32 protein-coding genes and 1 tRNA gene are annotated in these 43,644 nt (G+C 56.4%); 22 read left to right on the top strand and 11 right to left on the bottom strand.

Features of this window, described 5'->3' with window-relative positions; translation table 11 throughout:
* The 9 genes from ABNH18_RS09055 to ABNH18_RS09015 all read left to right on the top strand — a co-directional run.
* Positions 1-578 (top strand): efflux RND transporter permease subunit (locus tag ABNH18_RS09055; RefSeq protein ID WP_349382500.1); only part of this gene is annotated, 578 nt, incomplete at its 5' end.
* A gap of 265 nt (positions 579-843) precedes the next feature.
* Positions 844-1,230: a BlaI/MecI/CopY family transcriptional regulator gene (locus tag ABNH18_RS09050; protein ID WP_007149039.1), complete on the top strand. Its 387-nt coding sequence runs from the start codon at positions 844-846 to the stop codon at positions 1,228-1,230.
* Positions 1,230-2,192 carry a M56 family metallopeptidase gene (locus tag ABNH18_RS09045; RefSeq protein ID WP_035246380.1) on the top strand — a complete coding sequence of 321 codons (963 nt, stop codon included), beginning with the start codon at positions 1,230-1,232 and terminating at the stop codon, positions 2,190-2,192. Before ABNH18_RS09050 ends, ABNH18_RS09045 begins: the two co-directional genes overlap by 1 nt.
* Before the next feature lie 10 nt (positions 2,193-2,202).
* Positions 2,203-3,513 carry a TolC family protein gene (locus tag ABNH18_RS09040; RefSeq protein WP_052042580.1) on the top strand — a complete coding sequence of 437 codons (1,311 nt, stop codon included), beginning with the start codon at positions 2,203-2,205 and terminating at the stop codon, positions 3,511-3,513.
* On the top strand, positions 3,513-4,745 hold the full coding sequence (locus ABNH18_RS09035; protein ID WP_273010301.1) for an efflux RND transporter periplasmic adaptor subunit: 1,233 nt from the start codon (positions 3,513-3,515) through the stop codon (positions 4,743-4,745). Before ABNH18_RS09040 ends, ABNH18_RS09035 begins: the two co-directional genes overlap by 1 nt.
* A 12-nt stretch (positions 4,746-4,757) precedes the next feature.
* On the top strand, positions 4,758-7,886 hold the full coding sequence (locus ABNH18_RS09030) for an efflux RND transporter permease subunit (protein WP_035246384.1): 3,129 nt from the start codon (positions 4,758-4,760) through the stop codon (positions 7,884-7,886).
* Positions 7,887-7,889: 3 nt separating this feature from the next.
* Positions 7,890-8,783, top strand: coding sequence for a HupE/UreJ family protein (locus ABNH18_RS09025; RefSeq protein WP_007148867.1), 894 nt, complete (start codon positions 7,890-7,892; stop codon positions 8,781-8,783).
* A 32-nt stretch (positions 8,784-8,815) separates the two neighbouring features.
* Positions 8,816-9,163, top strand: coding sequence for a DUF6488 family protein (locus ABNH18_RS09020; RefSeq protein ID WP_290516496.1), 348 nt, complete (start codon positions 8,816-8,818; stop codon positions 9,161-9,163).
* Between the two features lie 30 nt (positions 9,164-9,193).
* Positions 9,194-9,544, top strand: coding sequence for a DUF3147 family protein (locus ABNH18_RS09015; RefSeq protein ID WP_035246388.1), 351 nt, complete (start codon positions 9,194-9,196; stop codon positions 9,542-9,544).
* Positions 9,545-9,749: 205 nt separating this feature from the next.
* Here the strand turns inward: ABNH18_RS09015 and ABNH18_RS09010 are convergent, their stop codons facing one another.
* Together ABNH18_RS09010 and ylqF are read right to left on the bottom strand one after the other, a co-directional pair.
* Positions 9,750-11,090, bottom strand: coding sequence for a tyrosine-type recombinase/integrase (locus ABNH18_RS09010; RefSeq protein ID WP_007150272.1), 1,341 nt, complete (start codon positions 11,088-11,090; stop codon positions 9,750-9,752).
* 321 nt (positions 11,091-11,411) lie between these two features.
* Positions 11,412-12,350: a ribosome biogenesis GTPase YlqF gene (gene ylqF / locus ABNH18_RS09005; protein WP_349382499.1), complete on the bottom strand. Its 939-nt coding sequence runs from the start codon at positions 12,348-12,350 to the stop codon at positions 11,412-11,414.
* A gap of 206 nt (positions 12,351-12,556) precedes the next feature.
* On the opposite strand from ylqF, the gene ABNH18_RS09000 reads away from it, so the two are divergent.
* From ABNH18_RS09000 to ABNH18_RS08965, 7 genes are all read left to right on the top strand, one after another.
* Positions 12,557-13,759: an acyl-CoA dehydrogenase family protein gene (locus tag ABNH18_RS09000; RefSeq protein ID WP_349382498.1), complete on the top strand. Its 1,203-nt coding sequence runs from the start codon at positions 12,557-12,559 to the stop codon at positions 13,757-13,759.
* A gap of 27 nt (positions 13,760-13,786) precedes the next feature.
* On the top strand, positions 13,787-14,911 hold the full coding sequence (locus tag ABNH18_RS08995; protein WP_349382497.1) for an acyl-CoA dehydrogenase family protein: 1,125 nt from the start codon (positions 13,787-13,789) through the stop codon (positions 14,909-14,911).
* A 160-nt stretch (positions 14,912-15,071) separates the two neighbouring features.
* Positions 15,072-15,698: a TetR/AcrR family transcriptional regulator gene (locus tag ABNH18_RS08990; RefSeq protein ID WP_349382496.1), complete on the top strand. Its 627-nt coding sequence runs from the start codon at positions 15,072-15,074 to the stop codon at positions 15,696-15,698.
* 453 nt (positions 15,699-16,151) lie between these two features.
* Complete coding sequence (locus ABNH18_RS08980) at positions 16,152-18,767, top strand: intermembrane phospholipid transport YdbH family protein (RefSeq protein ID WP_349382494.1); 2,616 nt, start codon at positions 16,152-16,154, stop codon at positions 18,765-18,767.
* Positions 18,764-18,958 carry a YnbE family lipoprotein gene (locus tag ABNH18_RS08975; protein ID WP_349382493.1) on the top strand — a complete coding sequence of 65 codons (195 nt, stop codon included), beginning with the start codon at positions 18,764-18,766 and terminating at the stop codon, positions 18,956-18,958. Before ABNH18_RS08980 ends, ABNH18_RS08975 begins: the two co-directional genes overlap by 4 nt.
* A gap of 9 nt (positions 18,959-18,967) precedes the next feature.
* A complete protein-coding gene (locus ABNH18_RS08970) occupies positions 18,968-19,291 on the top strand; it encodes a YdbL family probable chaperone protein (RefSeq protein ID WP_349382492.1) in 324 nt (107 codons plus the stop codon).
* 207 nt (positions 19,292-19,498) lie between these two features.
* Positions 19,499-20,605, top strand: coding sequence for an OmpA family protein (locus ABNH18_RS08965; protein ID WP_349382491.1), 1,107 nt, complete (start codon positions 19,499-19,501; stop codon positions 20,603-20,605).
* A gap of 128 nt (positions 20,606-20,733) precedes the next feature.
* On the opposite strand, the gene recD is transcribed toward ABNH18_RS08965, so the two are convergent.
* The 4 genes from recD to ABNH18_RS08945 form a co-directional block, all read right to left on the bottom strand.
* Positions 20,734-22,671: an exodeoxyribonuclease V subunit alpha gene (gene recD, locus ABNH18_RS08960; protein ID WP_349382490.1), complete on the bottom strand. Its 1,938-nt coding sequence runs from the start codon at positions 22,669-22,671 to the stop codon at positions 20,734-20,736.
* A gap of 174 nt (positions 22,672-22,845) precedes the next feature.
* Complete coding sequence (gene recB, locus ABNH18_RS08955) at positions 22,846-26,439, bottom strand: exodeoxyribonuclease V subunit beta (RefSeq protein WP_349382489.1); 3,594 nt, start codon at positions 26,437-26,439, stop codon at positions 22,846-22,848.
* Positions 26,436-29,846 (bottom strand): exodeoxyribonuclease V subunit gamma, encoded by a 3,411-nt coding sequence (recC, locus tag ABNH18_RS08950; protein ID WP_349382488.1) that lies wholly within the window; start codon positions 29,844-29,846, stop codon positions 26,436-26,438. The genes recB and recC overlap by 4 nt, the downstream gene beginning before the upstream one ends.
* Positions 29,847-30,198: 352 nt before the next feature.
* The gene (locus ABNH18_RS08945) at positions 30,199-31,602 is read right to left on the bottom strand and encodes a KamA family radical SAM protein (RefSeq protein WP_349382487.1); all 1,404 of its coding nucleotides are present in this window, start codon (positions 31,600-31,602) and stop codon (positions 30,199-30,201) included.
* 371 nt (positions 31,603-31,973) lie between these two features.
* Between ABNH18_RS08945 and ABNH18_RS08940 the strand changes: the two genes are divergently transcribed.
* Both ABNH18_RS08940 and ABNH18_RS08935 read left to right on the top strand, forming a co-directional pair.
* Positions 31,974-33,425 carry a phospholipase D-like domain-containing protein gene (locus tag ABNH18_RS08940; RefSeq protein ID WP_349382486.1) on the top strand — a complete coding sequence of 484 codons (1,452 nt, stop codon included), beginning with the start codon at positions 31,974-31,976 and terminating at the stop codon, positions 33,423-33,425.
* Between the two features lie 194 nt (positions 33,426-33,619).
* Positions 33,620-34,381, top strand: coding sequence for an START domain-containing protein (locus tag ABNH18_RS08935; protein ID WP_349382485.1), 762 nt, complete (start codon positions 33,620-33,622; stop codon positions 34,379-34,381).
* Here the strand turns inward: ABNH18_RS08935 and ABNH18_RS08930 are convergent.
* The 3 genes from ABNH18_RS08930 to ABNH18_RS08920 form a co-directional block, all read right to left on the bottom strand.
* Entirely contained in the window at positions 34,338-34,514 is a 177-nt protein-coding gene (locus ABNH18_RS08930; protein ID WP_007149801.1) for a PLDc N-terminal domain-containing protein, read from the bottom strand. The two genes, ABNH18_RS08935 and ABNH18_RS08930, sit on opposite strands and share 44 nt — an antisense overlap.
* A gap of 82 nt (positions 34,515-34,596) precedes the next feature.
* The gene (locus ABNH18_RS08925; protein WP_349382484.1) at positions 34,597-35,802 is read right to left on the bottom strand and encodes an MFS transporter; all 1,206 of its coding nucleotides are present in this window, start codon (positions 35,800-35,802) and stop codon (positions 34,597-34,599) included.
* Positions 35,803-35,917: 115 nt separating this feature from the next.
* Positions 35,918-35,994: transfer RNA gene (locus ABNH18_RS08920), tRNA-Arg, on the bottom strand.
* 726 nt (positions 35,995-36,720) lie between these two features.
* Between ABNH18_RS08920 and arsS the strand changes: the two genes are divergently transcribed.
* The 4 genes from arsS to ABNH18_RS08900 all read left to right on the top strand — a co-directional run bounded on the left by arsS (position 36,721) and on the right by ABNH18_RS08900 (position 39,454).
* On the top strand, positions 36,721-37,677 hold the full coding sequence (gene arsS, locus ABNH18_RS08915; protein WP_349382483.1) for an arsenosugar biosynthesis radical SAM (seleno)protein ArsS: 957 nt from the start codon (positions 36,721-36,723) through the stop codon (positions 37,675-37,677).
* Complete coding sequence (locus ABNH18_RS08910) at positions 37,674-38,360, top strand: TIGR04283 family arsenosugar biosynthesis glycosyltransferase (RefSeq protein WP_349382482.1); 687 nt, start codon at positions 37,674-37,676, stop codon at positions 38,358-38,360. Before arsS ends, ABNH18_RS08910 begins: the two co-directional genes overlap by 4 nt.
* Positions 38,357-38,983, top strand: a complete 627-nt coding sequence (locus ABNH18_RS08905; RefSeq protein ID WP_349382481.1) for a TIGR04282 family arsenosugar biosynthesis glycosyltransferase — start codon at positions 38,357-38,359, stop codon at positions 38,981-38,983. The genes ABNH18_RS08910 and ABNH18_RS08905 overlap by 4 nt, the downstream gene beginning before the upstream one ends.
* 111 nt (positions 38,984-39,094) lie before the next feature.
* Positions 39,095-39,454, top strand: coding sequence for an Hpt domain-containing protein (locus ABNH18_RS08900; protein ID WP_349382480.1), 360 nt, complete (start codon positions 39,095-39,097; stop codon positions 39,452-39,454).
* Between the two features lie 590 nt (positions 39,455-40,044).
* Here ABNH18_RS08900 and fdxA read toward each other — a convergent pair.
* Both fdxA and mutS read right to left on the bottom strand, forming a co-directional pair.
* Positions 40,045-40,368 carry a ferredoxin FdxA gene (fdxA, locus tag ABNH18_RS08895; protein ID WP_039926233.1) on the bottom strand — a complete coding sequence of 108 codons (324 nt, stop codon included), beginning with the start codon at positions 40,366-40,368 and terminating at the stop codon, positions 40,045-40,047.
* Between the two features lie 341 nt (positions 40,369-40,709).
* Entirely contained in the window at positions 40,710-43,298 is a 2,589-nt protein-coding gene (gene mutS / locus ABNH18_RS08890) for a DNA mismatch repair protein MutS (RefSeq protein ID WP_349382479.1), read from the bottom strand.
* Between the last annotated feature and the right edge of the window lie 346 nt (positions 43,299-43,644).

Below are 43,644 nucleotides of genomic sequence, written 5' to 3'. Positions count from 1 at the left end.
AGGGGGTCAGCTTGTCCTTTGCCGGTCAGTTCGAGTTCCTGGAGCGGGCCAATGCGAGGCTAAAAGTGGTGGTACCGGCGACCTTACTGATTATTTTCGTACTGTTATTCCTGACCTTTCGCCGTGTAGGTGAAGCCTTGCTGATTATGGCGACGTTACCGTTTGCGGTGACCGGCGGTATCTGGTTCTTGTATCTGCTGGACTACAACTTGTCGGTGGCTACTGGTGTCGGCTTCATCGCCCTGGCGGGTGTCGCTGCCGAGTTTGGCGTAATCATGTTGCTGTACCTAAAGCAGGCGTGGCAGGAGAGACAGGAGCAGGGCCAAAAGGGTGAAGCTGCCTTGATGGGTGCTATCCGTGATGGCGCGGTATTACGTGTTCGACCTAAGGCGATGACTGTAGCTGTTATTATTGCCGGCCTTCTTCCGATTTTCTGGGGGGGAGGCACAGGTAGTGAGATCATGAGCCGCATTGCTGCGCCCATGGTAGGAGGGATGGTAACAGCACCTTTGTTATCACTTTTCGTACTGCCCGCAGCCTATCTGCTGATGCAACGACGCAACAGGAATCCAGGTTAACCAAGCTTAAAGCTTGGGTGGTTGCGATTGTGAATAAGTAAATAGAGCACATAAGGATCGCAATCTTCTGGTCTTGGCACCCTGCTTAGTGTCAGATCAGTGCTGATCTGACACTAATAATCGGCGGGGGGTTACAGGTGCTAAAGACAAAATTTGTCCGTGTGATGGTGGGAGAGGGAGCTAGTCATACAAAAGCCGATTGACGATCGGTTTTAGGTGTGTCAGTCTGATTACCAGATTGATAATCTCTAAGTGGTTAGGATTCATGCAGCTGGGTGAACTAGAAAAGCAAGTCTTGCAATACTTCTGGAAGGGGCGGACGGCAGACGCAAAGTCTGTCTATGCGCATTTCGAGAAGCAGCGCGGAGGTACCTTGAATACTATCCAGAGCACGCTGGATCGATTGTTCAAAAAAGGGCTCCTTTCCCGTGAAAAACAAGGGCATGCCTTTCAATATAGTGCAGCCATGGATCGCCAAGCTTTTATCGCCAAGCTTATCGAAGAAATTGGCGAAGATTACAGTGCGGATCCTGGCAGTACCCTTATTGCAGCTTTCAGCACCTTTTCTGAAAAGCTGTCGGATGATCAGGTTTCGGCCCTGGAAAAGCTGATTGAAGCGCGCCGGGCTGCCGACTCGAAGAGTAGTTGCTGATGATATTCGGCTATCCGGCGTTGTTTCTTCACTTGTTGACGATCCTGATCTTGGGAATGGTCACAGGAACGATGATGGCTAGTCTGCTGGTTCGTCTGGTTGCCAGTCGTCTGCCGCACTATCAATTGGCTATACGAAGAAACCTACTTTGGGCCTTTGCCGTTTTTCCGCTGTTTGCCGGGGTGGCTGCAGCGTTGCTTTCCTACCTCCCTGAGTGGAAGCCTCAAGCGAACCTGTGGCTGGCCGACATTATTCATTGGCATCATGCCTATCTTTTCTCGCCCGCATCCTGGCATGGGGTATTCTTGCTTTTTTGCCTTATTGGGCTGCTGGCCTTGTTTGCTTGGAGGGGCTGGCAAGGGGTGTCCGAAGTTCAGCGTCAGCAACTTCTCGGACTGCTCAGTGAGCGCGACAAAGATGGACTAGCAGAACTAGACACCCCTGTGCCAATGGCGTTTGTGGCCGGTTTGTGGAGTCCCAAGGCCTATATTACTCGAGGCCTTGCCTCCAGAATCAGTGCGAAAGAGCGGCGGGTTATTAGTCTTCATGAGCAGGCTCATATTTGTCGCCGCGATCCGTTGGCCAAGTTCGCCTTCTCCCTGTTGACGTGCCTGTATCCCCCCGGTGTACGCCGTTTCCTGCAGGCCGAGTTTGAGCTGGCGATTGAACAGTTGGCTGATGAGTGGGTTGTGCAGCGCTATCCCCAGCCTGCAATTATCGCTCAGGCGTTACTCCAGGTGGAGAAAATCGCCGTAAACGCTCAAGACAGGCAAGCAGATGATGCATATAGCTATTTTGCCCGCCATGCGGTTGAACGGCGTGTTCATCACCTGCTAGGCGTCAGTGAATATCGTGCTTTGCCTGTGGTGACTGTTGTAGTGCTTGCTATTTCTGCAACATTAAGCAGCGCGGCCGGTGTTGACGTGCTCCATCATTTATTCGAAACCCTTTTCCTTCATTGAGAGAGTTCAGATGAGCTGGATTTCTGTTTTTTTTACGCGTAAAAAACCGATTGCCAATCGGTGTTTTACGCACTTGATGCTGCCCATTTTACTGCTGATAGGTCAGACCGCTTTAGTGGAGGATGCGGCGGCAGCCTCGCTGACTCTACAGCAAGCTATTGAGCGCAGCCTCACTCAGCATCCGCAACTGGAAGCCATGTCATTTCGTGCTGGCGCGTCACAGGCACAAATTAACCAAGCCAAATTAAGAACCGCTACCGAAGTCCAGTTCGAAGTAGAAGATGCGCTCGGTAGCGGTGTCTACGAAGGGGCTGACAGCGCCCAGGCGACCTTGAGTCTGAGCTGGGCTTTGGAAGGTAAACAGATAGATAGTCGGGTCGGCGCCGCTGAAGCGCGCCAGTCTCTGGTTACCATCGAGCTTGAGCGCCAGCGATTTGATGTAGGAGCGCGTACCGCACAAGCATTTCTCACTGCGCTGTCTTACCAGGAACGATTGGCTGTAGCCGAAGGGGCAAGAGACAGTGCGGCCCAATCTCTTGAAGAGATACGTCGCCGTGGTCGGGCAGGGGGGGCATCCCGAGTGGATGTCCTGCGTACAGAGGTGGAATTGCGTCGCCGTGAACTTGATGTGGAAGACCTGGAGCATGAGCTGGCGATAGCCCGTCAGCAGCTTGCAGCGCAATGGGGTAACAGTGATTCAGCGGACTTTGAGCTCCTCGGACAGCTTCAGACAAATCAGACGCTGGTATCCATGGAGGATCTGAAAGTCAGACTCAAAGACAGCCCTAGAGTCAAAATCTTCCTAACCCGAGCCAGGGTGAATGAATCGGAGATGGCGATAGCCAAGTCTGATGCGCTTGCAAGTTGGCGCTTTTCTGCGGGTGTCCGTCGCTATGAGGCGACAGATGATTTTGGCGTAGTGGCCGGTGTTGCGATTCCTCTGGGTAAAAATCGGCGCAATGAAGTAAGGGTCAGCGAATTGCAGGCTAAACGATCAGTCAATCAAGCCATGGCGATCAGCGAGGAATCGCGTTTAAAAGCCAGGCTGTTTGAGTTGTATCAAGCCTTACAGCACAGCCGGCATCAGACCAGCACCTTGCATGAAGAAATTATTCCTCGGCTACAGAAGGCGGTGGCTGAGGCAAATAAAGCATATTCGGTCGGCCGTTTTACTTATCTGGAATGGCAATCCGTTAAACAGGAATTGCTGGATGCTCGATTGGCGTTGATCAGTGCGCAGTTGAGCTCCCACGTTAATCTCACAGAAATTGAACGTCTCACCGGAATATCTCTCTCTGCAAACAGTAAGGAGAAAAATTAATGAAAGTAGCAATAAAAAATATTGGTCTGCTGTTAGTGGTTTGTCTATTGGCGATTCTCCCTACTGTTGGTATTGCTGCTGGTGCTGTTGAAAATAAAGAGGCCGAGCCTGATAAGGGACCCAATAACGGTCTGATGCTTCGCGAAGGAAATTTTGTGGTGGAGCTGGCTATCTTTGAGACCGGAGTGCCGCCAGAGTATCGCGCCTGGATAACTGACGATGGTAAGGCAGTGGATCCGGAAGTAGTGGAACTTGAGGTTGTGCTGACACGGCTTGGCGGCGTGCGTGATGAAATCGGTTTTACTGTTCAGGAGTCGTTTTTGCGCGGAGATATGGAAATATATGAGCCTCATTCATTCAAGGTGACGGTAACCGCGCAATATCAGGGGAAGAACTACCAATGGCAGTATGACAGTTTTGAAGGCCGCACAACCATCGATCAAGAAGTCGCTGACTCCATGGGTGTTGTCACGGAGGTCGCTGGTCCCGCTCTCTTGCATGAGACTATTTCTGCCTACGGAAAGCTGAAGCTTCCTCCTTCTGGAAAGCGAGAGCTGCGAGCTCGTTTTACAGGACAGATTGTCCGTGTGCACAAAAAACTTGGTGATACGGTTTCCCGTGGAGATATTCTTTTTACTATCGAAAGTAACGATAGCCTACGGTCTTACTCATTGCGTGCCCCTATGCCCGGTGTGATCGCTTTTATGGATGGGGGGGCTGGTGAGGCGACCGGAGAACGTATCTTGGCCGTCATAGTAGATATCGAGCAAACCCAGGCAGAAGTCGCGGTCTATCCTCTTGACCGCCAGCGGGTAAAAGAGGGTAACCGGGTCATGTTGAAGCAGGCAGGTGGCAAGACGCCGGTGTCTGGCGAGGTGATCTTTATTGAACCTATGGCTGTCTCAGGCCAGTCCCAGAACGTGCTAATAAAACTAGACAAGCTTCCTTTAGGCTGGAAGCCGGGGCAATTTGTGGCTGCTGAAATCGAAGTGGCTAAGCATCCGGTCGACCTTGCTGTGAAACGTATTGGGTTGCAGGGATTCAGGGATTTTACCGTAGTGTTTGCCAAGGTAGGGCAGCAGTATGAGGTGCGCATGCTGGAGCTGGGTCGCCAGGATAAAGAGTGGGTGGAGGTGCTCGGTGGTTTGAAGCCCGGCACCGAATATGTCAGTGAGAACAGCTTCCTTCTCAAGGCCGATGTCGAAAAGTCCGGCGCTTCCCACGATCACTAAAGGCCTGTAGATATGCTAGAAATCATAATTCAACACGCCATCCAGCGCCGCCGTTTGGTGCTGGTGGTTGTCGCTCTTCTGTCTTTTCTTGGATTGTGGAATTTCAGTCGCTTGCCGATTGACGCGGTGCCGGATATCACAAATGTCCAGGTGATGATCAATACTGAGGCGCCGGGATATACCCCGTTGGAAGTTGAGCAGCGGGTTACCTATCCGATTGAAACCACGTTGGCTGGCCTACCTGGGCTCGAATATACCCGCTCGGTCTCCCGTTATGGCTTATCTCAAGTAACAGCAATTTTCAGTGACGACACTGACGTCTACTTTGCTCGACAACTAGTAAGTGAGCGGTTATCAGGTGCCCGTTCAGATCTGCCTATGGGTTTGCAACCAGAGATGGGGCCAATCGCTACCGGGCTGGGTGAGATCTTTATGTTTACGGTGGATGCGGAACCCGGTGCCGTTGATGCACAGGGCAATTCCATTACACCCACGGACCTGCGTTCAGTGCATGATTGGATCATTCGCCCGCAATTGTTGCGTGTGCCCGGTGTTGTTGAGGTGAACCCCATTGGGGGCTATAAGCGGGAAATTTTGGTGGCTCTTGATCCGGGTAAGTTACTTGCAGCCGGTATCAGTCAGCAACAGATCGTAGAGGCTGTGGAGGCCAATAATCAAAATCGTGGTGTGGGATTTGTAGAGCAGAACGGCTCTCAATGGTTGCTGCGGGTGCCGGGTCAAGTTGTCTCACTTGAGGCTCTTTCCAATACCCTTGTGACGGCAGAGGATGGCAGTCGGTTACGACTTAAGGATGTGGCTACGGTAGAAGAGGGGCTGGAATTACGTTCGGGAGCGGCAACCCAGAATGGCCGCGAAGTGGTAATGAGTACGGTGTTTATGCTGGTCGGTGAAAACAGCCGAACGGTCGCTAGCGCAGTGGGTGAAAAGCTTGAGGAAATCAAGGCTGGCCTACCGGAAGGTATTACCGCCACCGCTGTCTACGACCGCACCGGTCTGGTAGAAAAAACCCTGGAAACTGTACAAAAAAACCTATTGGAAGGGGCGTTGCTGGTCATCGTTATCCTGTTCCTTTTGCTGGGTAATGTTCGTGCAGCGCTTCTAACTGCTGCTGTGATTCCCATCGCCATGTTAATGACCATTACTGGCATGGTACATGCGCGAGTAAGTGCAAATTTGATGAGCCTGGGTGCGCTAGATTTTGGTTTGCTGGTGGATGGCGCAATCATCATCGTGGAGAATTGCCTGCGCCGACTGAGCCAAGCGAAGGGGGCGGGGTCGTCACCAAGTCAGAAAGAGCGTCTGGTTATTGTCTTTACGGCAACCAAAGAGGTGATGCGGCCTGCACTGTTTGGTGTCTTTATCATTACCGCCGTCTATCTTCCGATATTTTCCTTGTCCGGCGTAGAAGGGAAGATGTTTCACCCCATGGCGCTGACAGTGATCATAGCCTTGGCTAGCGCCATGTTGTTGTCAGTAACGTTTGTGCCTGCCTGTGTAGCTTTGCTTTTTCGCAATGGAGTGGAAGAGAAGGAAAATAGAGCCATGATAGGGTTGCGAAATGGCTACCAACGTCTGGTAAAAAAAGCCGTAGCTCTACGTATGGTGGTTGTCTCTTTAGCTGTATTCGTTGTGCTCGTATCAATGTTTATGGCCAGTCGTCTTGGCAGTGAGTTCGTGCCGAATTTGGATGAAGGGGATATTGCTATGCATGCCCTTCGCATCCCTGGAACCTCCCTTGGTCAGGCAATTTCGATGCAGAGAACGCTGGAAGAAAAAATCCGGAAGATGCCTGAAGTGGAGAGAGTTTTCGCCAAAATTGGCACAGCCGATGTGGCAACCGATGCCGTTCCACCAAGCGTTGCGGACAACTTCATTATTCTCAAGCCTAGGGATCAGTGGCCAGATCCAGGGAAATCCAAGGCGCAAGTCGTCGAGGATTTATCTGCCATCGTCGATACTGTTCCGGGTAGTCGTTATGAATTTCTGCAACCGATACAGATGCGCTTTAACGAGCTGCTGGCCGGTGTTCGCGCGGAGCTGGCTATTAAAGTATTCGGTGATGACTTCAAACAGCTTGAGGCTGTGGGAAAGCAGATTGAAAGTGTGGTGTCTGAAATAGACGGGGCTGCGGACATTCAGATGGAGCAAGTAACTGGCCTACCTGTTTTGACGATTACACCTAAGGAGTCAGTGTTATCGTCGTATGGCCTAGATAAGTCAACGCTGCAATCCCAGTTGTCTATAGCATTAGGGGGTGAAGTGGCAGGGCGTTTCTATGAGGGTGATCGTCGAGCCGATATCGTCGTTCGACTGGCTGAAAAATATCGAACCGACATGGAAGGCTTGGGATATCTTCCTATTCAGGTTCCTGGTTTCGGTTCGATTCCCTTGCGCGAGCTGGCTAGTATTGACTTGGTTGATGGATTCAACCAAGTAAACCGTGAAAATGGCAAGCGTAGGGTGGTCGTCACCGCTAATGTGCGTGGCCGAGATCTAGGTTCGTTTGTGGAGGAAATTCGCGAAGCCATCAATGAAACCGTACAGGTGCCGGCAGGTTACTGGGTGGAATACGGCGGCACCTATGAAAAACTGCAATCTGCTAGTCAGCGACTGACGCTGGTTGTGCCACTGACATTGTTGATGATTGTGGCGCTGCTGTATTTTGCACTGGGTTCTATCAAGGATTCACTCGTGATCTTTACTGGTGTGCCGCTAGCGTTGACGGGCGGTGTGCTACTGCTGTTTCTCAGAGATATCCCCTTTTCCATTTCTGCAGCTGTGGGTTTCATCGCGCTCTCGGGTATTGCCATCCTCAATGGGTTGGTAATGGTGTCGTTTATCCGTGAGTTGATGCATGAAGGTGTAACGCTGGATGACGCGATTATTGAAGGCGCGGTGACCAGATTACGGCCAATTATAACCACCGCACTGGTGGCATCATTGGGTTTTGTGCCGATGGCGCTGAATACGGGTATCGGGTCTGAGGTTCAGCGACCACTGGCGACTGTCGTTATTGGCGGCATTATTTCTTCTACCTTGCTAACGCTATTTGTCCTGCCAGCCCTGTACCGGCTGGTCAATGGGAAGGCAGCGCAGCAAATCAACAACAAGGGAGTTTAGGTTGTGAAATTGAAATACTGGATTGGTCTTCTATCCATTTTGGCAAGCAGCATCGCCATGGGGCATGGCATGTCAGCAGAGGATAAGGCGAGGGCGCTCAATGCCGGTTTCATGGAGTACATTGAGCTTGGAGCGATGCACATGGTCACAGGCTATGACCATTTACTGTTTCTGTTCGGCGTGGTGTTCTTTCTGACCCGCTTCAGTGACATTGTTCGTTTTATAACCGCGTTTACCATTGGCCACTCGATTACTCTGGTGTTTGCCACCCTCTATAGTATTCAGGCGAATTACTACCTAGTGGATGCGGTTATCGCTCTGACTATCTGCTATAAGGCGTTTGATAACCTTGGCGGTTTCAAGACTTATCTGAAGATGAAGTCACCAAACTTAATGTGGATGGTTTTCGCTTTCGGTCTTATTCACGGGTTTGGACTGTCGACGCGATTGCAGCAATTACCTCTGGCAGAAGATGGTTTGGTTTTTCGCATCCTGGCTTTCAATGTTGGCGTAGAGTTGGGGCAGATTGCTGCGCTGGCCATCATGTTGTTTTTATTGTCTGGTTGGCGCCGCATGGCATCGTTCAAACGCTTCAGTCAAGCGACCAATGGGCTGCTGATGGTGTTGGGGTTGCTGTTGCTGTTGATGCAGCTGCATGGATATCTACACTCAAGCAATCCTGATGAATTTCCGCTGAACAAGGATGATCACCAGCATACTCATGAAGACATGGGGGTTGCTAATTCTCCGCTGTCCGGGTACGAGAAGCGCTTTGATTTGGATGCAGAGGATAGTGTTAACGGTGAGGTTGAAACAGAGGGTCGTGAGCCGGAGGAGTTGCCAAACAGTGCCTCTAATCCTCACGCCCATGGTGACGGCGAAGCCCATGTACATTAATAAATTTGATCTGTTTTTATGAGGAAAATGTTATGAGATGGATGAAAATCTTGATGACGATGATGGCCTTGAGTTTTGCCTCGCCGGTGTTTTCTCACGGCGGAGGGCATGCCACGGTAACCGCCGATCAGGCGGAGGAAGTAGCCAAGTATGTGGCTGTCGAGCTCACCGAGGAAGATCGGGGTATGGGATTTGGCAAACTGGACGAAAGCTGGAGAGAGATCCCCGACGAGAGCGTGGGTATCAGTAAATCTGGCCCCGGATATTACATTGTGGCTATGGATCATGAAGATGAGGAGCGAACGCTTTATATACTTATGACCAACACGGGTAATGTGTACGACGTAAACTTCACTGGTGAGTTCAAAGGAATTGATTGATATTAAGCTAGGGAATCAAGAGGAAAAATTATGTCAATGCTAGTCATTAAATACCTAGTATCAGCAGCAATTATAGTCTTGGTTTCCGAGCTAGCTAAGCAGAGTGATAGGGTGGGGGCGCTATTGGCGTCACTGCCTGTCGTTACACTAATGGTCTTGGTGTGGCTTTATTTTGAGGGCCAACCCACTGCCAAACTGGCCAATCATGCTTGGTATACCTTTTGGTATGTGCTCCCAACGCTGCCCATGTTCGCCTTATTCCCAGCAATGCTTGAGCGCTGGGGATTTTGGCTGGCTTTATTAGTGTCAGCTTTTTTGACCGTGTTTTGTTTTGCTCTGCTTGCTTTCTTGGTAAAACGCTGGGGAATTGATCTATGGTGAGGAAAGCGACTATTTTGCGGAAAATTGCCCAATCCTGTTTAGACTAATGTCGATTGCTGGCTGTCAGAATTCAATAATAGGCGTGTTATTTAGGCGTGGGTCAAATATGTGAGTATATTCTTCATAGAAAGAGTAGGTAGCCTGAATGCTTAGTTGAGCTTTAGATGTCACTTGGAGCGAAAACTCTCATTTAACGCATCAGCTATCATCTTGGTTCTGTCAGATCCTGGAGCCGGGAGCCCAATTTCTCCCAAGCCTCGCTGCATTCCTTGGTATAGCTATGGCGTTGATAGGTCCTTTTAACCCTATTTTCTTCGGTGTGGTTCAGGCAGCGTTCTGCGACTTCAGGAAGTACGCCTAGAGCGGTCATCATGGTTGCGCCGGTTCTGCGAAGGTCGTGAGGTGTCCACTTGCCACCGGGTAAACAAAGAGCTTGCGCGTTGTTAGTGCGATTGCTCATGGTGCCACTATTTGACGGGCGCTGTCGGTCAGAAAGCTGCTTGGTTATGGTTTTTGAGCAGAGAGGGCCGGTTTCCGCTCTGTTCGGGTAGCACCATGGGGACAGGCCTGTCATTTCCTGCAGCTGTTGGAAGAAACTGACAGAAAAGGCTGACAGGTGTACTTGATGAGGCTTGCCGTTCTTGCTGTTTTCGGCAGGAATAAGCCAAGTTCTTTGCTCTAGGTCAATATACTCCCAGCGTGCCGCCAGAAGTTCACCAATGCGGCAACAGGTGGAAAGTGCTATCCAGACAGCCAATTCAGAGGTTTTCAGCAGGTTGGCAGAGGGTAGGGCGTTTGTCAGTTGTCGAATCTCGTCCTCGGATAGCACTCGGTCACGTTCAGTCTCCTTACCTCCGATTTTGGCTTTCCGAATACTGCTGCTGGGGTCGAATTCAATGATGTCTCGGTCCACGGCAAAGCGGAACATCTGTCGCATCAGGCTGAATACGACTTTCACCATGCGGGTGACACCCCGTGCCGCCATGGCATCTGTCACCTGAGTGATGTGCCCTTTACGGATGTCTGCGACAAAGACTTGGCCAATGAGGGGGAGAACGTCCTTCTCGAACATGCGCCGGACTTCTGTACCCTTGTCTTTCCGGTGTGACACGTCAATTTCCATCCATCGCTCAAAGAGCTGGGAAACGGTTTGCCGAGAAGCCAGTGCAGCGGCCTCGGCCTCTTTTTGTGCCGCTTCTTGCTCAAGGCGTGATAGCTCTGCTTGCCTAGCGGCCTCTCGAGCGGCCCGTTCTGAGTTAAGGTGCTCTCCAATGTTCTTGATGCCTGAGACGTAGAGCCGCGATAACTCGCTGGCTTGGGTGCGGGCTTGCTTGAGAGTGAGCCCGGTGGTGCCAGTGCGTGAGTAAACTCCAAGCGGGTGAAACTGGCGTTTACCTGTCTGGTCACTGTAACGGAAGTAGAAGAGATGCTTCCCGTTTGGCTGAAGTCTGACCATGAATCGACCATGTCCACGTGGGCCGTCTTCGGTTAGCCAGGCATCTTTGGGGTCTTTTGGAGTGAGGTGTCTATCTGTGATGATGCCCATGTATGCTCCGAAATTTCGTCACCGTTCCGTCACCGTTTCTCAATCGCTTTCGGTGGATTCTAGTGGACGTTGTTGGACAATGCAAAGATGTATGCTTAACTAACTTGCTGATATTTAATGGTTTATAGATTCTGTTGGACGGCGACGGACAAGCTGTAACCTTTATGGGGTGCAAGGGGTCGAAGGTTCGAATCCTTCCGTCCCGACCAATCGAGATACAAAAAAGCCCGTCTGGAAACAGTCGGGCTTTTTTGTGCCTGGCGTTTGTCGGTGGGAGTAACGCCAAGCGTTTTTCGTCAACGCCATTCTGTGGTGTACTGGTCAGCGGTTTCCTTTCGCTTTATACGCTGCCTTTCGCGCTTTCTTCTTGGCTTCTTTTTCCACTTCTTTCAGCCGCCGAATCTCCGCCACCTTCACATGCTCCTTCTCCGCCATGGCCGGGGTTTCCAGGGTGAGTTGACCCAGTCTGCCGCTGCGGTATTCGCTGATTAGCAGGGTGGCGGCGCGGTCGAAGTCCACGTGGCCGCCTTTGCCAATGCAGCCGCGCTGTTTACCGATAGTTTCCAGGAACGGCACGCCTTCATCGGGCAGTGCGTCGAGTTTGAAGCGTTCTTTCATTAACTCTGGATAGGCCTGCATGAAGTATTCGGCGGCGTATAACGCCACGTCGTCTTCCTGCATGGCGGTGGCTTTAATCGCGCCGGAGAGGGCCAGGCGGTAGCCACTGTCCGGGTTTTCGATTTTTGGCCAGAGGATGCCGGGGGTGTCGATCAGGACCAGGCCGTTGCGCAGGTCGATGCGCTGCTGGCGCTGGGTGACGGCCGGTTCGTTACCGGCCTTGGCGATAATACGGCTGGCCAGGTTGTTGATCAGGGTGGACTTGCCCACGTTGGGAATGCCGGTGATCAGGGCGGTCACGCTGGTGGCGCGGTCGGTGCGTTTGCCGGCCATTTTCAGGGCGGTGTCTACCAGTTTGCGAATCTGTTCTGGCTTGTCGGTGGTGATGGCCAGGGCGCGGACGTTGGTGTCCTGTTCCAGGTGATCGAGCCACAGCTGGGTGATGGCGGGGTCGGCCAGATCGCTTTTGCTGAGCAGTTTCAGGCACGGTTTGTCGGCGCGAAATTGCTCGATCACCGGGTTAGCGCTGCTGTAGGGCAGGCGCGCGTCCACCACTTCGATGATCAGTTCCACCTTGGGGAGAATATCGCGGATTTCGCGGATGGCCTTGTTCATGTGGCCGGGGAACCAGTTGATGCTCATGGGGCGCCGTACCGTATTCATTGAATGTGGCGGCAGTATAAACCAGGTGAGCGGGAGAATGTTGTGGGTTGGGTGAGGCGCTATGAGAAACGAATTTCCGGTGGTTTTGACGGTTTTGGCCAGCCTTGTGACACGAATCGTCATTATTGTCTCATATCCCCTCCCGTACACTGACCTGATTGAGTCTATAAATAGTGGAGTGCGTCATGGATCTGCAGGTGCCGGAGCAGGAAGCGTCATTTCGGGATGAGGTGCGAACTTTCCTGGAAGAAAACCTCACCGATGAAATTCGCGAGGCAGGCAAGATGGTGACATCGGTGTTTTCCCCGGTGAAAGAGGCCATGGACTGGCAACGGATCCTGAACGACAAAGGCTGGGCCGCACCGCATTGGCCAAAGGAGTTTGGCGGCACAGGCTGGAGTGTGACCCAACGGGCGATTTTCGCCGAGGAGCTGGTGCGTGCCGAAACACCCCCGCTGATACCAATGGGGCTACACATGTGTGGGCCCTGTTTGATCGGTTGTGGCACGGAAGAACAACAAAAGGAATATTTACCGAAAATTCTCAACGGTGACGACTTGTGGTGCCAGGGCTATTCCGAGCCCGGATCAGGATCCGACTTGGCATCACTGAAAACCTTTGCCGAGAAAGACGGTGATGACTACATCATCAATGGTACCAAGATCTGGACCACCTACGCCCATCACGCCAACAAGATGTTCGCGCTGGTACGCACCCGTAAAGACGGCAAGCCGCAACAGGGCATTACGTTTCTGCTGCTGGATATGGATCTGCCGGGTATTTCCATCGAGCCCATCGTGGGGCTCGATGAAGTCCCGGAGCAGTGCCAGGTATTTTTCGACAATGTTCGGGTGCCACAGAAAAACCGTGTCGGTGAGGAAAACGATGGCTGGACCGTGGCCAAATATTTGCTGACGTTCGAGCGTGGTGGTCAGGAGTATGCTCCCAGCCTTCATGTGCAGTTGGAAAAGATCAAGGTCATGGCCTCCCGACAGCAGACGGTGTTCGGTTCGTTGCAGGATGACCCGGTGTGGCAGTACAAGCTGGCCCAGCTGGAAGCGGATGTGCTGGCCCTGGAATTCACGGAAATGCGTATCAAGTCGGCATTGTCAGCCGGTAAAGACCCTGGCGCATTATCGTCCATGACCAAGATTCTGGGCACCGAATTGTTACAGGCAATCACTGAGCTGCGTATTGAGACTCTGGGGGCGCAGGCCACGATCTGGCAGCCCCAGGCACTGGTGCCCGGCGACGAACAGCCAATTATCGGCCCGGAATGTGCGCTCACCGCCATGCCCTATTATCTTAATTCTCGAGCCTGCTCCATTTACGGCGGCTCCAACGAAGTCCAGCGCGGCATCATTGCCAAAGCCGTACTGGGTTTGTAAGCGTCCGCCAATACAGGAGAGATCGTGATGAATTTTCAATTGAGTGAAGAGCAACAGATGCTGGCGGACAGCGCCAAGCGTTTCGTCCGCGATAACAGTAACGTGGAAACCCATCGCCAGAATAAAAAGCTGATGCCCTTGAATGAATCCACCTGGCAGCAGTTGGCCGAACTGGGCTGGCTGGCGGTGCCGTTTGAGGAAGAGCACGGCGGCATGGGCATGGGGCCGCTGGAAACCATGGTGCTGCTCGAAGCGCTGGGCGAAGGGCTGATCATGTCCCCATATATTGCCACGGTGGTGCTAGGCGGAGGCTTCCTGCGTCGGGCGGATGCTTCGACGCAAGCGAAAACCATTCCCGCATTGATCGAAGGTCGCCTGCAATTGGCGTTTGCCGCTGAAGAATACGAGCGTGTTTTTACCCTGGAAAATACCGCCCTGCAGGCGCAAGTGAAAGGCGATGAGGTGGTGTTGAATGGCACTAAAGCATCGGTCATGAATGGCGACCAGGCGGATCTGTTGGTGGTGCTGGCTCGTACGGAGGGTCAGCCTGGTGACAAGCACGGTTTGTCTCTGTTCCTGGTGGATGCCAATGCCGAAGGGGTTGAGCGTGTGCCTCATCGCATGGTGGACGGTCGACAAGGAGCGGAAATTCGCTTTTCCAACGTGATGGTGTCCGGGGCGGCAGGTATTGGTGAGCTGAACAAGGGCTACGACGTGGCCAAGGCCGTTCTGCAGGAAGGCTTGTTAGCCTTGTCGGCGGAGAGTGTGGGCAGCATGTCTGTATTGCTTAACGATACGGTGGAATACACCAAGACCCGAAAACAATTCGGCGTGCCTATCGGCAAGTTCCAGGTGCTGCAGTTCCGTATGACGGATATGTTTATCGCCATGGAGCAGACTCGATCCTTGTTGTTGGCATCCACACTGAAATACGTGGAAGGCCACGATGATGCGGATAAGGCCGTGTATGCCATGAAGGCTCAGCTGGGCCGTGCCGGACGCAAGATCGGCCAGGAAGCGATTCAGATCCATGGCGGCATGGGCATGACCGATGAATTGGGTGTGGGCCATTTCGTGAAACGACTAACGGCAGCGGATGGGCTGTTTGGTAATGCCGATGTGCATTTAATGGCGATGGTGAAGCCTGCTTGAATCGAGACGATTGTGGAGGGGGCTGACGGCCCCGCCGCGTGCGATGACGCCATCGCTTAGTTGGGGAATTTGCGGGCTGGGGAGCCATAAGGTATATACCCTTGATGAGGGTGGTCGCGCAGATTGCTCGTGTATTGGTTTTCAATTACAGGGAGTCGGAATGTCGCGCAATCATCTCGCGTCGGAGACACTGCTCAAAAATCTTCAGGTTCCCCAAGGCGATAAAACCTATGAGAAAATTCTTGATGCCGGGCTGGCATTGTTCGTGGAGTTCGGTTTGCGGCGTACCACCATGGAGGATGTGGCGTCCCGGGCAGGCATAGGCCGGGCGACGGCCTATCGCCGCTTTGCAGACAAGGACCAGTTGATTCAGGTGGTGATTCTGCGTGAATGCCAGCAGCAACTGGCGATGATTGAGGGCGACCTGAAGAACGTGGACGGGGGCCTTGAGCGTGTTCTTGAGTCCTTTGTGTTGGCGGTGACCCGGGCCCATCGGCACCCGCTGCTGAAGCGGTTGCTGACCTCGGAACCGGAAATTATTTTGCCGTTACTGACGCAACGCCTATGGCAAATGATGGGGTTTTTCCGCACCTATCTGGCGGCGCTGCTGCAGGTTGAGCAAGACAACGGTGAGATACGGCCGCAGCCCATGGAGCCCTTGGCCGAATTGATGCTACGGCTTATGCAGTCCATGGTGCTGTCCCCTGATGGCCTATTAAACCCGGCCGATGTGGCCAGCGTACGCCGGGTAGCGAATGACTACCTGCGTCCTCTCCTTACGCCTTGATTGCCCTCCTGACCCAATGTGACGGTACATTGATCCTGTTGTTCTAAACATAATCCTGAAGCTGCATTGATGGCGTTCTGCAAGGAAAGCATGTCGCCCTGCAAAGTGCCCAAAGATGTTTTCTTCATCGATGCAATTCCGCTGACCTCCGTGGGAAAAATCGACAATAAGGCATTGCGACAGTCGTTATAGCACTGCATTTTCACGATAGGTGCGGGAAAGTGATAATCATGGGACGGTGACTGAGCAAGGTGGAAAATCTTGCTCTTGGTCTGGATGCTGTTGGTGAAGCCAAGCAGCACATCGTGTAATCACTGTTAGCGCCGATGGCCGTCTAATTCAGGTCTTTCCAAACCCGCCCGGACGTTCCACTATCGAACCATTGTCGCTGTTGACCCTCTAACGCTTATGGTTCGATTTTCCTCGCGCAGGTTCCGCCGATGGGTTTATGGCTTGCTGTTATTGCTGGCCGTTGTGTTGCTGCTAATTCTGGCCGCGGCGGGGGCGAGCTATGCCGCGGGTTTGCGTGTCAGTGAACCGGGCTGGCAGGACGGCCTGACGCTGGGGCAGTGGCGGGTTGTTCGTGATGATTGTGTGGTGGCCAGTGGCACGGGGCTGGCTGTCCAGAACATCTGGCCGCTGCACGTGAAACTGCAGACCCTGACGTTGTATGACTGCGGTGCGGATGATACGGCGACGGCAGACGCGTTTCCCGATGGGCTTCCCTGGACTCCGCCTTTCCATGTACAGGTCGCTGAACTGGATCTGTCCTCCTTGATACAACTTCCCTTTTCCTCCATAGCGGTGGATCTCCACCAGCAGTCGCAGCATTGGCAGTTGCATGCCTCTGCACCGCAGGTGGCCCTGCAAGTGCAATATCAGCGCAAGCAGGGTGATTGGTCTGTCAGTGGTGGGGGGGCGTTAGGTGCAGTGTTGCCGGATTGGCAGGGCCACTGGCAATTGCAGGGCACGGGCACCTGGCAGGGAACGCCAGACGGAAACATGCAGATAGGGCTTCAGGGGGCGGGGCCAATAGCGCAATCGCAGCGGGCAGACCTGACGGCGCAGGCAACCTTTCAGGGCGCCGATTGGCAGCTGCAGGCAGCACTGGCTGAAACCTTGACGCTTAATGAGGACTGGCAGCTGTCCGCTAGCGAGCCCCTTGTTGTCACGGGCAGCGGCATGGCATTGGCGCAGGCTCGCGTCGGCCTGCAGCTGGCAGGCCCGCCGGGCATTGTGACATTGCAGGCGCACAGCGACGGTGACGCAACCCGTCAGGCAGGGCTTGAACAAGGCCGGGGCTCCTTGCGGTTGCAGGGTGAAGGCCTGGACGGCCAAGTGGACTTCCATTGGCAGGATCGCTTGCTGGTGCTTGAGCCGACGTCGCTGACCTTGCCGCAAAGTCTCACCGCCCAATGGCAGACGCCACTGCACATTCCCATGGCCGGTTCCGGTCGCACCGCGCTGCCGTTACTGTTGGGCTATGAGGGACTGAAAGTAAAAACCAGTGACAGCCAGTTTCAGTGGCATCTGGCTGACCCTGAAGACGAGAGTCCGGTCGATTGGCAGTGGGCAGGCGATCTGGCACTGGATGGTCCGTGGCAGGGTTACCAATGGCAAGGCGCGTGGCAGGGCGTAGTTAGCAGCAACGGGCTAAAGGGCGACCCGATTACGCTCACGGCCCGGCAAGGAGAGGACCTCCTGACTTTCCGGCTACCTGTGAAGACCCTGCAGCAGGCTCCGTATGGCGCGCAGGCCACCGTCACCGGACGAATGGCTGGCTACCCGGTGGATGGTTCGCTGGTTTTTGCCCAGCAGGCTGCTGGGTGGGCTGGCACCCTGACGGCGACCACCGCGTTGCCGCAGTTTGAACGCGGCGGCAAGGTGACGCTCAAGGCGCCGTGGTCGCTGCGTGACGGCATGGTCCGCGTCGCCGCGAACAGTACCGCGTCAATATCTGAAGGGCTGATCGGGCAAGCTCTGATTCGGCCGGTATCATTGACAGCAACCGAGCCGTTGCAGATTAATGCGCAGGGCGTGACCGGCGCCTTTGATTTCCGCAGTGCGGGATTGCTGGCGGCCCGGTGGCGGTTGCCGCCGGTATCGGGAACCGTGACCTTGAAAGGAGATCAGGCCCAGGGCCGGTTAGCGATCAGTGAGTGGCAAAGCGAATTGTGGGCCACTGCGAAGCTCCACGATGACGGTAGCGCCACTGGCGATATGACGCTGAGCAGCGTCTTGATTCCGGCCATGGGCACGGGGCTGCCCGCCACCCCTCTGCAGGGGCAGTTGGAGGGCGAGGGCCGGTGGCAGTGGCGCGAAGGACTTAACGCCAGCGGTGATATCACCATCACCGGCGCCGATCTGGATTGGGGCAGCGTCACCGCCCGTGGCGCTGAGGGCGTGGTTCGCGGTGAATACGATAATGGGCAGGTGCAGCTCAGCAGTCACGGCCCGGTGACCGTGAAAACGCTGGATATCGGTACCCCAATCACGGATCTGGCATTAACGGTGAACAGTGACCTGTCGCAATGGCAGTTCACTGATGTTCGGGCCAATTTACTGGGCGGCTATTTGCGTTCTCCGGCACTGGACTGGCCGTCTGCCCGACCCCAGCCGGTGGTGATCAGCCGTATTGATCTTGCCGAAGTGGCCGCATTGCAAAAGCCGCCGCCGGTATCCTTGTCCGGACGGATCGGCGGTTATGTGCCGTTACAGTTGGGCACGAATTTTCTTGTCATCGAACAGGGGCGACTGGCCAACGAAGAACCTCTTTCGTTAAGCATCCCTGCCTCGTCCAGTGTGCAGGCCATGGCAGATTCCAATCAGGCGGTGAAACTGGCGCTGGATAGCCTGAGTACCTTGCTGATCACGGATTTTCAGGCGCGAATGGGCATGGATAAAATAGGCTGGCTGGATGCGGCGGTGACCATTAAAGGGGTGAATCCACAGAGAAAAAATCTGCCGGTAGTGTTTAACTACACGCATCGGGAAAACTTGTTGGCGTTGATGCGCAGCTTGCGCATTGGCGATGAGATCACCGAACAACTGCGTACGGAGAATCGATGATGAAACAACTCGGGCTGGGCACGGTGTTGTTGGTCGGGTGGCTGTTGGCGGCTTGTACGCCCACTGTGGCCCTGAAAGCGCCGGAAGACCCCATCACCATTAATCTTAACGTGAAGATTGATCATGAAATCCGCTTGAAAGTGGAAAAGGATATCGATCAGTTATTCAGCGAAGACAGCGACCTGTTTTAAGGAGCGGTTATGAAAATGTTGAAACCTGCATTGGCTATGGTAGCGCTACTGATGAGCATGGCTGCCTTTGCCCTGGACCTGGATGCGGCGAAAAGCCAGGGCTTGGTTGGTGAGCAGACCGATGGTTATCTGGGTGTTGTCAAAGCGACGCCGGCAGCGGTGGAGTTGGCAGCGGATATTAACCAGAAACGCCGGGGCGCTTACGAACGTATTGCCAAGCAGAACGGTATCACGCTGGATCAGGTTGCCAAGCTGGCGGGCCAGAAAGCGATCGATAAAACCGCAGCGGGGCAGTATGTGAAAACACCGGGAGGGCAATGGGTGGAGAAATAATTTTTATAAAAATTGTTTTTCTACGAAAGCATTGGGGCTAAAGTTCCGGTTAATGATTTTGGATTACTCTTATGTAGCCCATTGATAGTAAGCAGGTTAATTTTAAGTAAATTCAGTGTCATATAGTCGCTTCGATAGCTGCTTGTTTCTCTTCGCAGTGTTTAAATCCTCCCAAGAAATTTTGGAATAAAGGGAAAGGACACTGCCATGAAAACAATTTTGCGTATGACGGCTGCAATGCCGCTGTTGATTAGTCCCTTCGCTCTGGCGGGAGAAAATGTCCCTGACCAATACGGCTACATCGGTGGACACGCCAGCTATTATAATTTTTACGACAACGATGTGATCGGTAGCGGCGGAGACGGACTGGATGATGTCCCTTTCTTAGGCGGCCAACTGGGCTGGCGTTTTGCACCAAACTGGTCCGTACAGGGCTGGTATGAAGAAGTCGACGGAGACGCGGAGAGTAAATACAACTCCGGTACACGTCTGGACATGAAAAATTATTTCGTCAGTGGCCGTTACCACTTTAATGACCATGGCTTACTGGGTTTCGAACCCTATGCCGGTATCAATGTGGGCGAACAGCTGATTGAAAGCCTGAACAGCGCTAACAGTGACGAAAACGACGAGCTGATGACCGGTGTGGAACTGGGTGTGCAGCGCGCGTTCTTCAAACACGTGATTCTGGACCTGGGTACCCGTCATGCTTACAGCCAGGACCGGGAATACTGGGAAGGCCAGGTCTATGCCGGTATTAATCTGGCGTTTGGTATCAGCGATGACAATGGGGACAGCAGTGACGATGAAGTGGTTGCTGCAACCCCTGCGGAAGTGGTGACTGGCGACAGTGACGGCGATGGTGTTAACGATGACAAGGACCGCTGCCCGAACACCGCTTCCGGTGCGGTAGTGGATGCGGATGGCTGTCAGGTCTACGAGTCCATGCAGAATCGTGAAACCTCGGTGATTTACTTCGGCTTTGACCGCGACACCATTCAGGGTCAGTTTAGCGATGAAATCAAAGGTGTGGCGGATCGCCTGAATGCGGGTGAGCAAGGGCGTATTCGTGTGGAAGGCCATGCGGACAGCACCGGCCCGGCCGATTACAACCAAAGCTTGTCAGAGCGTCGTGCCGAGTCGGTGAAAGACCGTCTGATGAAAGACTTCTCGGTAGGGTCTGACAAGATCACTACGCAAGGCTTTGGCGAGAGTAAGCCAGTGGGCGATAACAGCACCTCTGACGGCCGCGCCAAGAACCGCCGCGCGGATATCATTGTGGAAACCGAAGAGAAAGAAGCGCAGTTCAAATAGACGCGTGATGTAGAAATAAAAAACGGGATGCTTCGGCATCCCGTTTTTTTATGCCGCTCTGCGGCTGCAACACGCGTCACGCAACAGGCAACACGCTATGCGCCTGCTGTACTTTTAACTTTGAATTTTCAACTCAGCCTCTCTGCCAACCCAGACGCCCGCCAAGTCCGTTTTTTCACCGCACTGTCCAGCACTGCCGGCTTGCCGAATTCCAGCAAGGTGAAGCGATCCCGTGCGCGGGTCACCGCGGTGTAGATTAGTTCTCGGGTGAGGAGCGGATGGGAAGCGTCTGGCAGCACCAACAGGGTATGCCTAAATTCCGAGCCCTGGGATTTATGCACCGTCATGGCATAGACGGTTTCCACGCCGTCCAGGCGACTGGGTAGGACCCACTTGATACGACCGTCTGGCAACTGGAATGCCACTCTCAGCAGCAACTCCGGTTTCCCTGATTTTTCCTCAAGCAAGGGCAGCGTCAGTCCCACATCGCCGTTCATCAAGCCCAGCTGATAATCGTTGCGCGTCATCATTACTGGGCGGCCTGGATACCATTCCCGTTCCGGGGCCAAGTCCTGTTGTTGCAGGTGGCGGGTGATGCGCTGGTTCAGTTGCTCCACCCCAAACGGCCCGCTGCGCAAACCGCTGAGCAGTTGCTGGTGAGTAAGTTGCTTGAGCAATGCGGTGGCCCAACCATCGAACTCTTGCCGTTGTGCCGGTGGAACCGCCACTGCCTGAAACAGAGTACGCAAACCCGGTTGATCGCTACTGCCGTTGAGCAGCAGGGTTTCCAGTTGCTGGCCGTCGCTGGGCAGGGGGTGACGATGCAGGCTGTCCGGGTATTGTTGAAAGGCCTTGCGTACCTGCGGCAGGTTTTCTTCGTTCACCGCCCGAGCCAGTGCCCCGATACCTGGGCTGTCCTTGGAGCGCCAGTTGGTACGTAACATGGCGGTTTGCTGGGCCAGATCGTTGCCCGGGACTTGTTCGGTTTCCTTAAAGTCGCTGATGTCGGCGTTGCAGGTGTCGTTAATGAAATCGATGGTGCTCTGTTGATAGCGACCTTCGTGGGCATGACGACACAGATCCCCCATTACGGCACCGGCTTCCACGCTGGCAAGCTGGTCCTTGTCACCGAGAAGAATCAGCTGGGTGTGTGGGCTCAGGGCTTCCAGCAAGCTGGCCATCATGTCCATGTCGATCATGCTGGCCTCGTCCACCACCACCAGATCCGCGTGGAGGGGATTGTCAGCATGGTGGCGAAAATGGCGGCTGTCTGGGCGGGTGCCGAGCAGGCGGTGCAGGGTGGTGACTTCCGTGGGGATGGCGTCGCGTACCGCGGTTTCCACGTCGAGTTTTTCTACCTGTTCGCCGATGGATTCGGTTAGCCGCGCTGCCGCCTTGCCTGTGGGCGCGGCGAGGCGAATGCGCAGGCGCTGGTTGTCCGCCATGGCCAAGCTTTGCAGCAGCCCCAGCAGGCGAACCACGGTGGTGGTTTTGCCGGTACCGGGGCCGCCGGTGATGATGCCGATACTGTTGCGGCTGGCCAGGGCGCAAGCTATCTGCTGCCAGTCGGTTTGGCCGTTGGTGCTCGGGAATAATCGGGCCAGGGCGTCGCGCAGGCGCTCGGCGGGTAACGGGTTGGTTGTGGCCAGTCGTTGGTCGATGGCTTCGGCGACGGCCACTTCCCGGGCCCAGTTACGGCGCAGGTAAAGGCGGCTGCCGTTAAGCACCAGTGGTGTGCTGCCGTTCTGACTTACCAGCGGGCTTTGCTGTAAATCATGGAGCCAATCGTCCGGCTTGCCGGGCAGCAGGGAGACCAGTTCCGGCGGCGGACTGGTGCCCCACAGCTGAGTGGCCAGCTCCCGGTTTTTCAGATCCAGACACAGGTGGCCGCTGGCTTGTTGGTTGCTGGTAAAGGCGGCAAGTAGCAGGACTGGGTAACTTGCCTGCGGACATTGCTGTTTAAGAAAACGGGCAATGGCCACATCCAGATCGCGCAGCAAACTGTTGTCGCGAAGCAGAATTAGCGCGTCTTCCCAGGTGAGGGCGGAGAACAAGTCAGATTGCATGGTGAGCCTCCGACCCAGTTGAAAGTTGAAAGTTGAACGTTGAAACCCGGAAAGGGCCTGAGTCAGCCGAGCAGGGTCTACGCCGCGATTGATGTGTTGTGGGGCGCGGGCACGGCATTGCGGTGACAGAGGAGTGTGTTCTCGCTTTTAAACTTTGCACTTTCAACTTTGAACTCATACGTCACCTCCAAACATCGCATCCAGCGCTTCAATCAATCCGGTCTCCGGTCGATCAAACACCGTTCCTGCCGCCGGACCTTGCAAGCCGCGCAGGAAGACATAGACGGCGCCGCCCAGGTGTTGGTCAGGATCGTAATCCGGTAGGCGGCTTTTCAGCAGGCGGTGCAGGGCGAGCAGGTAGAGGACGTATTGCACTTCGTAGCGTTTTTCCAGCACGGCGTTGGTCATGGCATCCAGGGTGTAGGCGCTGTCATCCACGCCCAGCCAGTTCGACTTGTAGTCGAGCACGTAATACTTGCCGTCGTGTTCGAACACCAGGTCGATAAAGCCCTTGAGCATGCCGTTGAGGGTATCCGCTTCCAGTCGCGGGCGCGGATGCTGTGGATGAATGTGCTGGCGGATCAGCGTGTCCATCTCGGCCACTTTCACCTGGTGGGCGGGGAACAGGAATTCCAGTTCTGGCACATAGGTGTGCAGGGTATTAAGGGCGATCTCATCGTGTTTCAGCGGCAAGGGCGTGGTCACCGCCTGCTTCCACCAGTGCCGGATCACCTCCATATAATCTTGCCAGCCACGGGCCTGCAATCTTTCTTCCACGCTGATTTCAAACTCGACGGGGTCGGCCAGGGTTTGTATGAAGCGCTGGTTGGCGGCCTGCTCGAGCACATCGTGGAGCAGGGTGCCCGGTGCGGCGCCACGGGGGAAGGCGTGGATGGTATCGGGCAGCGGTTCGGCGTCATCGATAACGGTTTCGTCCTGTTGCTCGGCCAGTTGATCACCGCGCGGGTCCGCCGGAGCCAGGGTTTCCTGTACCTGTTTGAGGGCACTGTAGCTGGCAATCCACCAGGGTTGCCGTTGTTGGGCCACAGGAATCAGCGGCGCGCGCAGGGTCCGCGATTCCGCTTTGGGTTGATAGCATTCCGTGTTGCTGTCCGGTGCCTGGATGATGTCCACCGCATCATGGGCGACGGGTGTCAGCGCGGCCCGCAGGCCGTCGTTGGCCACGCCATTGCCGAACAGCAAACGGCCGATGGCGCTTTTCTCCAGTTGGTTCTGTTTGCCTCGGCCCTTGATGTAGGGGGCCAGCCCCAGGGTGCAGGTGTGGCAAGCGCGGGTCAGAGCCACGTATAGCAGACGCATGTCTTCGGCGAGCCGTTCGTGGTCCGCCTTGTTTTCCACGGTCTCGTCCGGTTCCAGCGAGACATTGAGATGGTCGTTTTCGTGGTAGCGCAGCGGCGGTTTGTTTTTGTCCGCCGGGCGGAAGCTGCAGATAAAGGGCAGGTACACCAGCGGGTATTCCAGGCCCTTGGATTTGTGGATAGTGATGACTTTGACCCGGTCGTCGTCACTTTCCAGGCGCAGGATACTGTCCTTGCTGCTGCCGCGACCTTCCTCAACCGTATCTTCCAGATAGCGAATCAATGACTGTTCGCCGTCCAGTTGGGTGGCCGCCTGCTGCAACAGTTCGGCCAGGTGCAGCAGGTTGGTCAGGGCCCGTTCGCCGTCCAGGCTCTGGCTGAGGCGGGCGGGTACATGAAAATCCATCAACAGGTTGCGCAACATGGGCAGCACGCCCTGGCTCTGCCATTGCTGGCGATAACCGTGAAACTGCTCCACGGTTTCTTCCCAGCGCACTTCATTTTGATTGAGGGCATCCAGTTCCGCGTAGGCCAGGTCCAGCACTGCGCAAGCCAGGGCGCTGCGCACCCGGGTATCGGATTCCGGGGTGGCGCAGGCGTGCAGGATCAGCAGCAAATCATGGGCTTCGGGCTGGGCAAACACGGAATCCTGATCGGACAGATAGACGCTGCGTACCTGGCGTTCCATCAGTGCATCGCGGATGGCTTTGGCTTCGGTGCGATCGCGTACCAGGATGGCAATATCGTTGGGGTGCAGGGGGCGGAAGCTGTCGGCTTTTCGGAAGCCGGTGACGCCGTTGACGGCACCGTTGAGCAGGTGGGCAATTTCGCTGGCGCAACGTGCGGCTTGTTCGTCCCGGTATTGGCCGGCGCTCACCGGTTTTTCCTGCTCGTCCACCCACAGGGTAATGCCGGATTTTTCGTTGTTGTCGACGAGCAGAACGTCCTTGCGACCGTTGGCCTTAACCGCTTCAAACGGAATGGCGTTGTCCATCATGAACACATCGCCAAAGGTGTTCTGGCTGTAGCTGAACAGATGGTTCACCGCGTGGACCATGGCGTCGGCGCTGCGAAAGTTTTTGTCCAGGGTGTAGTGGTTGCCTTCGGTGGCTCGGCGGGCTTTCAGGTAAGTGAAGACGTCCGCGCCCCGGAACGCATAGATGGCCTGTTTGGGGTCGCCAATCATGAACCAGCCGGTGTCTTCTTGCCCTTCGTAAAGTGCAGAAAAAATGCCGTACTGGGTCGGGTCGGTATCCTGGAATTCGTCGATCAGCGCCACCGGAAACTGGTTGCGAATGACCTGGGCCAGACGCTCGCCGTTGCCGCCTTTCAAGGCATCGTGCAGGCGGCTGAGCATGTCGTCGAAGCCCATGGTGGCGGTCTGGCGACGAACCTGATCCACGCGCCGGTCGATCCAGGCGGCGGCATGGGCGAGCAGATCGGTGCGGGGCAGCGGGTTATTGGCAAGACCGTCAAAATAGGCGTCGAGCAGAGTTAAAGAGCCCAGTGCAGGGCGCTTGTCCTGGTGAGCCTTGTTGAGCTTCAGGCCTGAAGAAGAAAAGTTCTTGAGTATCTTTAGCTCTTCTTTGCCTGGCCTTACGCCATGAACAAAACTTTCTAGTGCCGTTGCCATGCGGCCCAAGTTGGCCGCTTTGTAGCTGGCCCCATGCAGCCATTTATTGTCGATGCCATCGCGGGTCCAATGCAGCAGATCATTCATTTCCGCATGGAGGGATTGGCGCACTTTGTTAGTGAGTTCAGCTTGAGGTTCTGTTTGTTTGATCCATGCATGAACACTGTCAGGCAATACTTCTGGGTCGGCTTCTTTTAAACCGAGCAGGGGGCGGCAGGCGTCCAGCAGGGCATCCGGGTTGCCCAGGTTATCGCTTTGCAGGGCATTGGCCGCGCTCACCGGGAAAGTGGCAATCACCGAGCGCCAGTAATCCCGCGCTGCCATTTGCTGTTCGTCGCTGGCGTCTTCCTGCAGCTCCAGGCTGAACAGGCTGCCGGAATCGAAGGCGTGCTGTTTGAGCATGCGGTTGCAGAAGCCGTGAATGGTGTAGATGGCGGCTTCGTCCATCCACTGGGCGGCGGCATCCAGACGCTGGGCGCAGCGGGTGCGGTCTTGCGGGTCGCTGTAGTCGTGGAGCAATTCGGCCAGCACCGTGTCGTCGGCTTCTGCACTGGCATCGGCAAAGATGCGTGCGGCATCGGCCAGGCGGTCGCGGATACGTTCGCGCAGTTCTTCCGTGGCGGCTTCGGTGAAGGTCACCACCAGAATCTCCGGCGGTAACAGTGGCCGCGAGAACGCATTGTCGTCGCCGTGACCGAGTACCAGGCGAAGATACAGTGCGGCAAGGGTAAAGGTCTTGCCGGTGCCGGCACTGGCTTCGATTAACCGAGTGCCGTGCAGTGGAAACGTTATCGGGAGTGGACGTTCAATCGTCATGCGTCATCTCCCGGTTCGATCCATTGAGCGTGCTGGTAGAGCGGAGCATAGAGTTGTTCAGTCCAGTAAGCGAAGGCGCTGCCGTTGCCGTGGCGCACAGTGAGCATGTCATCAAAGTTGGCCCAGGCGCGGGCAATGGCCGGTTCCTTATCTTGTTCGCCGGTGTGCATGAAGCCGGATTCGAATACCTTGCGGGCTTCGCTTTCTTCTCGCTCTTTTTCTTCGCCTTTTAGCCAGGCAAAGGCGGTGGCACAGGCGATGGGCAGGGGCTCGCACAGGGCCTGTTGCCAGGCGTGGCCCAGTTGATCCAGACATTGCTGGGCGTCGCTGCGATTCAGGTGCGGCAGGGTGATGCGGCCATCCTGTCCCTGGATATGGGTGGTCAGCGGATGCCCGGCGGCGCAGGCGGCCAGGTGCAGGGTCCATTCCCGGGTGAGTTTGTCGAAGCGTTCCTTCAGCTTCCCGGTGTGTAACACCAGGCGCTGGCTATTCGCTGCGGAGCCTCGCAGATCGGTGAGCCAGTCTTCGATCTGCAGTGGGCCGGCGTTAAGGCGAATTTCCTGTTGTGGTTGCGGTGCGCCGCACTCGGCAAGCAGGGAAAAGTAGTGTTCCAGTGGCTGCGACAGAGGCATTAGCAGACTGTCGCGGCTGCCTTCGTCAAAGGGGGCCATTGGCAGGTCGCCGCTGCCGGCCAGGCGGTTGAGGGTGTGGGCCATGGCGTCGACAGCATGCTCGGGACCGGCGCGCAGGGCTTCATTGAGCAACTGGTCCTGTAACTGGAAACGTTGCAGGCCATCGAAGGAAAAGGGTTCGCTGTCGTCCAGTACCTGGCGTTGCTGTTTCAGGCGGGCCTTCAGGCGTTGCTCGAAAAAATGCGCCACCGGTTGCTTGAGAAAGCGGCCCAGAGCGGCGCAGGTAATCGGCTCGTTGTTTTCCAGTGGCGGAAGAGGTTGGTCATTGCTGGCCTTGTGCGCCTGGCCATCGTGGAGGGCGCGCCATTCGTTGGCGTAGGTGTGCAGTGTGTCGGTCTGTAGGGTGTCGTTGGCTGCATCCTGATCATTGCGGAAGAAGTAGCGGGCGCTGAACGGTTGCAGCGGATGGGCCACGGTGAGCGCATCCACCGGTTCGCTCTGGTCGGTGTGCCAACGCTGGTCGATATGGTCGCGCAGTTGCGCCACTAGTACCGAGGGCGGGCGTTCGCTGTTGTCGCGCACGTTGCGGCCGGTCCAGCTGATGTAAAGGCTGTCGCGGGCGCTGAGCAAGGCTTCCAGAAACAGGTAGCGGTCGTCGTCGCGGCGGGATCGGTCGCCGGGGCGATAGTTACCCCATTGCTGCATCAAATCGAAATCCATGGGCTGCTGCTGGCGGGGGTAGTCGCCGTCTTTCATGCCCAGCAGGCAGACATGGCGGAAAGGAATGGCGCGCATGGGCATCAGGGTGCAGACGTTGATGCGCCCGGCCATGAACCGTTGCGACAGGCTTTCCGCGTTGAGGGCATCGAGCAACGGACGGCGGGCCACGGTGAGCGGCAGGGGGCTGTCGAAGTCGGCCTCAGCACAGGCAGCCAGCCAGTCGTTAAGGGCGTCACGCAGGCCTGCGTCCAGGGTCTGGTCCGCTTCGTCCACGGGGTCGAACAGGTCATCGAACAGTTGGGTAAAGCGTTGTTGCCATTGTCGGGCGCTGGCGTCTTTACGGCTTTGTTGCCAGTGCTGCTCTAGGGTGTCGAGCAGGCGGGACAGACGGCCGGCCAGTTCTGCGCCCAGGCCGGCTACTTCGTCCAGGGGCTCGATGCCCATCCAGGCCGGGCCGTCGCCGAGCAGGTAGCCTGCCAGTATCCGTTTCAGGCCAAAGGCCCAACTGTTTTGTTCGAAGCCGGGAACGTCCAGGGTCTGCCGTTGTGGGCTGTTCAGGCCCCAGCGAATCCGCGCCTGGTCGATCCAGCGGGCCAGTTGCGGCAGGTCGCTTTCGTCGATGCCGAAGCGTTCGCGCACGGCGGGTACATCCAGCAGGTCGAGAATGTCGGTGGCGGTGAAGCGCCACTGCGGCAGGTGCAGCAGGGATTCCACTGCCTGGGCCAGGGGGGAAGCGGCACCGGCACTGCGGTCGCTAAGGGTGTAGGGCAGATAACGGGGGTCGTCCCGTTCCAGCCGACCGAATACCGCATCAATGTGCGGCGCGTAGGCTTCGATGTCTGGCACCATCACGATCACATCGCGGGGCTGCAGGGTGGGGTCGTTGCTGAAACGGTCCAGCAGTTCATCCTGGAGGATTTCCACTTCCCGCTGGGCGCTGTGGCCGATGCGAAACTGGATAGAGGCATCAATGTCCAGGGGCGGGCGCTGGTCCGGCGTCGGCAGGGGTTCAAGGTCAAGAATGTCCTGCTGCAAGTGCTGCAACAAGGTGTGCGGCTCGCGGTTTTCAAACAGATCAATCTGGTTCTGGAAGGCGCTGCGGTAACTGTCCGGGTCGTCGTGGTCGTAGAGCAAGCCGATAAAGTCGCGGCCCTGTTTGCCCCAGGCGGCCAGCAGCGGATTAACGCGGTTTTCCGGCAGGGCGGTCAGGTGGCGTTTGCGGTTGTCCAGTTGGCGGCGCAGTAGCTGTTTGTCTTCGACGATATCCGCCCAGTAATGCTGGCAGGGGTTTTGTACCAGCATCAAGATTTGGCAGTGTTGGCTGAGCGCGGCTAGCGCTTCCAGAGCCTGCTGGGGCAGAGCGCTGATACCAAAAATGATCAGCCGACGTGGCAGGCCTGGCGGCGGTGTGCTTTGTTGGGGCGCGAGCGAGGCCATGAAATCACGGTGGATGGCGCTGCGGCTGAGGCCTTGTTTGCTGTCGTCCATGTCTGCCAGCAGGGCGCGCCACAGATGTGCTTGCCATAACTGGCTGGTGGGAAAATCGTCAAAGGCGTCGCGATCCTGCGCTTTGCGCAGACGATCGTTACCGCTTTCCCAATCCGCCAGCCAGTCTGCCCGATACATTTGGTAGGCATCGAACAAATCTGCCAGTCGTTCCGCCAGCTGGTGACGTTTTCGGCCATCCACATCGTCAGCCAGAAAGTGGCGCAGGGGACCGAAGTGCTCGTTGTTGAGCAAGGCAGGCAGCAGCCGGTACAGCCGCCATAACAAGCGGGATTTGTCGAATGGTGAAGTACGCGGTACCTGGTCTTCGCCGAGCACGGTGCGGTAGGCCCCCCACAGGAACCGGGCCGGCATCTGGAACTGGAAGCCGGCGCTGATCCCCAACGCATCCGCCAGTTGCAGTTTCAGCCACTGGGCCATGCCGTTGGACTGCACCAGAAAGGTTTCCGTTTCCAGTGGTGGCAGTGGTTGTTGCTGTAGCCAGTCCGCCACCAGCTCGGTAAGGGTTTCCAGACGGTTGCCGTGCAGCACCATCAGCCCGTTTTGCATGTGCCATCCTTGCCAGATTTGTGTGTATGCGAAAGGAGTTAGATTAAGGGAGAGTGCCTCTTGGTGCTACAAAGAGGGATTCCTTACGCGAGAAAACACCAGAATAATCGAATGCTGGGACAATGAGTGTCGCACCCTTTCCATGGTTTTTGGTTGCCCAAATAAAAACGCCCCGCAATAGCGGGGCGTTTTTATGACGTCGGACTGTTTCTATTCGTTTTCCATTTCTGCGAGTTGCGTAGGTCGGGTTAGGCGTAGCCGTAACCTGACAGACCTGCACGCAGATGAGATCAAGCGTGAATGTCGGAGGCTAATCTGACCTATACGGCTTTGGTGGTACAGCAGACTTTCTCTATTCGGCTTCCATCTCGGCCAGTTCGTCTTCAAAGAAGAACTTTTCTTCTCCGAACGCGGGCTCCAGATGGTTCAGCCAGGTGGCTTCTTCATTGTATTTGGCAAAGAAGGGGCGCTGTACCCAGTCATGGTTGCGGCCTTGAATGAAACGCAGGGCGAAGACTTTCTCGCCGTTGATTTCGGTAACACCCTGGATTTCCACTTTGCCCGGGTGGCTGGACATGCTCGGGCCGCGGGCGGTGCGGGCAATACCGGATACCTGTTTCATGGCATCGCGGTAGATTTCCCAGGCCTTGGCCAGCGGTACTTCAAAGTAATGCCGGGCGCCGGTGTCACGCTCTACGAACATGTAGTAAGGGATAATGCCCAGCTCGACCTGGGTCTGCCACAGGCGCGCCCAGTCATCAGCATTGTCATTGATGTGGGCCAGCAGTGGGCCTTGGGCGCGAATTACCGCACCGGTAGCACGGACCCGTTTTACCGCTTCGCGGGCGATGTCGGTTTCCAGTTCCTGCCAGTGATTGTAGTGGGCCATCAGCGCCAAGTGCTTGCCGCTGGCAATCACTTCCTCGAACAGGTCCAGCAGGTCTTTGGCGTCGGCATCGGAGACCACGCGCTGGGGCCAGAAGGTGAGCGCCTTGGAACCGATGCGGATAGTGCGAATCTGCTCCAGTTCCAACAGCGGTTCGATATGCGCCCGCAGGTTTTTGGTTTTCATTACCAGCGGGTCGCCGCCGGTAATCAGTACATCGGAAATTTCCGGGTGGGCCTGAATGTATTTTTTCAGTTGCCCGGCTTCCTTGGTGGCGATCTTCAGGTCGTTGTCACCGATGAACTGCGCCCAGCGGAAACAGAAGGTGCAGTAGCTGTGACAGACCTGCCCCTGGCTGGGGAAAAACAGCACGGTTTCGTTGTACTTGTGCTGCACGCCATCGATTTTTTCGCCGTCAACTTCCGGCATGTTGTGTTCCATCTGCCCGGCGGGATGCGGGTTCAGCGCTTCACGGACGTCAGCGATGGCGGTCTTGATTTCAGCCTTGTCGCCGCCGCGCATGGCCTCGGCCACCTTGTCGAAGTGTTCCGGGGCCAGCATGCCTCGCTGGGGAAAGGTGAGCTGGTAGATGGGGTCATTGGGGACGTTGTCCCAGTTGATCAATTCGTTGATCACGTATTCGTTGACCCGAAACGGCAGCACATTGGCGACCACGTCCATGGCAAAGCGGGTTTCGTCATCCAGGCGTTTGAGCTGTTCGATTTTGTCGAGCTGGCGCGCCGTGTAGACCTTGAAGCGACGAGGTTCGTCGTAGGCGGGGTCGAACGAATTGGCTTGCGTGTCGGCGCTATCGAGAGTCGTCTCGCGGGTGTCCTGGTGCAGCGGAATAACCGTATTGGTTTCGGGCATGGTATTGCTCCTCATCATGCGCCGGCATGACGAAAACGCCGTCAACACCGGTACACTGGTTGCCTAAACCAGCAGGAATTAGTCGTTACTACTACTGACGGCCAGCGGCGGCTGGCGCTGAGTCGGGCTCATTTGGCCCGTTAACGTGCGTCGGCGTGGCGACGCAGAGGACTTGGAACGAATCGCCTCCCAGCATAATCGGGGAGGGGAGAGGCCATTTCTGTACACGGTGTGACTGCTGCCAGCCGGCCGATGTCCCAAAAGAGGGCGTATTCTAGGGAAGCCACGGGCAAAGCGCAAAGCCGGGCGGCGGGCGGGTATCGCCGGTTATGTTATCGTTGAACGGATACCCGCTTCAGAGACGGAACTGAATGGCTTTGGATGTCACATACTGGACTGCCAAAATCGATGCGATATTGCTAGTACTGGACCCGTACTGGCCCTATGTGGCGGCGTTTATCAGTATCAGCTTGGCGGTGACCGTGACGGTGCACGTTGCCCAGAATAAGCGTGATGCCCGCGCTGCCGCGGCCTGGACCGGGCTGGTCTGGCTGGTGCCGGTGCTGGGTGCTTTGCTCTATTACATCCTGGGCGTCAATCGTATTCGCCGGCGGGCCCGTCAGCTCACAGGCGGGTTGATCGACAGTAACGATGGCTGGCGCATTGCCGCAGAGCCAGAGCCTGACCTTAAACACCTGAAAATCCTCAGCCGCCTGGTGGGGCGCCTGACCCACCTGCCACTGACCGACGGCAACCGCATCACCCTGCTGGATGCCCCTGGGGCGTATCAGGACATGCTTGCGGCGATCGACAGCGCCACGGAAAGCATTTATCTGGCCACCTACATATTCGGCAACGATGCCGCCGGTAAGCCGCTGGCTGATGCGCTGGCGGCGGCGGTGGCGCGAGGGGTCAAGGTGAGGGTGCTGCTGGATGGTGTGGGAGCCCTGTATTCTCTGCCGTCGGTGGTTTGGCGGTTGCGCCGTGGCAAGGTGCCGGTGGAGCGTTTTCTGTATTCCCTGGCGCCGTGGCGGATGCCGTACCTGAACCTGCGTAATCACCGTAAATTCATGGTGGTGGACCGTTGTTATGGATTCACCGGCGGTATGAATATTCGCGCCGGTTATATCCAACAGCCACCAAAAATCACCGATTTGCATGCCCGTATCGAGGGTCAGGTGGTGGGACAGCTGCTGCGCAGTTTTGCAGCGGATTGGTATTTCACCAGTGGTGAGCTGTTGGACACCAGTTACCGCGGCCCGGCCTGGTTGGGCAATGTGCAATCCCGGGGCATCAGCGCCGGGCCCGATGCGGATTTCGACAAACGCCGTATGACGCTGCTGGCCGCCATCGGCAGTGCCGAATCCCGTATTCGCATCGTCACCCCGTACTTCGTGCCCGACCTGACCTTGCTAGCCACACTGCAACTGGCGCTGCTTAAAGGAATCCGGGTGCAGATCGTGGTGCCGCGCAAGAACAATCTGCGGTTGGTGCACTGGGCCAGCCTGCATGCTTTGCGTTGGCTGGTTGCCGAAGGGGCTGAGCTGTACTTGTCGCCGCCGCCTTTTGACCACAGCAAGGTCATGACGGTGGACCAGCACTGGGTCATGCTGGGCTCGGGCAACTGGGATGCCCGTAGCCTGCGACTCAATTTCGAGTTTGATCTGGAGTGCTATGGGGAGGCACTGGCAGAGCAGATTGATGAGGCACTGGATGAACGGATTTTCCTGTCTCAGCGGCTGGACCAGGCCGGATTCCGGCAGATGACCCCTTGGCGGCGCGTGCGCAATGCGTTAGCGCACATGATGGAGCCCTACCTCTAGAGGCCAGTAGATGTGGGCGGTTATAGCAAAATGCCATTATTTGTGTGGCCTTGATCACGATCTCCCGGTTTCAAGGAATACATCGTTGGCACTCTTGGTTATAAAGTAGCCGCTTAAACAGAGTGTTTAATACGGTAGTACAACCCATGCAGCGCAACAGCGAGGATGTTGCGCGCAATACTGTCAGGACAATTATGATAAAAAAACTGACAACGCTGCTGGCGGTATTGCTGGTGCTGGCGGCCATGCCGGCTTTAGCCAGCGACGGGGAATGGGTGCTGGTGACCGATCGGGACGGCATCCAGGTATTCCGTCAGGATGACGGTGACTCACGCTTGAAGACGTTCCGGGGCGTGGCCGACCTGCGGGTGAATGATTTCAATGCTATCGGCGCCTTGCTGGATGATTACGATGCGGTGGCGTCGTTTATGCACATGGTGTCGGAAATCCGTGACCTGAAGCGCAACTCCCCCTTTCAGCGCGACGTGTACGTAACGACCCGCCTGCCGTGGCCAGTGAAAGATCGTGATGCACCCCTGCGGGTGACCTTTTATCAGGAGCGGGACACGCTTGACCTGGTGATGCCCTTTTCCTTGAACGAAACAGGTTATCCTCAGCAGAAACACTATGTGCGCATGCCGCAGATGGAAGGGTATTACCGGTTTTCCCCGGGCGAGCCGGGCAAGGTGCAGGTGACCATTGAAGTGGTGCTGGACCCGGGAGGGTCATTGCCGGCCTGGTTGGCCAATATCATCCTCCGGGATATCCCGTATTTTTCCCTGCGCCGTTTGCAGCGAATAATCAATCAACCCCGTTTCCAGGGCATCGCGCACGGTTATTACCAGACGCCGGGCGCCTGGCAGAAATCCGGGGATGTTCGCGAGGTGGCAGACGCCACCCGCGAAACCAAGGCTAACGCTTCAGCGGTGAGCCCGGCCCCATTAGCGCCCAGATAATCAGGCCGATCAGCGGTACAATCAGCACCAGTAGCACCCACAGCACCTTGGCGCCTGTCTCGGCGGACGATTGAATAATCATTACGATGGCGTAGATCGCCACGGCCAGTTGTAACAGTCCCAGTAATTTCATCGAAATTTCCTTTTATCCGACGTGAGATTCTTAATCTAGATCACTTGTGGAAAAGGGTAAATCACTGCTGTGTAAAACCCGGTCAACTTTTCTGATGGCGAGTACGGTGATTTTCGACCTGCATCAGCCCGCCATAGAGCAGGGCTGCCACCGCCAGCCCCGCGCCCAGCAGGACAACCCCCGTCCAGCCGTGGAGGTCATAGACAGCGGCGGAGGCCAGTGAGCCGGAGGCGCCGCCCAGGAAGTACAGGAACATGTAGCCCGAATTGAGGCGGTTACGGGCACTTTCATCCAGGGAGAAGACCAGGTTCATATTGGTAATGTGAACCGCCTGTAGCGCCAGATCCAGCAGCACAATCCCCGCCAGCAGGGCGATGAGCGATGTGCCGCCGAGCCCCAGCAACCCCCACGACAGCAACAGAATCAGGATGCCGATGATGGTTATCCGTTGGCCATGGCCACGGTCGGCGAGTACTCCGGCATGGCGGGCAGACAGGGCGCCTGCTGCCCCGGCCAGGCCGAACAGGCCGATGGTGGCATCGTTGAATGCCCACGGTTCGGCGGACAGCAGGAAGGCCAGCGAGGTCCACAGCACGCTGAACATGGCAAAGCCCAGAAAACCGAGCACGGAGCGCTGGCGATAGACTTTATACCGCGCAAACAACCCCACGATAGAGGTAATCAGCTGGCCATAGTGGAGTGAGGTAGTCTGGTGATAGCGGGGTAGCAAGCGCCACAGGGCCAGGGTGTTGAGTAACATTAACGCGGCAGCAACCCAGTAGACGGTATGCCAGTCGCCCAGAGAGGACAGCGCGCCCGCCACGGTGCGTGCCAGCAGAATGCCCAGTAACAGCCCGCTCATCACCGTGCCCACCACTTTGCCGCGGGTTTCCAGTGGCGCCAGCGTGGCGGCAAACGGCACCAATACTTGCGCCACCACGGAAAACGCCCCGGTGATGGCTGTGCCGGCCAGCAGCATCGGTAGTGAGCGCGCACTGGCGCTGATCAGTAATCCGACCATGGCCAGCAACATCATGATCACAATCAATCGCCGTCGCTCGACCAGGTCGCCCAGTGGTACCAGCAGAATCAGCCCCACTGCGTAGCTGGCCTGGGCGGTGGTGACAATAATGCCGGCTTTGGCGTAGCTCAGGCTGAGTTGGTCCGCGATGGTGTGCAGCAAAGGCTGCGCGTAATAGTTGCTGGCCACCACCAACCCGGTGGTGGTGGCCATCAGCAGCACCAGCAGTGGGCTGAGAGGGGAAGAGGAGGGCGTGTCGTGGGTCATGCTGAATCCTGGGTGTCCGTGCGCGGCGACAGTGTCTGGCAAAGAGAGTGAGGGAGCCAGAGCAAAGAGCTGATCGGATTGATACAAAAAGGTGATGCAGGCAAAGAGGGAAAGATGGTGCCCCGGAGACGATTCGAACGTCCGACCTAGCGCTTAGGAGGCGCTTGCTCTATCCAACTGAGCTACCGGGGCATATTAAGCGTGCAGATTGTACGGGGTTTCATTGCTGGAGCCAGCGTTAAGGGAGCCAGCGACTTTTTTGTCGGTGCTTGCGCGTCCTGCGGACTCCAGCGAAGCGGCGGTATCCGGCTCATGTTCGTCCAAGCCAAAGCGAGTGTTGGCAAACCCCGGCTTCCCCCGCTGAGCGACCAAGGCATTTTCCGTAGGTCGAATTAGGCCGAAGGCCGTAATCCGACAACCGACTGTGCCGTTACGACTGCCCCTCTGTGTCGGATTACGCCTTTCAGGCTAATCCGACCTACGCGGGAGCGTGCGGGTTTCGTCGATCAGCCCTTCCGCCGGAGAGGCACAAGGTCGAATTAGACGAAGCCGTAATCCGACCTTTAGCGCCAGCTGTTTAAGATCAAGGCGGCGGGTTGATGCGGCCCGGTTTGTCGGGTTACGCCGCTGCGCTAGCGAAGCATTCGGATGCTGATTGTAAGGACTTTGAAATTTGGTGCCAGTGTTTGTCTTAAAGTGGCTTCGTCATTTTAGCGGAAAATCCATCCGGGCCCTTTTGCCAGCTTACGGACGAATCGGTTTTGACGCGCCCTGTCTGTGGCAGGACGAGGCTTTAATTAGCGTGCAAGCGCGCTTCCGCAAAGTACCCTGTAGCCAAAGTATCCCGCAATCTTCACGTAACTTTTGCGACGTTTACGCATCCATTGGTAGCATGCAACGAATTCTACGAGGTGCAATATGCAGGATACCCATGACCTTCTGGTCCGCAGCTCCACGGACTTCCCGCCGTTGCGCCGGTTTGCCACCACGGTGTTGCAGGTCAACCTGGGTTATTTGTGTAACCTGAGCTGTGTCCACTGCCATGTGAATGCGGGGCCTACCCGGACTGAAATGATGGACAAGGCCACTGTGGACCTGATTCTTCAGGTGATCCGCAAACGGGACATCAAGGTGATCGATCTTACCGGCGGTGCGCCGGAGATGAATCCCCACTTTCGCTACCTGGTGCGTGAATGCCATGCACTGGGCGTGGAAGTGATCGATCGCTGTAATCTGACTATTCTGCTCGAACCGGGTTATGAGGATTTGCCGCAATTTCTGGCCGACCACGATGTGCATGTGGTGGCCTCCTTACCGTGCTATTCCGAAGAAAACGTGAACAAGCAGCGGGGTAAGGGCGTGTTCCAAGGTAGCTTGGAAGCCATTCGCCGCCTCAACGAGAAAGGGTACGGGCAAGATCAGGTTCTGGACCTTGTCTATAACCCCACCGGCGCGTCGCTGCCGCCTCCCCAGGCTGTTTTGGAAGCCGATTACAAGCGCGAGCTGATGGAGCATTTCGGACTCCGCTTTAATAGCTTGTTCACGATCACGAATATGCCCATCAGCCGTTTTGGTGCTGTGCTACTGGCCCAGAATCAGTTCAACGACTATATGCAGCTGCTACGTGATAGCTACAATCGCGACACCTTGCCTGCATTGATGTGCCGATCCATGGTGAGCGTGGACTACAAGGGTTATCTCTACGATTGTGATTTCAATCAGATGCTGGAGATGCCGCAAGGCCATCACGAAGGCCATCAACATTTGTCGAGCTTGTTAGAAGACGATATACAAGGCGAGGCAATTTATGTGGCTGACCACTGCTTCGGCTGCACGGCGGGTGCGGGAAGCAGCTGTGGTGGTTCGCTGGAATGAGTCGGGTCAGTGTCATCGTGCCGGTGCTCAATGAGGGGGATACCTTGGCCGTGTCATTGGCACGGCTACGCGCTGCTCTCACCGACGATGATGAACTGATTGTGGTGGATGGCGGAAGTACCGACCACAGCATCGACATTGCCCGCGAGCTGGCCGATACGGTGCTGGTCAGTGATCCGGGACGCAGCACCCAGATGAATACCGGCGCGGGGTGTGCAAGGGGAGTGTGGCTCTGGTTTATCCATGCAGATACGGTGCTCGATGCTCGCCACCGTGAGGCTCTCAACGGTTTAGACAGCACCACTCGGTGGGGGCGTTTTGATGTTCGCCTGAGCCAGTCCCGCCCGCTTTTTCGCGTTATTGCGTTCATGATGAACTGGCGTTCGCGCCTGACCGGAATTGCCACCGGTGACCAGGCCCTGTTTGTGCGCCGCGATATATTTCGTGAGCAGGGCGGGTTTCCCGCGCAGCCTTTGATGGAAGATATCGCCCTGTCACGGACTTTGCGTGCGCTGGAGCGCCCGGCCTGTTTGCGCCCGCCGGTGATCACCAGTAGCCGGCGCTGGGAGAACAATGGCGCTTGGCGCACCATCTGGCTGATGTGGTCCCTGCGCTTTCGATACTGGCGAGGCGCTAGCCCCGATGCGCTGCATCGGGACTATTACCGGGGAGACGCCGGGTGAGTGACACGCCCCTGCTCATTATTTTTGCCCGCGCCCTGCACGCCGGCCAGGTAAAAACCCGCCTGATCCCCGCTTTTGGCGCCGATGGTGCCTTGCAGATTTATCAGCAACTGTTGTGGCGAACCTTTGCCGCCGCGCAGACGTTCCCCGGTGACGTGCAGCTGTGGCTCGACAAGCCGGATGCGCAATTGAGTCAGGAAGCAACGTCACGGGGCTGGTCCTGTTTTTTGCAGCATGGCGAGGATCTGGGCGAGCGAATGGCCGGGGCCTTATCACGGGGCTTGTCTCACTCTTCCCGGGTCTTGTTGGTCGGGAGTGATTGCCTGCTGCTGGATCCGCCTTACTTCGAGCAGGCGTTGGCCACGTTGGAGCACAGCCCCGTGGTGTTCGGCGCCAGTGAGGATGGTGGCTATGTGCTGTTGGGAAGCGGCCAGGCATCGCTCTGGTCCACTCAACGCTTCCGTGGCGTGCGCTTCGGTGGCCCCCATGCGCTACAGGACAGCCGGGCCTGCTTTGCTCCCGAGGAAACTGCGGTGTTATCGCCCCTTTGGGATGTGGATGAGCCGGAGGATGTGGCGCGGGCCCGTTCATCCGGACTTTTACCGTCTGTCATTTTTTCCTGATTTCACGGGTGTCAGGGATGACGGTCCTTGCTTAAATTTCTAGTCTGTAACACATAACAGGGTTTCTGTAGCTGCTATGGTAACCGCCGTAAAGGATGACGGAGCAGGTTGATGCACGATAGATCGGTCCTCGATGCCGAGGTCGTTTCCGAATTGCAGGATATTATGGGTCAGGATTTCCAGATGCTGATCGAGTCGTTCCAGCATGATGGCGAACAACGCTTGGCCGCACTGGATCAGGCATTCGCGGGGGGCGATGCAGACACCCTGCGCAGCCAGGCGCACAGTTTCAAGGGCAGTAGCAGCAACCTGGGGGCCGTCCGCGTTGCGGAAGTATGCATGGAGCTGGAAACGTTGGCCTCCAACGGTGAACTTGCCAGCGCGCCGCCTTTGATTGATTCCCTGAAGCGGCATTTCCAACAGGCCTGTGTGGCGTTAAGCGCTACCCTGGCGCCAAATGGGGCCGGCTAGGGGCGAATTTCAGGCAAAAAAAACCCTCTTCCGAAATTGGGGTGGAAGAGGGGGGTTGTGAGCGCTATTGCTAGCGCCTTGGGGGGATACTGGTTGGCTTGGCGATGCTCTGTAACACCACGTTTTCCATAGAATTAATGCTACCCAGAAGTGTGACGCGGTGCTGTAAAAAGCAGTGAGGAAATGTAAAAGCTTGGGCGCCTTTTAGCGTCGGGATGTAGTCGTTTGGGGGGCTGAGCTGGCGTTACGGGGCAGGCGTGTAAGAGATCTCTTACAAAGCTGTAGGATAAAGCAGTGTTTTTCCGCTGTTTTCAGCATTAACTGGTGATCGGGAAAACGCTAACCTTTTGTTTTTGTTGATAAATTTAAGGATTGTGTGGTTTTTGCCCAGACTTTTAATATTTATTTTACCCACAGAGCAAAATACGGTTGATATAGTGTTTCCGTGCTTCAGGGAATTGAGCACAAGGATTTGCAAGGATTGCAGTACAAGGATGTTGCGGTGAGCGCAAAAGGGTCAGGATGACTCGACGCAAAAAGGGCGGCAGGATGCCGCCCTTTTATTTTGCCTGGAGAAAAGTGATCCGCGCTTAGCGGACCAGCTTCTCCCGCTTGTTAGGCACACCGTCCCACTCTTCCGCGTCGTCCGGCGCATCTTTCATTTCGGTAATGTTCGGCCACTTCTCTGCCAGATCCGCGTTGATCTCCAGGAAGTCCTGCTGGTCGTCCGGCAGTTCATCTTCCGAGAAAATCGCGTTAACCGGGCACTCCGGCTCACACAGTGCACAGTCGATACACTCGTCCGGGTGGATAACCAGAAAATTTTCGCCTTCGTAGAAACAGTCTACCGGGCACACTTCCACACAATCGGTGTGTTTGCAGTTAATGCAATTCTCACCTACTACAAACGTCATAGCCGGTCCTCGCCAGGTGTCGTCATTTTGTACAGCGCCAAGGGCTGATTATAGCAGCAATAGGCACGGTCTCGCTTGGGGTGGCGCTAGTCTAGCGATATGCCCAGAGGCAGGCAAACGCAGCGTTGATATAAGGTAATAGCTCAGAGTGTTATTAAAAGACAACTTGCCGGTTGCCCCTCCTGCAGATGCGTCGCGCTCTGTGCCTTGCGGATAGCCAGAGTGTCGAGTTGCGAGAGGCGAGTTTCGAAAGGCAAACCCTAAAACACGGTAAAGTCTGGCGATTTGGCTTCTCGTCACCGGGCTTATGGCGCCACCAGCCTAGCGCCTTTCCTGCAGCGTTAAAGTAACCCTCTCAGCTTGTAGAGTGCCTCCAGTGCCTGCTTGGGGGTCAGCTCATCCGGGTCGATGCCGGTGAGCGCTTGCTCTACCGCGCTGGGCTCATTGAAAAGGCTGGCCTGGGCCGGCATTGCCGCTGACGGTGTGGTGCTGGCGGGCGTTGTGTTCACGGCAGAGGTGGACGCCGCCAGGGGTTTGCCGTCTTCCAGTTCGCGCAGTTTATTCCCCGCTTCATGGATCACGCTGGCCGGCACCCCGGCCAGCTGGGCCACCTGCAAGCCATAGCTGCGGCTGGCCGGGCCTTCCTGTACCCGGTGCAGGAACACAATGCGGTTATCGTGCTCACTGGCCGTGAGGTGAGCGTTGTAGATGCCGGGCAGTTGCTCAGGCAGCTGGGTCAGTTCGAAGTAGTGGGTCGCAAACAGGGTGAAGGCCTTAAGGTTGCGCGCCAGGTGTTCGGCGGCGGCCCAGGCCAGGCTCAGGCCATCAAAGGTGCTGGTGCCGCGGCCAATTTCGTCCATCAGCACCAGACTCTGGGCGGTGGCGTTGTTGAGGATGTTGGCGGTTTCCGACATTTCCACCATAAAGGTGGAGCGCCCGCCGGCCAGATCATCAGACGAACCGATGCGGGTAAAGATGCGATCCAGGCTGCCGATGCGAGCGCTCGCTGCGGGCACGCAGCTGCCCAGGTGAGCAAGCAGGGCGATCAGAGCAGTCTGGCGCATGTAGGTGGATTTACCGCCCATGTTTGGGCCGGTAATGATCACCATGCGGCGGGCGTCATCCAGGTGCAGGCTGTTGGGCACAAAGGCATCGTCCAGCACTTGCTCGACCACCGGGTGGCGGCCATCCACGATTTCAATGATAGCGTCGTCGTCGACCAGCTGCGGGCGTACCCAGTTGAGCGCTTCGGCGCGCTCGGCCAGGGACGCCAGCACATCCAGCTCGGCCACGGCGGTGGCGCTACGCTGCAGGGCGTGCAGGTCGGCGGCCACTTTTTCCAGCAGGGCCTCGTAAAGGCGTTTTTCCAGCGTCAGTGCCTTGCTGGACGCAGACAGCGCCTTGTCTTCGAACTCTTTCAGTTCCGGGGTAATAAAGCGTTCGGCATTCTTTAGTGTTTGGCGGCGCTGATAATCCGCTGGCGCTTTGTCCGATTCCCGGCGTGACAACTCGATGTAATAGCCGTGCACCCGGTTGTACTTCACCCGCAAGGTGGACAGCTGAGTGCGTTCGCGCTCGCGGGTTTCAATGTCCACTAAAATAGCACCGGCGTTTTCGCTGATCGAGCGCAGCTCGTCCAGCTCTTCGCTATAGCCCGGCGCGATCACGCCGCCGTCGCGGATCAGCATGGGCGGGTTTTCAATCACCGCGGTGCCCAGTAATTCCACCTGATTCGGAAACTGGCTGATGCGCTCGATCAGCTCAAAGAAGCAGTCGGCGGCGGGCAAGGTGCCGATCAATGGCGGTAGAGCCTTCAGGCTGGCATGCAGGCGCGTCAGGTCGCGGGGGCGCGCAGAGCGCAGTGCTACTCGGCCGAGAATCCGCTCCATGTCGCCGATGTCATTCAACACATCGCGGGCGGATTCGAAACACCAGCCCTGGCGCAGGGCATCGATCTGGTCCTGCCGCTGAGTGAGGGTGGTGCGGTTGCGCAAGGGCTGGTGCACCCAGCGCTTGAGCAGCCGCGCCCCCATGGCGGTTTCGGTGCTGTCCAGCACCCAGGCCAGGGTGTGCTGTTCCTGGCCATCCAGGGTTTCGGTCAGCTCTAAATTGCGGCGGGTGGCCGCATCCATGGCGACCGCATCGTCAAAGCTTTCTACCGCCAGAGCGGTAATGTGTGGCAGCTCACCGCGTTGCGTTTCCTTGGCATAACCCAGCAGGGCGCCGGCGGCAGCTACCGCCACGGGGGTGGGCTCACCGAAGCCGGCCAGATCCTGCACCTGAAATTGCTGACACAGTTGGCGCCGGGCGGCGTCCTCATCAAACTCCCAGCCAGGGCGTTTGCGGGTGCCGGGGCGCTCGGCCCAGCGCCCCGGCAAGCCATGCTCCTCGCTGAGCAGCAGTTCCGCTGGCGACCAGCGCTCCAGCAGCGCCTGCAATTGCTCGGTACCCTCTACTTGAGTCACCACAAAACGCCCGGCGGCCAGATCCAGGCTGGCGCAGCCGTACTGGTTGTTGTGGCCGAAAACGGCGCACAGCAAATTGTCACGGCGCTCTTCCAGCAGCGCCTCGTCACTGACCGTGCCGGGGGTGACAATGCGCACCACCTTGCGCTCCACCGGCCCCTTGGCCAGCGCTGGGTCACCGATCTGCTCGGCAATCGCCACGGACTCACCCAGCTTCACCAGCCGCGCCAGATAGTTCTCGGCCGCGTGGTAAGGAATGCCTGCCATGGGAATCGGCTTGCCTGCACTCTGGCCGCGTTGGGTCAGGGTAATGTCCAGCAAGCGCGACGCCTTCTGGGCATCGCCAAAGAACAGCTCGTAGAAATCCCCCATGCGGTAGAACACCAGCTGGTCCGGGTGTTCGGCCTTAATAGCCAGGTACTGCTGCATCATAGGTGTGTGTGCGGATAAATCGTTGTGCGTCATATCTACGTTTCAGTCCGTTTTTTTCTGTTATTTCGCTATAAAATCAGGTGGTTAGCGAAACGTGTGATTTCCGGTAGTGTCCGTGCTTGTCCATGGTAATCCACCCCGATCCGCAAAATAAGTGTAGGTTTTAGTGTAGGTTTTCGTGCCGGGCCGATTCCCCGGTGATATACTGCTCAAAACCTACACCAAATCCTTTGCAGGCCAGACGGAGCCTGTGATGCGGGGATTTGCTTGAAACCGTTAGTGTTGGTGGATCAAAGCGATGGAGCATAGCAAACAAGGCAGTAAGCAACTATCGGTCCGTGCCATTGAGGCAATGCGGCCTGGTGACAAGGTCAAAACG

Source organism: Alcanivorax sp., from assembly GCF_040118815.1.
Classification (GTDB): Bacteria; Pseudomonadota; Gammaproteobacteria; order Pseudomonadales; family Alcanivoracaceae; genus Alcanivorax.
The sequence above is the reverse complement of the archived record's forward strand: the minus strand, read 5'-3'. Positions and strand labels throughout refer to the sequence as shown.

Bases quoted from the DNA above. Each gene is read 5' to 3' on its own strand.
- ABNH18_RS09050 (WP_007149039.1), top strand. From the start codon at position 844: ATGCAGCTGGGTGAACTAGAAAAGCAAGTCTTGCAATACTTCTGGAAG.
- ABNH18_RS09045 (WP_035246380.1), top strand. From the start codon at position 1,230: ATGATATTCGGCTATCCGGCGTTGTTTCTTCACTTGTTGACGATCCTG.
- ABNH18_RS09040 (WP_052042580.1), top strand. From the start codon at position 2,203: ATGAGCTGGATTTCTGTTTTTTTTACGCGTAAAAAACCGATTGCCAAT.
- ABNH18_RS09035 (WP_273010301.1), top strand. From the start codon at position 3,513: ATGAAAGTAGCAATAAAAAATATTGGTCTGCTGTTAGTGGTTTGTCTA.
- ABNH18_RS09030 (WP_035246384.1), top strand. From the start codon at position 4,758: ATGCTAGAAATCATAATTCAACACGCCATCCAGCGCCGCCGTTTGGTG.
- ABNH18_RS09020 (WP_290516496.1), top strand. From the start codon at position 8,816: ATGAGATGGATGAAAATCTTGATGACGATGATGGCCTTGAGTTTTGCC.
- ABNH18_RS09015 (WP_035246388.1), top strand. From the start codon at position 9,194: ATGTCAATGCTAGTCATTAAATACCTAGTATCAGCAGCAATTATAGTC.
- ABNH18_RS09010 (WP_007150272.1), bottom strand. From the start codon at position 11,090: ATGGGCATCATCACAGATAGACACCTCACTCCAAAAGACCCCAAAGAT.
- ylqF (WP_349382499.1), bottom strand. From the start codon at position 12,350: ATGAGCATCAACTGGTTCCCCGGCCACATGAACAAGGCCATCCGCGAA.
- ABNH18_RS09000 (WP_349382498.1), top strand. From the start codon at position 12,557: ATGGATCTGCAGGTGCCGGAGCAGGAAGCGTCATTTCGGGATGAGGTG.
- ABNH18_RS08995 (WP_349382497.1), top strand. From the start codon at position 13,787: ATGAATTTTCAATTGAGTGAAGAGCAACAGATGCTGGCGGACAGCGCC.
- ABNH18_RS08990 (WP_349382496.1), top strand. From the start codon at position 15,072: ATGTCGCGCAATCATCTCGCGTCGGAGACACTGCTCAAAAATCTTCAG.
- ABNH18_RS08975 (WP_349382493.1), top strand. From the start codon at position 18,764: ATGATGAAACAACTCGGGCTGGGCACGGTGTTGTTGGTCGGGTGGCTG.
- ABNH18_RS08970 (WP_349382492.1), top strand. From the start codon at position 18,968: ATGAAAATGTTGAAACCTGCATTGGCTATGGTAGCGCTACTGATGAGC.
- ABNH18_RS08965 (WP_349382491.1), top strand. From the start codon at position 19,499: ATGAAAACAATTTTGCGTATGACGGCTGCAATGCCGCTGTTGATTAGT.
- recD (WP_349382490.1), bottom strand. From the start codon at position 22,671: ATGCAATCTGACTTGTTCTCCGCCCTCACCTGGGAAGACGCGCTAATT.
- recB (WP_349382489.1), bottom strand. From the start codon at position 26,439: ATGACGATTGAACGTCCACTCCCGATAACGTTTCCACTGCACGGCACT.
- recC (WP_349382488.1), bottom strand. From the start codon at position 29,846: ATGCAAAACGGGCTGATGGTGCTGCACGGCAACCGTCTGGAAACCCTT.
- ABNH18_RS08945 (WP_349382487.1), bottom strand. From the start codon at position 31,602: ATGCCCGAAACCAATACGGTTATTCCGCTGCACCAGGACACCCGCGAG.
- ABNH18_RS08940 (WP_349382486.1), top strand. From the start codon at position 31,974: ATGGCTTTGGATGTCACATACTGGACTGCCAAAATCGATGCGATATTG.
- ABNH18_RS08935 (WP_349382485.1), top strand. From the start codon at position 33,620: ATGATAAAAAAACTGACAACGCTGCTGGCGGTATTGCTGGTGCTGGCG.
- ABNH18_RS08930 (WP_007149801.1), bottom strand. From the start codon at position 34,514: ATGAAATTACTGGGACTGTTACAACTGGCCGTGGCGATCTACGCCATC.
- ABNH18_RS08925 (WP_349382484.1), bottom strand. From the start codon at position 35,802: ATGACCCACGACACGCCCTCCTCTTCCCCTCTCAGCCCACTGCTGGTG.
- arsS (WP_349382483.1), top strand. From the start codon at position 36,721: ATGCAGGATACCCATGACCTTCTGGTCCGCAGCTCCACGGACTTCCCG.
- ABNH18_RS08910 (WP_349382482.1), top strand. From the start codon at position 37,674: ATGAGTCGGGTCAGTGTCATCGTGCCGGTGCTCAATGAGGGGGATACC.
- ABNH18_RS08900 (WP_349382480.1), top strand. From the start codon at position 39,095: ATGCACGATAGATCGGTCCTCGATGCCGAGGTCGTTTCCGAATTGCAG.
- fdxA (WP_039926233.1), bottom strand. From the start codon at position 40,368: ATGACGTTTGTAGTAGGTGAGAATTGCATTAACTGCAAACACACCGAT.
- mutS (WP_349382479.1), bottom strand. From the start codon at position 43,298: ATGACGCACAACGATTTATCCGCACACACACCTATGATGCAGCAGTAC.